At 61.1% G+C, this 48,375-nt stretch carries 45 protein-coding genes, 2 tRNA genes, 1 other RNA gene and 1 riboswitch; of the genes, 12 read left to right on the top strand and 36 right to left on the bottom strand.

All coding sequences use genetic code 11. From position 1 onward, the window contains the following. Positions 1-88: 88 nt before the first annotated feature. Positions 89-1,102 (bottom strand): hypothetical protein, encoded by a 1,014-nt coding sequence (locus HMPREF3130_RS01975; protein ID WP_246815091.1) that lies wholly within the window; start codon positions 1,100-1,102, stop codon positions 89-91. Positions 1,103-1,532: 430 nt separating this feature from the next. Between HMPREF3130_RS01975 and HMPREF3130_RS01970 the strand changes: the two genes are divergently transcribed. Continuing rightward, positions 1,533-2,900: an exonuclease domain-containing protein gene (locus HMPREF3130_RS01970; RefSeq protein ID WP_210387118.1), complete on the top strand. Its 1,368-nt coding sequence runs from the start codon at positions 1,533-1,535 to the stop codon at positions 2,898-2,900. Between the two features lie 59 nt (positions 2,901-2,959). Here HMPREF3130_RS01970 and HMPREF3130_RS01965 read toward each other — a convergent pair whose 3' ends face one another. The 4 genes from HMPREF3130_RS01965 to HMPREF3130_RS01950 all read right to left on the bottom strand — a co-directional run bounded on the left by HMPREF3130_RS01965 (position 2,960) and on the right by HMPREF3130_RS01950 (position 5,253). Beyond that, positions 2,960-3,406 (bottom strand): thiol-disulfide oxidoreductase DCC family protein, encoded by a 447-nt coding sequence (locus HMPREF3130_RS01965; RefSeq protein WP_049190150.1) that lies wholly within the window; start codon positions 3,404-3,406, stop codon positions 2,960-2,962. Further along, on the bottom strand, positions 3,403-3,927 hold the full coding sequence (locus HMPREF3130_RS01960) for a PIN domain-containing protein (RefSeq protein WP_141737768.1): 525 nt from the start codon (positions 3,925-3,927) through the stop codon (positions 3,403-3,405). The genes HMPREF3130_RS01965 and HMPREF3130_RS01960 overlap by 4 nt, the downstream gene beginning before the upstream one ends. Before the next feature lie 75 nt (positions 3,928-4,002). Next, positions 4,003-4,902 carry an ImmA/IrrE family metallo-endopeptidase gene (locus HMPREF3130_RS01955; protein WP_049190155.1) on the bottom strand — a complete coding sequence of 300 codons (900 nt, stop codon included), beginning with the start codon at positions 4,900-4,902 and terminating at the stop codon, positions 4,003-4,005. A gap of 12 nt (positions 4,903-4,914) precedes the next feature. Beyond that, entirely contained in the window at positions 4,915-5,253 is a 339-nt protein-coding gene (locus HMPREF3130_RS01950) for a helix-turn-helix domain-containing protein (RefSeq protein WP_049190157.1), read from the bottom strand. Positions 5,254-5,542: 289 nt separating this feature from the next. Here HMPREF3130_RS01950 and HMPREF3130_RS01945 point away from each other — a divergent pair, with 289 nt between their 5' ends. Together HMPREF3130_RS01945 and HMPREF3130_RS01940 are read left to right on the top strand one after the other, a co-directional pair. Further along, positions 5,543-6,952, top strand: a complete 1,410-nt coding sequence (locus HMPREF3130_RS01945) for a MurT ligase domain-containing protein (RefSeq protein ID WP_246815090.1) — start codon at positions 5,543-5,545, stop codon at positions 6,950-6,952. Next, a complete protein-coding gene (locus tag HMPREF3130_RS01940) occupies positions 6,953-7,765 on the top strand; it encodes a type 1 glutamine amidotransferase (RefSeq protein WP_070429221.1) in 813 nt (270 codons plus the stop codon). A 33-nt stretch (positions 7,766-7,798) separates the two neighbouring features. On the opposite strand, the gene recR is transcribed toward HMPREF3130_RS01940, so the two are convergent. From recR to HMPREF3130_RS01860, 16 genes are all read right to left on the bottom strand, one after another. Beyond that, on the bottom strand, positions 7,799-8,425 hold the full coding sequence (gene recR, locus HMPREF3130_RS01935; RefSeq protein ID WP_005511888.1) for a recombination mediator RecR: 627 nt from the start codon (positions 8,423-8,425) through the stop codon (positions 7,799-7,801). 37 nt (positions 8,426-8,462) lie between these two features. Continuing rightward, a complete protein-coding gene (locus HMPREF3130_RS01930) occupies positions 8,463-8,786 on the bottom strand; it encodes a YbaB/EbfC family nucleoid-associated protein (protein ID WP_005511884.1) in 324 nt (107 codons plus the stop codon). A 114-nt stretch (positions 8,787-8,900) separates the two neighbouring features. Beyond that, the gene (locus HMPREF3130_RS01925) at positions 8,901-11,906 is read right to left on the bottom strand and encodes a DNA polymerase III subunit gamma and tau (protein ID WP_070429220.1); all 3,006 of its coding nucleotides are present in this window, start codon (positions 11,904-11,906) and stop codon (positions 8,901-8,903) included. A 30-nt stretch (positions 11,907-11,936) separates the two neighbouring features. Then, the gene (locus HMPREF3130_RS01920) at positions 11,937-12,662 is read right to left on the bottom strand and encodes a suppressor of fused domain protein (RefSeq protein ID WP_070429219.1); all 726 of its coding nucleotides are present in this window, start codon (positions 12,660-12,662) and stop codon (positions 11,937-11,939) included. 34 nt (positions 12,663-12,696) lie between these two features. Beyond that, entirely contained in the window at positions 12,697-13,968 is a 1,272-nt protein-coding gene (locus HMPREF3130_RS01915) for an aspartate aminotransferase type Ic (RefSeq protein WP_210384707.1), read from the bottom strand. A 126-nt stretch (positions 13,969-14,094) separates the two neighbouring features. Further along, complete coding sequence (locus tag HMPREF3130_RS01910) at positions 14,095-15,564, bottom strand: SulP family inorganic anion transporter (RefSeq protein ID WP_070429217.1); 1,470 nt, start codon at positions 15,562-15,564, stop codon at positions 14,095-14,097. A 317-nt stretch (positions 15,565-15,881) separates the two neighbouring features. Beyond that, positions 15,882-15,976: signal recognition particle sRNA small type (ffs, locus tag HMPREF3130_RS01905), an RNA gene on the bottom strand. 245 nt (positions 15,977-16,221) lie between these two features. Beyond that, positions 16,222-16,307, bottom strand: a tRNA-Ser gene (locus HMPREF3130_RS01900). Between the two features lie 187 nt (positions 16,308-16,494). Beyond that, positions 16,495-16,842 (bottom strand): metal-sensitive transcriptional regulator, encoded by a 348-nt coding sequence (locus HMPREF3130_RS01895; RefSeq protein WP_065421667.1) that lies wholly within the window; start codon positions 16,840-16,842, stop codon positions 16,495-16,497. Between the two features lie 13 nt (positions 16,843-16,855). After that, positions 16,856-19,045, bottom strand: coding sequence for a heavy metal translocating P-type ATPase (locus tag HMPREF3130_RS01890; RefSeq protein ID WP_070429216.1), 2,190 nt, complete (start codon positions 19,043-19,045; stop codon positions 16,856-16,858). 22 nt (positions 19,046-19,067) lie between these two features. Next, entirely contained in the window at positions 19,068-19,277 is a 210-nt protein-coding gene (locus tag HMPREF3130_RS01885; protein ID WP_070429215.1) for a heavy-metal-associated domain-containing protein, read from the bottom strand. 37 nt (positions 19,278-19,314) lie between these two features. Continuing rightward, a complete protein-coding gene (locus HMPREF3130_RS01880) occupies positions 19,315-20,493 on the bottom strand; it encodes an HNH endonuclease signature motif containing protein (protein WP_070429214.1) in 1,179 nt (392 codons plus the stop codon). Positions 20,494-20,613: 120 nt separating this feature from the next. After that, positions 20,614-22,134, bottom strand: coding sequence for an AMP nucleosidase (locus HMPREF3130_RS01875; RefSeq protein ID WP_016421863.1), 1,521 nt, complete (start codon positions 22,132-22,134; stop codon positions 20,614-20,616). Between the two features lie 80 nt (positions 22,135-22,214). After that, complete coding sequence (locus tag HMPREF3130_RS01870; protein ID WP_070429213.1) at positions 22,215-22,568, bottom strand: hypothetical protein; 354 nt, start codon at positions 22,566-22,568, stop codon at positions 22,215-22,217. A 10-nt stretch (positions 22,569-22,578) separates the two neighbouring features. Further along, positions 22,579-22,699: riboswitch (SAM riboswitch) on the bottom strand. A gap of 115 nt (positions 22,700-22,814) precedes the next feature. Continuing rightward, complete coding sequence (locus HMPREF3130_RS01865; protein ID WP_070429212.1) at positions 22,815-24,053, bottom strand: Nramp family divalent metal transporter; 1,239 nt, start codon at positions 24,051-24,053, stop codon at positions 22,815-22,817. Between the two features lie 68 nt (positions 24,054-24,121). Next, entirely contained in the window at positions 24,122-24,574 is a 453-nt protein-coding gene (locus tag HMPREF3130_RS01860) for a flavodoxin family protein (RefSeq protein WP_016421860.1), read from the bottom strand. A gap of 142 nt (positions 24,575-24,716) precedes the next feature. On the opposite strand from HMPREF3130_RS01860, the gene HMPREF3130_RS01855 reads away from it, so the two are divergent. Both HMPREF3130_RS01855 and HMPREF3130_RS01850 read left to right on the top strand, forming a co-directional pair. Next, positions 24,717-25,064 (top strand): DUF4288 domain-containing protein, encoded by a 348-nt coding sequence (locus HMPREF3130_RS01855; protein ID WP_070429211.1) that lies wholly within the window; start codon positions 24,717-24,719, stop codon positions 25,062-25,064. A gap of 10 nt (positions 25,065-25,074) precedes the next feature. Next, positions 25,075-25,332 (top strand): hypothetical protein, encoded by a 258-nt coding sequence (locus tag HMPREF3130_RS01850; RefSeq protein ID WP_016421858.1) that lies wholly within the window; start codon positions 25,075-25,077, stop codon positions 25,330-25,332. Here the strand turns inward: HMPREF3130_RS01850 and gluQRS are convergent. Continuing rightward, positions 25,329-26,273 (bottom strand): tRNA glutamyl-Q(34) synthetase GluQRS, encoded by a 945-nt coding sequence (gene gluQRS, locus HMPREF3130_RS01845; RefSeq protein ID WP_016421857.1) that lies wholly within the window; start codon positions 26,271-26,273, stop codon positions 25,329-25,331. The two genes, HMPREF3130_RS01850 and gluQRS, sit on opposite strands and share 4 nt — an antisense overlap. A gap of 315 nt (positions 26,274-26,588) precedes the next feature. Here gluQRS and HMPREF3130_RS11020 point away from each other — a divergent pair, with 315 nt between their 5' ends. Together HMPREF3130_RS11020 and HMPREF3130_RS01840 are read left to right on the top strand one after the other, a co-directional pair. Next, positions 26,589-26,732: a hypothetical protein gene (locus HMPREF3130_RS11020; RefSeq protein ID WP_224783815.1), complete on the top strand. Its 144-nt coding sequence runs from the start codon at positions 26,589-26,591 to the stop codon at positions 26,730-26,732. Between the two features lie 126 nt (positions 26,733-26,858). Then, positions 26,859-27,635 carry a queuosine precursor transporter gene (locus tag HMPREF3130_RS01840; protein ID WP_070429210.1) on the top strand — a complete coding sequence of 259 codons (777 nt, stop codon included), beginning with the start codon at positions 26,859-26,861 and terminating at the stop codon, positions 27,633-27,635. 303 nt (positions 27,636-27,938) lie between these two features. Here the strand turns inward: HMPREF3130_RS01840 and HMPREF3130_RS11205 are convergent, their stop codons facing one another. The 5 genes from HMPREF3130_RS11205 to HMPREF3130_RS01815 all read right to left on the bottom strand — a co-directional run bounded on the left by HMPREF3130_RS11205 (position 27,939) and on the right by HMPREF3130_RS01815 (position 32,226). Then, positions 27,939-28,616 carry a hypothetical protein gene (locus tag HMPREF3130_RS11205; protein ID WP_141737767.1) on the bottom strand — a complete coding sequence of 226 codons (678 nt, stop codon included), beginning with the start codon at positions 28,614-28,616 and terminating at the stop codon, positions 27,939-27,941. A gap of 96 nt (positions 28,617-28,712) precedes the next feature. Further along, positions 28,713-29,438 carry a hypothetical protein gene (locus HMPREF3130_RS01830; RefSeq protein ID WP_141737766.1) on the bottom strand — a complete coding sequence of 242 codons (726 nt, stop codon included), beginning with the start codon at positions 29,436-29,438 and terminating at the stop codon, positions 28,713-28,715. Between the two features lie 124 nt (positions 29,439-29,562). Then, on the bottom strand, positions 29,563-30,342 hold the full coding sequence (locus HMPREF3130_RS01825; RefSeq protein ID WP_070429207.1) for an ABC transporter permease: 780 nt from the start codon (positions 30,340-30,342) through the stop codon (positions 29,563-29,565). 13 nt (positions 30,343-30,355) lie between these two features. Next, positions 30,356-31,318, bottom strand: a complete 963-nt coding sequence (locus HMPREF3130_RS01820) for an ABC transporter ATP-binding protein (RefSeq protein ID WP_210387117.1) — start codon at positions 31,316-31,318, stop codon at positions 30,356-30,358. A 38-nt stretch (positions 31,319-31,356) separates the two neighbouring features. Further along, positions 31,357-32,226, bottom strand: coding sequence for a LacI family DNA-binding transcriptional regulator (locus HMPREF3130_RS01815; RefSeq protein ID WP_168157907.1), 870 nt, complete (start codon positions 32,224-32,226; stop codon positions 31,357-31,359). 45 nt (positions 32,227-32,271) lie between these two features. Between HMPREF3130_RS01815 and HMPREF3130_RS01810 the strand changes: the two genes are divergently transcribed. Both HMPREF3130_RS01810 and HMPREF3130_RS01805 read left to right on the top strand, forming a co-directional pair. Next, positions 32,272-34,008, top strand: coding sequence for a glycoside hydrolase family 13 protein (locus HMPREF3130_RS01810; RefSeq protein WP_070429238.1), 1,737 nt, complete (start codon positions 32,272-32,274; stop codon positions 34,006-34,008). Beyond that, entirely contained in the window at positions 34,008-35,447 is a 1,440-nt protein-coding gene (locus HMPREF3130_RS01805) for a sugar porter family MFS transporter (RefSeq protein ID WP_070429205.1), read from the top strand. Before HMPREF3130_RS01810 ends, HMPREF3130_RS01805 begins: the two co-directional genes overlap by 1 nt. A 125-nt stretch (positions 35,448-35,572) precedes the next feature. On the opposite strand, the gene HMPREF3130_RS01800 is transcribed toward HMPREF3130_RS01805, so the two are convergent. The 5 genes from HMPREF3130_RS01800 to HMPREF3130_RS01780 form a co-directional block, all read right to left on the bottom strand. Next, the gene (locus HMPREF3130_RS01800) at positions 35,573-36,562 is read right to left on the bottom strand and encodes an IS481 family transposase (protein ID WP_070429237.1); all 990 of its coding nucleotides are present in this window, start codon (positions 36,560-36,562) and stop codon (positions 35,573-35,575) included. Between the two features lie 94 nt (positions 36,563-36,656). Further along, entirely contained in the window at positions 36,657-37,037 is a 381-nt protein-coding gene (locus HMPREF3130_RS01795; RefSeq protein ID WP_070429204.1) for a hypothetical protein, read from the bottom strand. Positions 37,038-37,374: 337 nt separating this feature from the next. Next, entirely contained in the window at positions 37,375-38,676 is a 1,302-nt protein-coding gene (gene tgt, locus HMPREF3130_RS01790; RefSeq protein ID WP_049172440.1) for a tRNA guanosine(34) transglycosylase Tgt, read from the bottom strand. 61 nt (positions 38,677-38,737) lie between these two features. Then, positions 38,738-41,776, bottom strand: a complete 3,039-nt coding sequence (locus HMPREF3130_RS01785) for an MMPL family transporter (RefSeq protein WP_070429203.1) — start codon at positions 41,774-41,776, stop codon at positions 38,738-38,740. Positions 41,777-42,202: 426 nt separating this feature from the next. Beyond that, positions 42,203-42,293 (bottom strand) — tRNA-Ser (locus HMPREF3130_RS01780). 275 nt (positions 42,294-42,568) lie between these two features. Here HMPREF3130_RS01780 and HMPREF3130_RS01775 point away from each other — a divergent pair. Continuing rightward, positions 42,569-43,549, top strand: a complete 981-nt coding sequence (locus tag HMPREF3130_RS01775; RefSeq protein ID WP_070429202.1) for a diaminopimelate dehydrogenase — start codon at positions 42,569-42,571, stop codon at positions 43,547-43,549. 108 nt (positions 43,550-43,657) lie between these two features. Here HMPREF3130_RS01775 and HMPREF3130_RS01770 read toward each other — a convergent pair whose 3' ends face one another. The 3 genes from HMPREF3130_RS01770 to HMPREF3130_RS01760 form a co-directional block, all read right to left on the bottom strand. Further along, positions 43,658-43,846 (bottom strand): CsbD family protein, encoded by a 189-nt coding sequence (locus tag HMPREF3130_RS01770; protein WP_070429201.1) that lies wholly within the window; start codon positions 43,844-43,846, stop codon positions 43,658-43,660. A 135-nt stretch (positions 43,847-43,981) separates the two neighbouring features. Continuing rightward, positions 43,982-44,596 (bottom strand): tRNA adenosine(34) deaminase TadA, encoded by a 615-nt coding sequence (tadA, locus tag HMPREF3130_RS01765; RefSeq protein WP_083276320.1) that lies wholly within the window; start codon positions 44,594-44,596, stop codon positions 43,982-43,984. After that, positions 44,538-45,095, bottom strand: coding sequence for a tRNA adenosine deaminase-associated protein (locus HMPREF3130_RS01760; RefSeq protein WP_070429199.1), 558 nt, complete (start codon positions 45,093-45,095; stop codon positions 44,538-44,540). The genes tadA and HMPREF3130_RS01760 overlap by 59 nt, the downstream gene beginning before the upstream one ends. A gap of 38 nt (positions 45,096-45,133) precedes the next feature. Between HMPREF3130_RS01760 and HMPREF3130_RS01755 the strand changes: the two genes are divergently transcribed. Both HMPREF3130_RS01755 and HMPREF3130_RS01750 read left to right on the top strand, forming a co-directional pair. After that, a complete protein-coding gene (locus HMPREF3130_RS01755) occupies positions 45,134-46,159 on the top strand; it encodes a prephenate dehydrogenase (protein ID WP_070429198.1) in 1,026 nt (341 codons plus the stop codon). A gap of 9 nt (positions 46,160-46,168) precedes the next feature. Next, positions 46,169-47,017, top strand: a complete 849-nt coding sequence (locus tag HMPREF3130_RS01750; RefSeq protein ID WP_070429197.1) for a CoA transferase — start codon at positions 46,169-46,171, stop codon at positions 47,015-47,017. Positions 47,018-47,064: 47 nt separating this feature from the next. On the opposite strand, the gene HMPREF3130_RS01745 is transcribed toward HMPREF3130_RS01750, so the two are convergent. Further along, the gene (locus HMPREF3130_RS01745) at positions 47,065-48,054 is read right to left on the bottom strand and encodes an LLM class flavin-dependent oxidoreductase (RefSeq protein WP_070429196.1); all 990 of its coding nucleotides are present in this window, start codon (positions 48,052-48,054) and stop codon (positions 47,065-47,067) included. Positions 48,055-48,375 lie beyond the last annotated feature (321 nt).

Genomic DNA, 48,375 nt, shown 5'->3' with positions numbered 1-48,375 from the left:
TTTGTGCTCAAAGTGTCATAAACCTAGTCAGTTTCTTTTTGGGGCAAACTATCCAGCGGTCCCTCGGCCCCGCTACCCAATTACCCAACTACCCAATCAGCGGGCCGGCATTGCGCACATCCGCACGGAAAGTCACCCCACCTGCGGCTACCACGCGTTCGCGCTCGATGAGGATTGAACGGAGCGTCGATAAGCGAACTGCGTGCAATTCCACCTCTTTCCACACCACCCGCGCGACATCCAGCCCCGTCGCGCGCAGCGAACGCTCGCGGTAAGTCTCCCGCGTGAGCAGCTCAGACTGAGCCGCGGGCGTCGGCGCGACCTCGCTAGCCGAATACTTGATGTGGCCATCGAACTCCACGACAAGCAGCAGGTCAGGGATATAAAAATCCACGCGGGCGAGAAAGTGCGGCGGATTGTGGCTGGTGCCACGCGACCAGATTTCGGCTTGCTCGTGGAACTTCAGGCCGAGTTCGAGAAGCGCGGCTTTAGTCAGCGCCTCACCGGGCGTTTCGCAACGACCATGACAGACCGCGAGCGCACGGTGAAACAGCTCTTGGCCCCGCACGCTGGGATAATGCACCGGGAGCTCCTCCAGCTGATCGCGCGTGGCGCCATGCCGCAGCGCACCTTCGACAGCCAACACCGCCGCCCGCCACGACACGGACTCCGGCCCCTTCTGCCTGAACCGGACGCGACACTCATCGAAGGCCGCACGCGCGAGCACCGCGACCCGCCGGTCCGCGAGCCCCTGCGTGTGATCCAGATGGATCTCCGAGCGCAAGCGCATGCAATAGTCGATGCCGTGGAACTCCTGACTCCCGCCCACGACCACAATCTTCGCATCGCGCACCAGCACCCACGAACCGTGCAAGGCCAGCGCTGCAGCTCCCGAAATGACGCCTGACGACGTCTCGGAGACCACCGCCAAAGCAGTAATAGCCAGGCGTTTCTCGCGGTGGAGCCCCTCCCAGGCGTGCGCGACTACATAGTGACCTCGGCAAAGCCGCTCCAGATAACCGGCCCGCGCCTGCCTTGCGACCTCGCGGTATCCATTCCCCGGCTGGTCATCCGGCCTAATGATTCCGAACTGGTCCGCCACCAGTTGCTTGCGTTTCTTGTTGACCATTTCTCCCCCGCCCCGTGGTTGTTGTCCTGTGGCTGTTGCCCCGTGGTAGTTATTTCGTCCTTATTTTTGTGGCGCTGTTTTGTGGCTCTATTTCGTGGCCTTGGCTTGTGGCACTGTTTTGTGGCCCCTATTTAATAAGGCGCGGAAATTGCCCTCGCGGTTCCATTCCTTTTCGGCTGAGCACCCAGTCGGGGGAAAACTTTTGGGCCTTGCGTGGTTTTTGTAGTTTGCGTGGTTTACGGGACCCGTGTGACCGTGCCCCACGGTCCTTCTGAGCTTGAGGCCGAGCTAGTGCCCAAGTTACTGACTAGGTTTATGACACTTTCGTGGCAAATTTTGTGCTCAAAGTGTCATAAACCTAGTCACTTTCTCCGCGGGTGAGCGCACCCGCTAGTCTTAAGGCATGACTGAATCGGCGCGCGAGGAGCGCAAAGCGACTGGGACCTCTTCTCAGACGAAGAGGCGGCGGCGGAATCGTCGCCGTTCTCAACGCGCGTCGGCAGCGGGCGCGAAAACACCACCAACTGCACCGGCTTCCACCACAACGGACGCAGCCACGACCAACGCAGCTACACCGGCCTCAACCACCACCGGCGCAGCCACGACCAACGCAGCTACACCGGCCTCAACCACCACCGGCGCGAGTACCGCTGGCACACCCACAACGGCCACAACCACACCCGCCACGGCCGAGACCGCCGCAACAAAGGCTGCTGACGAGCACAAACAGTTCTCGTCAGCGGAGGACGCTCCTTACGCAATCGTGTCCATCCAGGCCACGGGCATCCACCCCAAGACGTCTCGGCTGGTCAGTCTGGGAGTGTCCACCGCCGACAGTAGCGGCAACATCGTGGACACCTGGCATGTCGTCATCAATCCCACCGAGGATCCCGGCCCGACACACCTCCACGGCCTCGAGCCCGCGGACTTCGAGGGGGCACCGAAATTCGGGGTGATCCAGGCCAAGCTCGCGCACGCGCTCGATGGGCGCACGTTGGTTGCTCATAATGCGCCGCTGGTCTGGGGTTTTATAGTTGCCGAGGCCAAGAGGGCCCGTCGTCAAGCGAATCGTGAGCGGTCCGCGCGGAATAAGCGGGGGCGTCGTCGTACGCGCACTCGCGTCGCGCGGATTCCGGCGCCCGCACGGATTGCCGATACGTTGGAAACGGCGCGTCGCCAGGGCAAACGGCTTGACGACGCTCGCCTGCGCGCCGTCGCGCGCGCCTACGGCCTCGATGTGCCTTCGCCCGAGGCATCGATTGCTGGCATCTCGGTGCCCGAGCGGGTGCGGACGTTGGATGACGTCACCACCACGCTTGCGCTCTTCCGCGCACAGGGCGGGCTCGACGAGGGTACAACCCTGAACATGTACACGCCCGACCAGCTGCGCGAGGACATTGTGGGCCTGCAGCGCTCGACAGTGCGTGTCGACGCGATGGAAGCGCCGCGCCCCGTGGAGAACCCCGGCCGTTATACGCCGGGGCGGAAGCTCGCGACGGGCATGGAGTTCGTCGTGGCACCAGAGGTGTCGCTGGACCCGGATGAGCTGATCGCGGCGGGTGTGCGGGCTGGGTTGGCGTACTCGGAGAAGGTCACTCGGGAGTCGTCGGTGCTGGTGTGCAACCGGCCGGCGGATGTGACGCCGGATCAGCTGACGGGCAAGGCCATGCATGCCCACCGGAAGGACATTCCGATCGTTTCCGATGAGGCGTTTTTGCGACTGGTCGGCGAGATGTCGCCGGCCGCTGTGAAGGACGAGGCTAACGGCTGACTCGGTGGCTGCTCATTGGGTAATTGCAGTGGCACTGGGGCAACGGGCCTGCCGGATAGTCATCTTGTGGAGTCTAGTTTGCAGGCGTTAAGCCCCAGGACCGCGCTGATTCTGTGACGGTTGGAAGCGACAACCTTATAGATAAAGCTCCACAGTTTTGTCAGTGGCGGGAAGAGCAGGAATGTGCCCGCACATCGGAATAGTGCCTTGGTGCCGCCCTCACGCAAGGCGATACCTATCGCCTCGTGGCCGTACCGAAATTCTCGGCCGCTCTTAGCACCAGGTTCACCGACTGCTGCTTCGGCTGGGATTGTGGCGACCGCCGGGGTTGGAAGCATGGCGACCGCCTCAGCTGAGATGTGTTGACGAACTTCCTCTGGCAAGGACTGGTCTTCGGGACTAGCACCAATCATGCGGACACCACTGAGTTTGGCCAGAAGGGTCACGCTTGCCTCGCAGAACCCACAATCGCGGTCGTAGTAGAAAGTGATGTCAGGGTTCATCATTTTTCGGCGGCCTTTTTATACAGACTCTTGCCATTAAGTTTGGTGTGCTCAAAATTGACTAGGACATCAAATTTCTGGAGGTCTTCCCAAATTTCCTTGGCTTGCCCGCGCGACCCAATAGAGCCCGACTTCACGCATTGCAGTAGCACGTGCTCGGTATTGAAAATGTATCCAGCTTCTTGCTTCCGCGCTAGCTCACAGGCATCACCATCATCCATGATGAGCGCAGTGGCTACGCCCTTACCCTGATCTTTCGCATAAAGACAATGGGCGATAGCGATGTACTCTCCCAGGTGTTTAGCTTTGCCCCCTTGAAAGGTATAGCCAGGACCAGAATAGAGGCGAACATAGGGATAAAGTTTTTTGTGGTCATCGTCGAGAACTTCGACATTCGGGTGCCCCAGAAACCAATCCCAGTGTCTCTTTCCGCAGTTGAAGCGCCGTTTATCCAATTTGCGTTCGACTTCATTTTTGACTGCTCCTGGAATGCTGATGGTCTTCTTGCCTGCGAAGTCGAGCAAATACTGGTGATTCTTCGAACATACGAAATTAAGAAGTACGCTTGTATCAGCTATTAGGAGGTAACCAGCCATCGTTTATTGGGCGCTTTCTGAACTATCGGGACCATCGCCGAAGAAAGCGTCTAGTTCCGCGAAGGGATCTGCTTCCGTGTCAGCCGCATCCTGATTCTGCACATTCGCATCATGCCTCAATGGCGGTAACTGTGACTGCGATGCACTTATCAGCTCCTTCACCTCATCGACACTGCTCATTTCAGCAAAAGCAATGCTGGGAAGGTCGACTATCCCCTGTTCGTAAGCGCGATATACGTCTTTCACCAACCGCGCTGATGGTTGCACTAGTTCGGAGACCTTTACCGCGCGGTCATAGTCAGCTTTCCAGCCATACCGGGCAGCCAGCGTGGGAGCTGATACACCTTTCAGTTCTTCCGATTGCCCTTCGCTAATGAGGTCTGCGCGCCTCATCTGAATAAGTGCGACTCGCGGCGAAATTTGATACTTGCGAACGACATGGGACAACGCAGCAAGGACGTCACCTCCACCGATAAGCTCGCCGAGGTTCTGGTCTGTTTTCAACCCATCAGTTGGGCAGAGCACATTACGAGCGAAGGCATCAGCACGAACTTCCTGATAATCACGCTTGCCACAGGCGTATATTCCAGGCTCAGAGTGCTCATCATCTGCAACGATTTTCGAGGACTCGAAATCATTGGAAACAAAATGCCCAATTTCATGCGCAACGGTAAACCGCTGACGGTAAGGAACGGATGACTTCGCAATTCCAATGACTGTCGCTCCCGTCACGGGGTCACGCAAAGCAAGTGCATCAACATTGGCTGGTAAATCCAGAATCATAAAATCTGCATTAACCAACTGCATAAAGCCAGCGATGTCGGCGATTGGATCATTTCCTAGGGTGTGCTTCTTGCGGAACTCTATAGCAAGGTCGAGCCCCTCCTTGCTCGCACTGCACATGGGGAACCCTCCTTAATTTTGAGTTAGCAGCACTCGAAGCTGCAGGTAAGGCAAAAGCATCTCCCGCGCTCCCTTAACACTCGCGCCATCCTGTGAAGTGCGGGCCACGGCCTGCACACGCTGGCTGACCGGGTTTTCCTCCACAAGTTCATCCAACGGCACGCCAAGAGCCCACGCAAGCGCCATAACCTGCTCAAGTGAGTAAGTCGCCTTGCCATTTTCCAGGCGACTGACTGCAGATTGCGACACCACACCATCGGTGGCGTCAGCCAAATCACGTGTGGTCATGCCACGATTTGTGCGCAACTGATGCAAGCGCGCGCCGAAGAAGTTGCTTTCTGTATTAGCCATACCTCTTCCCCCTTATCTGCTAGTGGACAGTATAGGGCAACACATGAATCAAAACAATAATTCTTTGATTCAGTGCTTGAATTCGATTCCTCAAATACGCTTTCTCACCTCGGTAATCTCCTTCCTCTCTTCCGCCGCATGACCGCCTAATCCCCGAAGATCAACATGATCGCAATCACCTCAAAGTTCAGATTTCAAGGCTCCGCAGGGAGACCTCCCACAAATCCCATCAGGCCTCACAGGCCTGCTTCTTAGGCCTAGCCCTTTCGTGCGCGTAATATTTACACACATGACAAATGGCACCTCTCCGCAATCGCATTCCGCTGATAGCGCGGATGCCAGCCCGCACGGTACTGCTTCGAGTGGCTCCCGCGACTCGAATAGTTCTCGTGGCCTGCGCGGCACCGGCGCCCGCCTGCGCGCCGGCCTCGCCACATCCGCCGCTCACGCCGCCACCTGGGCCTCCCGGAAGTCCGGTCGCGGCGCGGGTGGCATGATTGGTGGCCTAATTGCGCAGAAGATTGACCCGCGCATTCTGGCTTCCCTCGGCAAGGGACGCCCGGCCGCGATCATCACTGGCACCAACGGCAAGTCCACCACCACCCGTATGTTCGCGGCCGCCATGCGCGCCGCTGGCCACAACGTGGCCACCAACGAGGGCGGCGACAACATGGACGCGGGTATTATCTCCGCGCTGCTCGCCACTCCCGATGCGGACAGCCTGGTCCTGGAGGTCGATGAGCTGCACGTCCCGCACATCGCAGAGGATCTGAAACCGCAGGTCCTGGTGCTGCTGAACCTTTCCCGCGACCAGCTCGACCGCGTCGGCGAGATCAACAAGATTGAGGCCACACTCCGTGCTGCGGTGGATGCGAACCCGCACGCGACGGTCATCGCCAACTGCGACGACCCACTCATCGCGTCGGCTGCCTGGGACGCCAAGAAGGTTATTTGGGTCTCCGCGGGCGGTGGCTGGACCAACGATGCCACCTCTTCCCCGCGTACCGGCGGCCCCATCATTCAGGACGGCCACAACTGGTACGCCGTGAAGCCACTCCCGGACGGCTCGGAGTTCAAGCGGCCAGAGCCGGACTACCGCATCACTGCGGAGGGAGTCATCACGCCTGCCGGCGACACCCTGCCGATGAACCTCACGCTGCCGGGCAATGCCAACCGCGGCAACGCCACCCTGGCTATCGCGGGCGCTGTCGATATGGGCGCGGACCTGGAGAAGTCCCTCCGGGCCACCGAGACCGTCGACAACGTTGCGGGCCGCTACTCCACCATGGTTGTGCGGGATGACAAGGGCGCCGAGAAGCACGTCCGCATGCTGCTGGCCAAGAACCCGGCCGGCTGGCAGGAGGCGCTGTCCATGGTCGACCGCACTGCGGATGCAGTGGTCATCGCAGTCAACGGTCACGTTGCTGACGGCGAGGACCTGTCCTGGCTGTGGGATGTCCGCTTCGAGGACTTCGACGGCATGGATGTGCTGTCCGCGGGCGAACGCGGAACTGACCTCGCGGTGCGGTTGCTGTATGCGGGCATCGATGCGAGGTTGGTCGCAAATCCGCTGCAGGCGATCCGGTCGTGTGAGGCGCGGGGGTCGTCGTCAAGCGTCACCCGAGTTGAGGTGCTGGCGAACTACACCGCCTTCCGCGATCTGAAGCGCGACATCGAACGAGCACAGGAGGAAAAGTAAATGAGCGAGCTGTCTATCGGCCTGATCCTCCCGGACGTGCTGGGCACCTACGGCGATGATGGAAATGCGCTGGTGCTGCGGCAACGCGCGCGGATGCGTGGGATTGACGCCGAGATTGTCCCGATTAAGTTGGGCGATGCCGTCCCCACCGACCTGGATATTTACACCGTCGGCGGCGGCGAGGATGTCGCACAGACCATCGCGGTGGAGCATCTGATCAACGACGGCGGCATCAAAAAGGCAGCCGAGGCCGGGAAGCAGATCCTCGCGATTTGCGCGGGCTTCCAGATCTTCGGCAATTCCTTCCGCGCGGGCGGACGCGACGTCGCAGGTCTCGGCCTTGTCGACTGCACCACCGATTCACTCGAGTCGCGCGCGATCGGCGAAATCTGCACGCTCGTCGATCCCACGAACGGTTTGCTTGACGACGTCGACGCCAGCCCACTGACTGGCTTCGAAAACCACATGGGTCGCACGACCCTGGGTGCCGATGCGAAGCCGCTTGGTCGGGTTGTCCGTGGCGTGGGCAATACCGGCCCGGAAGTGGAGCAGGCGGACTCCGGGATTGCTCCGGGAGTGGATGTTTCTGCACTCACACCGACCGGTGGCGCCGAAGGCGCGGTGCAGGGCTCGATTATCTGTACCTACCTGCACGGACCTGTGTTGGCTCGCAATCCGCAGCTGGCTGATCTGCTGCTGGCCCGCGCGACCAACCAGGACCTGTCGAGCCTGGCTCCGCTAGACCTCGAGGTAGTGGATAAGCTGCGCGAAGAACGCATCCTGTCCAAGCCGCGTCCGAAGAGCGAGCGCTAGTCTTGTAGTTTCGCGCGCGGCCGGTTGGAGGCCTTAAACCTTCAGCCGGCCCGTCAGCGCGCGGGACAGGGTCAGTTCATCGACGAACTCCAAGTCACCACCGAGCGGCATGCCGGAGGCCAACCGAGTGACCTCGAGATCCGGGAAGTCCCGCAGCAGCCGGGCCAAATAGGTCGCGGTGGCTTCGCCCTCGGTGTTGGGGTCAGTCGCGATGATGACCTCGTGGATTTCTGGGGGTTGGGTCTCGTCGACGTCGTCAAGCACGCCTGCGATACGTTGCAGCAGCGTGCGGATATTGAGCTCGTTCGGACCGATGCCGCCGAGCGGATCGAGCGCCCCGCCGAGCACGTGGTAGCGACCGTTGTACTCCCCCGTGCGCTCGATGGCCTGGATATCGCGCGCCTCTTCAACGACGCACACCAAACCGCGGTCGCGGCGTGTGTCCGAGCAGTACTGGCACACATCGGTTTCCGAAATATTGCCGCAGACCCGGCAGAATTGCACACCCTCGCGCACCCGACCAAGCGCGGATTGGAGCCGGCCGATGTCCTCCGGCTCCGCCTTCATCAGGTAGAAAGCGATACGCTGAGCTGACTTCGGGCCGATGCCCGGCAGGCGCGAGAACTCATCAATGAGATCTTGGAGTGGTCCCTCGAACAATGATAATTACCTACAAATACTGGTCTGAAAAGCTAATTTAGAAACCGAGGCCACCGAGACCGTCGAAGCCCTGGGACAGCGGGCCCATCTTCTGCTCCGCCAGCGACTGCACCTTAGCGGTAGCGTCCTGGAAAGCAGCGAGAACCAGGTCCTGCAGCCCGTCGACGTCCTCCGGGTCAACGACCTTCGGATCAATGGCGATGTCCGTGACCTCGCCCGAGCCCTGCATAGTCACCTTGACCAGACCGCCGCCGGCCTCACCGACGATGGTGGAAGCGACGATCTCCTGCTGTGCTGCCTGCAGCTGCGCCTGCATCTGCTGTGCCTGCTGCAGAATTGCGTTCATATCTGGCTGAGTCATAATTAATGTTCCTAACTATTGTGATCTTTACGTGCTGATTTGTAGTTACGCGCACGCTTCTAAGGCTCATCGCCCATGCTTTACGACGCGCATCGCCGCCCCATTCTAACGGCTCTAGCGGTCTTCCAGCGGTTTGGCTCCCAGCTCCTTTTCCAGCATCTCCATGACCACGTCCTTTAGCGAGCGGTGATCGAGAGACCCGACCTCGTTCGCGGCCTCGAAATACTCGGAGGTGTCCTCTTCGTAGTTGTTGTCCTGCGGGGTTTGGGGAACCGGGTTGTAGTTGGTGTTGGCGTTGGAGTTGTAGTTGGACGGGTTGCGCGAACTGTAGCTCTCTGTGCCCTCTGCGCCCTCTGGTGGAGCGAACTCCTCCATCGGCTCTGGTGGCAGCGGGACGCCGCCGAAGCCCGAATCCTGATTGGCCTGGGCCTGGGCGTTTGCCTGTGCATTGGCCTGGGCCGCGCGCAGGAATGACTGCGGCTGATTTGGCTGCTGCGGTTGTTGCTGGGCCGGGTTCGGGTTCGGTTGAGCTGGCTGGCTTGGTTGGCTTGGCTGATGTGGCTGTGCCGGCTGGTCGTGGCCTGCCTGCTGTCCCATCGCAGCACGCTTGGCGGCTTCGATTTTGGCACGGCGCTCAACAACGGATGCGTATGCCGACGACCGCTGCGGGCCTGGCTGCGGCTGCTGTACCTGCTGCTCAGATGTCTCTGGTTGCGCTGGTGCTGCTGGTGTCGGTGCAGGGGCGGTGTCGTTCGGCGAGGACGAACCTCTTGACGACGAATCATCCTCCCCGGAACCACCATTAGTAGCTGTTGAACGCGGTGCGCGCGGGCGCGTACCGACGACACAGTGCACCTGGCCGTTGAAGCCCGTCACCTGCTTCACTGCAGCGGACAGTGCCTGAGCGTAATCAGGCGTATTGAGCCTGGTAGCGAGCGCTCCTGTGCTGTGTCCAATGACGAGCGTGTCGTTTTCGACATCGAGCGGTACCGCCTGCTCGGCCAGCACGCGAATGGGGAACGCATGCTGTCCGTCGACAGCCGCAAGGATGTCCTGCCAGTGCTCGCGGATTTGCTCGATACCGGCGGGTGCAGGTTCGGGCTCCGGCTGTGGTGTTGGTTCCAGTTGCGGTTGCGGTGCTGGCTCTGGTGCTTGCTGAACTTGCGGTTCCGGCTGCGATTCTGGTGCCTGAGTAGTCTGCGTTGGCTGCTCAGGCTGGACTGGTTGCTCGGGCTGGGCGGCCTGAGTTGGCCGTGTCGACTCGGCTGATTGAGCTGGCTGTGGGGCCTGAGTTGGCTGCTCAGAGTGGGTTGGCGAGGCAGAGACAACTGGCTCCTCCTCGACAATCGACATCGAGCCGCCTTCCCCCTCACGCTCGCGGGTTTGCTGCTCACGCTCCTGCGCAAGCTGCGCCCGAGTCTGCTGCTCGCTGATGCGGGCATGCTCCGCCATCTTCCGACGGAACTCACGAATCTTCTCCGCCTGAGCTTCTTCCTCGGACATCGGCTGCTCAGCCGGTTCAGACTGCTGCGGTTGTTCGGCCTGCTGAGGCTGTTCAACTGATTCGGCCTGCGTAGGCTGTTCAGGCTGTTCAGGCTGTTCAGGCTGTTCAGCGGTCGCAGTAGGTGCTTCTGGTGCAGGCTGCGGCTCAGTCACCGACTCCTGCGACACCGGTGCCGCTGCCGCTGGTGCAGGCTGCTGCTGAACAGGTTCAGGCTGGGACTGAGGCTGCGACGGTGTCTGCGCTGGCGCTGCCTGCCCAGCACGACTGCCCTGGGTCTGCGCACCCTTCTTACGCTGGGCATTCCGCTGGCGCCATGCCTCACGAGCCGACTGGCCAGACTGCATCGGCGAAGCATCGGCCTCAGCCGCACCCGACCCCGGCCCCGCATCGGAAGACACCGGTGCCGATGCGGGGGTTGCGGCCCCCGAGCCGTCGGCAAGCGCGGGCCTGCCGTGCTCCAACGCCTCTACGCGCTGCAGCAGCGACTCCACGGAGTCTTCGGTGGCGGGCAGGAGCATGCGCGCGCACAGGACCTCGAGCAGCAGACGCGGCGAAGTCACGCCGCGGAAGTGACGCAGGCCGTCAGAGAGCACCTGCGTGAAGCGCGTCAGGGTAGCCGGGGGAATTGTCCCGGCCTGCTCCAGGACGCCGTCGATTTGGCTCTCCGGAATCTCTACAAGCCCCTGCTCCAGCGCGTTCGGCACTGCGGACAGCACCAGCAAATCACGCACCCGGCCAAGCAGATCCGAGGCAAACCGAGCCGGATCCTGGCCCGACATAATCACACGCCCGACCACGCTAAACATGGCCGCGCGATCGCCTGCCGCCAGCGCCTCAATCGCATCCGTGATGATTACGCTGTCAGTGACACCGAGAATGGCCGCAGAAGTCTCATAATCCACACCATCGGTGCCGGAACCAGCAATGAGCTGATCCATAACCGACAGCGAGTCACGCGGCGAACCGCCACCGGCCTGGATGACCAGCGGATACACGTCCGGCTCTACCCGCACGCCCTCGGCCGTGACCACACGTTCAAGCAGCCCGCGCATATCCGGCGGAGTCAACAACCGGAACGGGTAGTGGTGCGTACGCGAACGAATCGTCGGCAGCACACGCTCCGGCTCCGTGGTCGCAAAAATGAAGATGAGATGCTCCGGCGGCTCCTCCACAATCTTCAACAGCGCATTGAAACCCGAGGCGGTAATCATATGCGCCTCGTCAATAATGAAGATGCGGTAGCGCGACTCCGCCGGCTGGAAGATAGCCTTTTCCCGCAGCTCACGCATATCTTCCACACCGTTGTGGGAAGCCGCATCCAGCTCAATAACGTCCAAATTGCCCGGACCACCCGGCGCCAACGCACGACACGACGCACACTGGCCACACGGCGTCGCCGTCGGCCCCTCCGCACAGTTCAAACTGCGCGCCATAATGCGCGCCGACGAAGTCTTGCCACAGCCACGCGGCCCGGAGAACAAATACGCATGGTTAATGCGGTTGGGACGCCCCTGCGCATCACGAGATTCCAACGCCGCCGACAGCGGGTCAGTTACGTGCCGCTGCCCCACCACTTCGGCGAACGATGCCGGACGATACTTCCTATACAGAGCCACGTGCTCAGCCTACCTTCCACCCCGGACCGGCTAGTTCGAACCCTCCTGGGCAACAACCGACTCGCGGCACCAATCCCGCAGGTCAGCGTCCACTTCGGCCAACTTCTGCATCAGCGCCTGCGGACCCTGCTGCTCATAAAACACCAGCTCCGCATCCGTAATTGGCACCAGCTGCGTCATCGTGGTCATGCGCCCCTGCGGCGACTCCACATCGCCCTCATGCAGGCTGATCTTTCCCGGCATCTCGGACACATTCGGCACCCCGTCGCTCCACACATACGGCACCGTGCACAGCACGTGCGCCACGGTAAAGGCCACGCTTGACGACGACTCCCCTACCTCGGCCACCTGATCGGCCGCCAGCCGCACCGCATTCGGGATGACACGGCCCGGAATTGGCGACAGGAACTCCGGTTCTTCCTCCACCAGCGCTCCCGCGGCCGCGACCATGGTGGCCACGGGAAAATCAGCGTATGCGACGGAGAAGAGCTCCACGCGGATATCCGTCTTTGCTGCGCCGGTCAGGCCACAGTAGTTGCGGCCCAACTCCACGGTGGCGGCTGCCGTTTCCGGACGACGCTCGTTCGCTTGGCCGTCCGGCCCGTCGTAAAGTGAGAACTCAGCGACCCGAAGCGGAGCCGAATCGTGTTCCTGCCCGTGCCGACCACTGCCCGGCAGCTCCGTCACATACTCGCTGACCTGGGGTTCTCCGGGGAAAAGCCCGGAGATCCAAAACTTCGTCTCTTCGAAGTTCATATAGTCCTATCCCGACCTACCTGGCCTGCTTAACCTACGCAGTCGCCTTCTCAGCGGCGGCGAGCAGCACACAGGTAGCGACGCCATCCATAGCAACCTCGAGCTCCTCCATCGGAGGCAGCGACGGTGCCAGGCGGATATTGCGATTATTCGGATCCTGCTTCAGCGGGAAGGAAGAACCAGAACCGGTCAGCGCAATGCCGGCCTCCTTGGCCAGCTCCACCACGCGACGAGCAGTGCCATCGACCACGTCGAGGTTGATGAAGTAACCGCCGGTCGGCTTCGACCACTCTGCCACGCCGTACTCCGACAGGCGCTCATCCAGAATCTGCAGAACCTTCTCAAACTTCGGAGCCAGCGAACCTGCATGACGACGCATCTGCTCACGCACGCCCTCCGCGTCACCGAAGAACTTGGCGTGAGCCAACTGGTTGACCTTGTTCGGGCCAATGCCGCGGATACCAGCGTGCTTGAGGTAATCCTCCAAGTTGGCGTCCGAGGAAGCGTAGAAAGCAATACCAGCGCCTGCGAAGGTAATCTTCGAGGTCGAGCCGAATGCCCACACGCGGTTCGGGTTACCGGCCTCTTCCGCCCACTTAATGACGTTGTGAATCTCCGGGAACTCATCCGTCAGCGTGTGAACCATGTAGGCGTTATCCCACATCAGACGGAAATCCGGAGCGGCGGTCTCCATTTCAACCAGACGGCGGCAGACCTCAGCGCTGTAGGTCACACCCGTCGGATTCGAGAACATCGGGACATTCCACATGCCCTTAATCTGCGGGTCGGAGGCAACCAGCTTCTCCACGACATCCATATCCGGACCGTCTTCGTTCAACGGCACCTGAATCATTTCAATGCCGAAGTGCTGCGTGATAGCAAAGTGCCGGTCATACCCCGGAACCGGGCACAGCCACTTCAGCACCGGCTCCTCGTTCCACGGGCGCTCCGAGTCCACATTGCCGAACTGCATGGCCCACGAAATCAGGTCAAACTGGATGTTCAGGCTGGAAGCATCCTGCGCCAGGACGTTTTCCACCGGCAGATCCAGCAGTTCCGCCCAGATAGCGCGGATATCAGTAATGCCTTTGGCGTTGCCGTAATTGCGGACGTCCTCCCCAGAAGCCGAAATGTAATCCGGCGCTGGGAGACCCAGCAGGGCGTTTGCGAAATCAAGCTGCTCCGACGACGGCTTACCACGAGTCAAATTCAGTGCGAGATTACGGGACTTCAGTTCCTCATATGCCTTCGCAAACTCATCCTTGTGTGCCGCCAACTGCTGAACATCGAAGGAATCCACGGCCATGGTGTACGCACCCTCCCAGGTATCGGACATAAGTTAAAACCTGACAAAACTGGCACGGAAAGCTTTTTTCCCCGCGCCGCATCCGGCTTTGCAACCAAGTGTAAGGCATACCCCGGATTGGGATTTCTACAACTTCCCCGACAGCGCATCCAGACGCTGCTTACTCGGCCCCTCCAAGCCGATAATTTCTACCTCTTTGCCCCGGTCAGCAAACTTGACCCGCACCGAATCCAGCGCCGCCACCGTGGAGGCATCCCAAATCTCAGCCTCCGACATATCGATGACAATCCGCTGCGCAGGATCGGTGTAGTCGAATTGGTACACCAGGTCGTTACTGGAGGCGAAGAACAACTGACCCCGCACCTTGTACGTCCGGGAGTGGGCGCTGGAGTCGTCGTCAAGCACTTCGATCCTGACCAGGTGAGCGACACGGCGCGCGAACATCAGTGATGCCACAACCACGCCCGAAACCACACCGATGGCAAGGTTATCCGTCGCCAGCGTGGCGATGACCGTCACCAGCATCACCACCGTCTCCGAACGCGGCATCAGACGCAACGTCCGCGGGGAAATCGAGCGCCAATCGACCGTGTCCACCGACACCACGACCATCACCGCAACCAGCGCCGCCATCGGAATCACTCCAACTGCAGAACTGAGCAGAAGGACCAGAATGAGCAGGAAGACACCGGAAAAGAGCGTCGTCAAGCGAGTGCGTCCCGACGATTCCTTCACACCCACCATCGTCTGACCGATCATCGCGCAGCCAGCGATGCCGCCGAAGAAACCGCCCGCGATGTTCGCCACGCCCAGCCCCCACGTCTCGCGGGTCTTGTCCGAATGCGTGTCGGTGATGTCGTCCACGAGCTTCGCCGTCATCAGCGATTCCATGATGCCGACAATCGCCACGCCCACCGAATACGGCGCAATCAGCTGCAGAGTCTCCCAGGTCAGGGGCACATTCGGGATCAGCAGCTGCGGGAGGGATTCCGGAAGCTCGCCCATATCGCTCACGTTCGGCACGCGCCAATTCGCCAACACCGCAACAAGCGTGACGACGATCACCGTTACCAGCGGAGCCGGAATCGCGGTGAACACGCGGGGCAGGAACACCATAATCGCAATACCCAGAGCGACCAGCGGATACACCAACCAGGGCACATCGATGAGATGCTCGAGCTGCGCAGTGAAAATGAGGATACCCAGCGCGTTAACAAAGCCAATCATGACCGCGCGCGGAATGAAACGCTGCAGCTTAGCGATACCCAGCGCCGCAAAAGCAATCTGCAACACACCCGCGAGCAGCACCGTTGGAATGAGGTAATCCATCCCGTACGTCCGCGACAACGGCGCGACGACGAGCGCAACCGAACCAGCGGCAGCAGTAATCATGGCCGGGCGACCACCCGTAAAGGCAATCACGATGGCCATAATCACCGAGCTAAACAGCCCCACCGCCGGGTCCACGCCCGCCAAGATGGAAAACGAAATGACCTCGGGGATCAGCGCGAACGACACCGCAGCACCGGCCAGCAGCTCGGTGCGCAGGCGCTTCGGTGAAGAAACTGCGAACCGGAAGGAGTCCCACACGCCCATTGGGGCTGGGGTTTCTCGGGTTTCGGGTGGTTCTGGTGTTTCTAGCGGTTCTCGTGTTGTCTGTGGTGGTACTCGCGTGTCGTCTGCATCGCTCATGCACAGTATTCTTCCAGACCAGCGAACGCGACCACTTGTGGCCAAGGTATTCACCTATCGATGCGCTGCAGCGTGGCCATAAGTGAATAGCTCATCGATAGGTGAAATGGCCTGGCCAATATCGCGGGGATAAGTGCCGAAAAAACATCGATAGGTCACAGGAAACCGCCGACAAGTGCCCGAAACCTAGCCATAAGTGCCAGAAGAACGCCGGGGATAAAAAAAGGGGACCCCACGCACCCGTCAGAGCTCGCTGACCCTTGCTGCATTCCTGCCCTGGGGGAGTTCACGAGATGGACGCCACATGGGATCCGTGAAGACAGCCTACTACAGGCCCACGCAAAAAGTCACACTGCTAGTGCTCGCCGCACCGTTCAGCGAAGAACTGCCACACTAATCAGCGCGCTGCCACCACGGATTCGTCACCAGTTTCGTGACAGCATTCATGACAGCATTCATGACAGTTCCCCGCCTCCCCGCAGCCCCCGGCATATACTGCAAATCCACTCACCTGCATAAATACAAGAAAACCCCCGGCGTAAACCGGGGGTTTTCACTCTGCGGAGGATGTGGGATTTGAACCCACGAGGGATGTGACTCCCGCACGCGTTCCAGGCGTGTGACATAGGCCGCTAGTCGAATCCTCCAACGTCGTTAAAGACTACCCAACAAACCTCATTTTCCCAAAACGCGCCCCCTACCTGGGAAAACGAGGCATTTAAGCGACACTTCCGCGCAACCGGTGCCACCAACAGCAACCAACTCCGGTTGCCGGTTGCCGGCTGCCGGCTGCCGACTGCTGTTTCGCCCCCACTCCCGGAATTTTTCCGGGAGTTACTTAGCCAGCCGAGCAATCGCCGCCGAGGCCTCCTCCAGCTTGGCGTCCAACTCCTCCGGGCCGCCCTCAGCCGCATGCACCACACAGTGATGGAGGTGAGCATCCAGAAGAGTTAACGCCAACGACTTCAACGCCGAATTCACCGCCGAAATCTGGGTCAAAACATCGATACAGTACTCTTCGTTCTCAATCATCCGACCAATGCCACGAACCTGCCCCTCAATGCGACGGATACGGGATTCATAACGCCGCTTCTCCACGAGATAACCGGGATCAGTGGTGTCATGGCAGCAAGAATCGTCGTCAAGCGAATGCGATTGCGACGAACAACAAGACTCACTCATGAATTACTCCTTTTTAACTATCTGGTTGACTCGGAGAAAAACCGCGCAGACGCAGACTGTTGCCGACCACAAAAACCGACGAAAACGCCATCGCAGCGCCAGCCAACATCGGATTCAGCAACCCCAGCGCGGCGACGGGAATTGCCAAAACGTTGTAGAAAAACGCCCAAAAAAGATTCGAACGAATCGTGCGGAGCGTCCGGCGTGACAACCGCAGCGCATCCGCAGCCGCCAACAAATCGCCACGCACCAGCGTGATATCCGCAGCCTCCATCGCCACATCGGTGCCCGTGCCCATCGCCATGCCCAAATCCGCCTGCGCAAGAGCCGCAGCATCATTGATGCCATCGCCGACCATCGCCACACACGCGCCGCCAGCCTGCAACTTCTCAATCGTCGCGACCTTATCCTCCGGCATCACTCCCGAAATCACATCCTCGCGAGCAATACCGACCTCATCTGCGACCCGAAACGCCGGGCCGGCGGCGTCGCCGGTCAGCAGAATCGGCCGCACCCCCCACTCCCGGAATTTCGCGACCGCAGCCGCCGACGTCGGCTTCACCGAATCCGACACCTCCAACGTGCCCAGGAGCTCGCCGTCGCGGCGCACCGCAACCACCGTCCCCCCACTCCCGGAATTTTCCCCGGAGCGGCCGACCTCGATGCGGTGGCCGTCTACGGTGCCCTCAACCCCCACTCCCGGAATATCCCGGAAATCAGAAACCGGGAGTAGAGAATCCGGATCCGCCGCGCGCACAATCGCCTGCGCAATCGGGTGGTGCGACGCCGCTTCCACCGAAGCGGCAAGTGGCAGCAGATTTTCGGGAGTGGGAGGGACCTCCGTCACCTCCATCACACCCGTAGTCACCGTGCCGGTCTTATCCAGCACAACCGTGTCGACCTTCCGCGCCGACTCCAGCACCTCCGGGCCGCGCAGCAACACACCCGCCTTGGCACCTTCACTCGTGCCGACCAGGAGCGCTGTGGGCGTCGCTAAGCCAAGCGCACACGGGCACGCGATGATGAGCACGGCGACCGCGGCCGTGACCGCCTCACTCGCGCCGTGCCCCGTGAGCAACCACGCACCGAGCGTGACCGCGGCGATCGCGATGACGGCGGGCACGAACACTCCCGAAACCCGGTCCGCTAGCCGCTGCACCGGTGCCTTGCCCGTCTGCGCCGCCTCGACCATCGCCGCCATCTGCGCCAACTGCGTCTCCGAGCCCACGCGCGTCGCCCGCACGAGCAACCGCCCAGACGTGTTAATCGTCGCCCCCGTCACCTCATCGCCAGGGCCGACCTCGACAGGCATCGGCTCGCCGGTCAGCATCGACGCATCCACCGCCGACGCGCCCTCCACGACAACGCCATCCGTCGCGATCTTCTCACCAGGCCTAACGACGAACACCACTCCCGGGCGGAGCTGCTCCACGGGCAGCCTCTTCTCCACTCCCGAACTTTCGAGAACGGAGACCTCCTTGGCGCCGAGCTTCATCAACTCCCGGAGCGCCTGACCAGCATTGCGCTTAGAACGCTTCTCGAAATAACGACCGAGCAGCACAAACATGATGATGCCGGCCATCGCCTCGAGGTAGATGTTCATATCAGCATCGCCGGGAGTGACCGTTAAGTGGAACTCGTGCTTAAGCCCCGGCAGCCCGGCGCGCCCGAAGAACAACGCCCAGACGCTCCAGAGGAACGAGGCGGTCGTACCCATGGTAATCAGCGTGTCCATGGTGACTTCACCATGACGCAGGTTCTTCAGCGTCGCGCGATGGAACGGCCAGCCGGCCCACACAAAGACCGGCGCCGAGAGCGTGAGGCACAGCCACTGCCAATTAGTGAATTGGAGGGCAGGAATCATCGACATCGCGATGACGGGAACCGTGAGGATGACAGCGCCGACGACGCGATTGCGCAGGTCCTGCAGCTCCCGGTCTTTTTCTTCGGGAGCAGCTCCCGGTTCCTCTGCGGTCTCTTCCCTCGGAAGCTCAGCGGTGTAACCCGCCGCCACGATCGTGTCGATGAGTTGCTGCGGGTTGATGTCCGCCGGCGCCTCCACATGCGCCTTCTCGGTCGCATAGTTCACGCTCGCGTTAACTCCATCAAGTTTGTTCAGCTTGCGTTGAATACGGGTTGCGCACGACGCACACGTCATCCCGCCGACGGGGATATCAAGGGTGAGAAGTTGCTGCTCGGACATCTACTTTCCTCTTTTTTGGGGGTTAGTTTGCGACCGCCTTGTAGCCAGCTTCATCCACTGCTGCGATTACGGCAGCGGTGTCGATGTCTGGCTCCGAAGTCACGGAGAGGAAATCTCGGGAGCGGTCAACCTGGACATCCGTGATTCCCGGGAGTTCAGAGACTTCCTCCCGCACCGATGCCTCGCAGTGCCCGCATGTCATGCCAGTAACAGTAAAAGTTTGATTAGCCATACCCCAACATATACCCCCTACGGGTATATCTGTAAAGCTATTCGCGCTGACGGTAGCCCGAGTAGGCCCGCCCAGCGAGAGCCGTCGGGAAGGCAAGGTTGAATTCGGGCGGCGCGTGCGGAGACGGCGGGTGACGGTATACCGCACCGGAACCGTCGTCACGCTCGAGGTGCCCGTTGAGGCCTTGTCTGTCGTCGTCGTTGGCGGCGTTGTGTTCTTTGCAGGTCATGACCATGTTTTCCATGGTCGTGGCGCCGCCGTTTTTCCTGGCGACCAGGTGATGGGCCTGCCCGGCGTGGGCGGGGCGCGGGCACCCGGGCCACGCGCAGATGGGATTGTCGAGGATCATCGCGATGCGCTGTTCCTCCGTCGCCAGGCGCGGGTTGTGCATCGGGAGTAGGTCGGTCGGCGTGTTGTGCTCGTCGTAGACCAGCACCCAGCCGGTTTCCGCGAGCAATGCCTCGACGAATTGCCCGGGAGTGAGGACGGAGCCGTTGGAGGTCGCCGCAAACCGCGGGCTGTACTCCACGATGTCTTGCGCGGTGACGATGAGCGCGGGCTGGTAACGGAGCTTATCGACGTCGTCAAGCGACCCCTCCGACCCGTGCGCCAGGCGTTCTGCCAGCGCCTGACCGACACACCGATCCCGGGTGTAATCCTCGTGCGCCTTGGCGATTTCGGCTGCGCGCACGGTCAGCGGCGCGACCAGGTCGTCAATCATGTTCGCCGGACCGGTGACCTGCAGATGCTTCATCCCACGGATGTCCGGATTCCGGGAGACGTGGGCGCGCAGGTGCTGCGGCGGCTCGTCGGTGCGGTTGAGCTCCTTGACCTTGGTGCGCATGTAGGTGTCGAGGCCCTCGAAGTCGTAGGCCGCGGCGGCGCGGGTGAAGTCCAGGCGGTAGTACTCCCGGATTTCGACATTGTTGAGCTGCCCGGAGCGCTTGTCGATCTGCATGACCGTGTCCAGCGACAGCTTCAGCTCCCGGGCGATCGCGACGGCTTTGTCGCGGGATTCGACATCCATATCGCCCTCGACCGTGCCGAACAGCCGCTCGGCACAGCGCAGCAGGCGCTTGAGGCGGAAGGGGTCGAAGCCGATGCTGGCTGCCAACTCCCGGTGCCCGGTGGATTTTTCCGGGAGTGCGGCGCGCAGGTCGGCGAGCACGTCAATCCCCCGTGTCGCCAGCGCGCTGAGCAGTCCCAATGTCGTCATGGGGCTAAGGCTAGTTTCCGGGAGTGGGCGGCTTCAATCGCTTTTTGGCGTTGTCCACAGCCGTCGTAAAGCATGCACAATCTGCACAAACGGGCTTGACGACGCACTCCCGAAAGTGCCCTACCGGAACGCGACCTCTCCCACCGGCCGACGTAACTTCCGGGAGTGGAGGGTGTCGGGAGCCGCGGCCATGTCCTCGCACGCGCGCACGGCGGCCATGAGGTGCTCTTCCTTGGAGGACTGGTAGAACTCGCGGGCGGATTTCGGGAGTTTGGGTTTGTCGTGCAGCGGCATGTCGGAGACGCTGAGCAGCGCGCCGTAGGGCACCCGGAAGCGGTAGCCGTTGGCAGCGATGGTGGCGGATTCCATTTCGACGCCGATGGCGGTGGATTTCTGCAGCTCTCGGTAGAGGTCGGCCTGGGAGCGCCACTCCCAGTTGCGGTCGGAGGTCGACAGCACGGTGCCGGTGCGCAGGCGCTTTTTCAGCTCATCGCCGGTAAGTCCGGAGACGCGGGCGAGCGCGTTGGTGACGGCGAGCTGGATTTCCGCAATTGGCGGGATGGGTTTTTCCAGGGGCACGTAGTTGTCGAGGACTCCGTCGGCGCGGTCGTAGCCGTTGGCGAGAATCATGTCGCCGATGCGCATGCGGCCGTCGAGACCGGCGCAGTGTCCGACCATCATCCAGCAGTGCGGGCGCGTGACGGCGAGGCAGTCGGTGATGGTTTTGGCATTCGAGGGGCCGACGCCGATGTCGATGATGGTGATGCCGCATTGGTCGTCGCGGAGCAAGTGGTACGCCGGCATCTGCGAGGCGTGCGCGTGCTGACGGCAAACTCCGGGAGTGGGGATGGCGCCGATGTCGTAGCGCTGCCCACCCGGGCACGCCAGCGCCGTGTACCCGTGCGGATTTCCGGGAGTGAGGGTGGCGGCGTATTCGAGGAACACGTCCGTGTGCAGCTGGTAGTTGGTAAATAGCACGAAGCGCTGGATGTTTGCGGCGTGCGACCCGGTGTAGTGCTCGAGGCGCTGGAGGGCGAGGTCGATGCGCTGGGCGGTAAAGAGGCTCAAGGGTTTGATGAGCAGGCCCAGGTAGTCGGCTTCGCCGTCGGCGATGGTGTCGTCGATGCTGGCGGAGTCGATGGGGGTAAACGTCTTCTCCACTGCCGCCAGCATGCTTGCCGACGCCCCTTCCCTCCCCGCCGCTTCCTCGGCGGCCGCGTCGAATCCGCGGCACATCCGGAGTGGGATGGGCTGGTCGGAGACGCGCACCTCGACTTCGCCGCCGTGGTTGGCGAGCAGGTCGGTAATTTGCTCGATGAGGTAGGTGCGGAACATCACCGGGCGGGTGATGGTGGTGGCATACACTCCCGGACGGTCGACGAAGCCGTGTGACAGGGAGGGGTCGACATCCTCGACGGCGCTGCCGGCCGGGACGGTGAAGCGTAGTTCGGGGTAGTAGGCGCGCACCGGCCCACTCCCGGAATTTCCTTCGGTGGCGGCGGTGTACTGCTCGACTAGGTAGGCCATCCCTGCCCGGTGGATTTCGGTGAGCCGGTCGACGGCTGCGGCGGCGTCGGTGTAGAAGTCGCCTTCGCCTTCGGTGGGCCAGAACGGGGGTGTTGCGGAGTCTCGTACCTGCATAGCCCAAGGCTAGGCGGAGAGGTTCCCGCGCGCATCCGCGCCGCGCTCATCACGCCAGGCACGCGCACGAAACCAGCAGCTCAGTGCCGGCTCCACACTCCTTCGCGGCTGCGGCGGACCTCAAAGACCTGGTGCACGTGGTAGCCGCCGATGGTGGGGATGGTGAGGAAGTGGCGACCGTCGTCAAGCTCGTGCCAGAGGATGCGGCCGTAGCGCACGCCGTCGCGGACGTGGGCGCTGAGGTAGTCGGCGCGTTGTTGGCCGCGGAGGGTGGCGTAGAAGGCGGGGTCGACGGGTAGTTGGACGAGATTCCGGGAGTGGGGGTCGATGTCGGCTTCTTGCAGCCGGAGGGCGACGGGTCGGCCGTCGACGAGAAGGTCAGCGGTGTGACGGCTGAGGTGGATGATGTGGACGTCGCTTATTGTGGTGTGCATTTGGCGCTCCTATTCGCTCTTCCCCGCAGGCGGTCTGTGGGGCTGATCTTCCTTTGGGGCACCGGGTCCGCGAATCGGGCGGTTGCCTATCGACGCTGTCAAAGGCCATTTCTCGTCGATATCTTGTGATCGCGCCGCCCACCCTAACACCAACTAGACAGCTTTGTCTACCATCTCCCGCACGCTTTACGACGAAGCCCCCACCTTCCACTCCCGAAAGCTACCGCCTTCCACCTCGCCCGCTGACTACCCCTTCCCCATCAGCACCAGGACCACCAGCGCCACGTTGAGCGCGATGATGAGCCCGCAGATAACCCACGCGACCCGGCGCAGTAGTGGGGTGTTGGCCCAGATGCCCATCTCGGCACGCGAGGAGGTCATGCGCACCAGCGGGACCAGCGCAAACGGGATGCCAATCGACAGCACCACCTGACTGAGCACCAGCGCCCACGTCGGCTCCACGCCGCTGGCGATAATGAGCAGCGCCGGAATGATGGTGACTATTCGGCGCACCAGCAACGGCACGTGCACCTTCAGCAGGTCGCGCATAATCAGGTCACCGGCGTAGCAACCGACAGAGGACGACGCCAGCCCGGAGGCCAACAACCCAACGCCGAAGAGCACGCCCACCACGGGGCCAAGCACGCTGGTCACGGCAGCGTGGGCACCTTCGATGGAGTCAGTCCCCTCCACTCCCGGAAGTGCTTCGGCCGCCAGACACAGCATGCCGATATTCACCGACCCAGCCAGCACGAGGGCACCGAAGACATCGAGGCGCGTGGCCCGCAGGTGCTGGCGCAGCGAGGAGTCATCTTCCACCTTGTACTCGCGGTCGCGCACCAGCCCGGAGTGCAGGTAGACCGCATGCGGCATCACGGTCGCACCCAGCATGGATGCCGCCAGCACCACGGTGTGCGCGCCTTGGAAGCGCGGCAGAATTCCGCTGGCCATCTCCCCGAGACTCAGGCCCGTGACAAACAGCCCGGCCAGGAACCCCACCGTAATGACCAGCAGGAACGCCACAATCACGCCCTCAAAAGTGCGTTGCGAACGCCCACCCTGAAGCAACAACAGCCCCAGCGAGACCACGCCAACAATGACACCGCCAAGCAGCATCGGCGTCCCAAAGAGCAGGTACAGCGCCGTGGCGCCACCAATAATTTCCGCCACATCCGTCGCTGCCGCCACAATCTCGGCCTGCACCCAGTACGCCAGCCGCCCCGGCCGGTTCGAACCGAAGCGGTCGGCGACACCTTCGGTCAGCGACCGCCCCGTCACCAGGCCGTACTTCGCCGACAGGTACTGCACAACCATCGCCATGAGGTTGGACACCACCAACACCCACAGCAGCAGATACCCGTAGCTCGCGCCCGCGGACAGGTTCGCAGCCACATTTCCGGGGTCCACGTAGGCAATCGCTGCCACAAAAGCAGGCCCCAGCAGACTCATCATGGGCTTGCGGTTTTTCTCGCTTGATGACGTCACTTGCGACCCTTGTGCCCCTGAATCATTCACCCGGCCATTATTTCACGGCCTCGACACTAAATCTTCAATCAGCCCAAAATTTGGGCAGCCATGGTGCCACCGAGATTTACCAGGCGGTCGGAGATGTCGTCGTCAAGCGAACCGACGAACACGACGGGTTCGGCCGCAAGCTCCCACTTGTAGCCGGTCGTGATGGTTTTCATGGCGTTTTCCGCGCCGGTGGTGTCGAAGCCGCCGCGGATCCAGTAGGAAAATGGCAGCCCCTTGGTAACTTCCTGTGCCTCCCGGAAGGTGGTGTCGAAGAAGTGCTTGAGCGCGCCGGAGATGTAGCCGAAGTTGGCGGAGGTACCGAGCAGGATGGCGTCGGCGCTGGTCAGGTCGTCAATGGTGGCGTCGAGAGCCTCGACAACCTTGACATCCACGCCCTCTAGCGCGGGATCGTTGGCGCCCTCGAGCGCGTGACTTAAGACCTCCTGCAGGAGCGGGGTCGGGGAATGGTGGACGACTAGAAGAGTAGGCATGTCCCGAGGGTATCGGCAGTGATAGGGTAAGCGCAGGTTTCAGCAACAATCCAATGTTTATCAATTCGAGTAAACGTGGCGTCCAGTAAGAAAGCCTCAAATTCGTACTGAACTAGGGGGCAATCGAAGAACGGAAAAATAGATGGAACCATACATCGGAATTGCAGTTTTTGAGTTAACAAAGCAAAGAGATTCAACCTCGGCGAATGAGAGCTTCTTCCGTGAGGACTTATACATTGTCTTTGCCGATTCTGATAGCGCCGCATACGCGCAGGTCGAAGCATTAGCCCACGAAAATGAATTAGCCGCAGAAGATCCTTCCCACTCGGGAGGATCTGTCACGTTGCGCCACATCGTCGATGTCGCCCCCGCTCTTTACGGTCGCGTCGATACAGACATCGACATCTATTCTCGCCACTTCGCATCCCTCGAGGATTACAAACGCTTCGAAATGAAATTAGGTGGCAAAGATCCTCTAGCGGAATCCTAAGACCCATATCATGAACCGCTCCCGCAATTTTGCAGTTGCTGCACTTCTCTTAGCCTTGACCTGCTACATTGGACTGTTTTTCGTCAGCACTGCGCTCTCCGATGCCTGGACAATCCCCCTCGCCGTCGGAGTCTTCGGATTCGGCCTGGTTAGCTTTCTTGCAGCACTGAAGGCCCGGGCAAACGGTTTGACAATCGTGGCGGCACTAGTTGCATTCGCACTCTTGCCCCTAACGTATGTACTAGCCGTAGTTCTCGGCAGCCCCTAGAAAATCACCTGTTCGCGAGGAATTTCCAGACCCGCACGCAGGGCTTCCGGGAGGTCAGCGATGGAGTCGAGCTCTACGCTCCCGCCGCCATCGCTAGCATCACCGCCACCGCTCAGCGAATCCAGAATCCACCGCTGCGCTGCATCCACCGACACCTCGCCGAGAGTCACGTCGCCATCGCGCTTGGACAGTCGCCGCCCTTCAGAGTTCACCACCAGCGGAACGTGCACGAACGAAGGTGCGGTGTGACCGAGCAATCCGGCTAAGTACGCCTGCCGCGGGGCCGAGGACATCAGGTCATCGCCACGCACAACCTCGGTGACACCCTGCTCGGCATCATCGACGACGACCGCCAGGTTGTAGGCCCACATGCCATCGGCACGCTGGAGGACAAAGTCATCGATCGGAGCGGCAATCTCGCCATACAGCTCATCGGTCGCGGCCCCCTCACTCACCTGCGATTTCAGGCGTATCGACGGCCTTCTCCCCGCCGCCGCAAATTCGGCCTTTTTCGCGGAGAGGTGCTCGTCGTCAAGCGAACGGCACGTGCCGGGATACTGCCCTGGCACGCCATGCGGCGCGGAGGAGGCGGCGAGGATTTCACGGCGCGTGCAGAAGCAGGGATAAGTCAGGCCGCGTTGCGTGAGGTCGGCGAGCGCGGATTCATACAGGTCAGAGCGTTCTGACTGGCGGACCGGGGCGCCATCCCAGTCTATGCCGATGGCCTCGAGATCGGCGAGCTGCTGCGCCTCATACTCGGGGCGGGAGCGCTGGCGGTCGATATCTTCGATACGCACGATGAAGCGACCGCCCTGCGCGCGGGCGTGCGCCCAGGCGAGAACCGCGGTGCGCAGGTTTCCCAGGTGCAGCCGACCGGTCGGCGAAGGGGCGTAGCGGCCGGTGGGTAAAGTGGAATTAGTCAACCGTTGGGAACTGGTCACAGGAATATGTTAGCGAGACCCCAAGATGATAGTTGAAATCTTGGGGAAAGATCTCCGGTTGAATAATTCAAATCATCTTGGAGGAAATTCATCTATTACTCGAAAGGCATTCATGACCTCTCAATAAAATCAAGGGTTAATGTATGCGTGACTTTTTGTAAGCGGATCTTTTAGAGGAGAACAATGTCATCACGTTTGCGCGTAAATTGGCTAGCATCGATTTCCATTATCGGACTAGTCGTGAGCCTCCTCTGTCTCCTGGGCATCGCAAATGGGATGTACACATTGAGCAAACTAGCTAACCAGACTGCCGTTATGAGTACAGCAGCTATTACGGCAAAGACAGATCGCGCGCTGCTCTACTGCTTAATCGCTCTTGCCAGCCTGATTGTAAGCTGTTTTACATTTATTGTTAACGGAATGCGCAGTAAGCGTGGAGCTAAGAAAACAAATAATTAAACCCGCTCATCCTCTAACTCCTGCGGACTCAAACCCACAGGAGTTAGAGGATGAGAGGCAGAGTCGGCCTCGAAGACTTCATCGGCACTCGCTTGGAGCCCTGAGCGGCAGGTAACATTCCCTCCCGTGACAAATAACGAAAACCTGCCCAAGTCTGGGCCGGGCAACGCCGAGGCTGCCGCTGTGAGCACCTCGCACGCGCCCGAGAACGCAACTAAGTTTGAATCCACAGCAACCACGCCACGCCACATCCCGGTACCGAAATCGCTGTACCCGATGTTCACGGCCATTTTCATCGGCGTGCTGATTGTCTCCAACATCACCGCCACCAAGGGCGTGGAAATCTTCGGCCTGGCCACAGACGGTGCCTTCTTCCTCTTCCCCTTGAGCTACGTCATCGGCGACGTGCTTTCCGAGTGCTATGGCTACAAAGCCACCCGCCGCACCGTGTGGACCGGTTTCGCCACCCTCGCCGGCGCAATGCTCTGCTTCTTTGCCGCCATCAAGCTCCCGGCGGCTCCGTGGTACGAAAACCAGGAAGCATTCGCCACCGTCCTGGGCACCGTCCCGCAGCTTGTTCTCGCAGGTCTGGCCGGTTATGTCGTCGGTCAGCTGCTCAACGCCTGGTCACTCAACGCCATTAAGAAGCGCACTGGCGAAAAGGCTCTCTGGGCGCGCCTGATGGGCTCGACTGTGGTTGGCGAGTTCGTCGATACGCTCATCTTCTGCTCCATCGCCGCCACCGCGATCGGCATCGATACCTGGGGCACCTTCGTCAACTACGTCATCGTCGGTTTCATCTGGAAGACCGCCGTCGAGATCGTAGTCATGCCAATCACCTACGCCGTCATCGCGTGGGTCAAGCGCCGCGAAGGGTACTACGACACGCACGTTCCCGCTTAACGACGAAAAAGTGCCGCGACCTGTCCTGTTAGTGCAGGTCGCGGCACAGATTGGCCCTACTCGATCAATTTGTAAACTGCATCAATTCGTTAGCGACGAGAAACTCTTTGACTGCGTAGCGATTGAGGATTATCACTTCATAATTCCGCTGACTTCCCGAAGAGATTCAATTCGAATCATCGCTATTCGCAGAACTCACCGCTTCTACATTGCGAAATAGAAATCGTCTAACAACATCACCCGAGCCTGAAAACTCAGGACATGTTGTTAGACCTGCATTCAACGGGGTCAATGCCCATCCCTTTAATCGAGTAGTTCGTAGTCTTCCAGAAAATCTTCAACTGCATCAAATGATTTTAGCCACAGTGAGCCCATGTGCAAGTCAGTCTCGCGGTTCGAATACATAAATTTGCAGCCATCAGGCGACCCAGAACAATACACAAATGCAGATTTTTGCTCATCCTCAGATACGAAGAATCGAGTATCTGTAAAGCCTTTAACTTTACTTTCTCGAGCAGCAGAATAAATCTTACCTTCCATCTCGGCAGCGTCCGCTTCATTAGTGCCAAAACTCATTACTGCACCTCTGTCTCCATGATTGAAGTAAGATCCTAATTTTGTTTTAGGATTTATAGTGCATATGACTTGATTAGGGTTCGAACCATAACACTCGAATACCGATTCTTTAATATCGTCTGGGAATTGAACGATAATACTTTTGACTTGAGGTACATCTTCAGGCGCAAGGTCTTCTTGAATAAGCGGAAATGCGTCTTGTCCATTCGATTGATTTACCCTAGACCCATTTGATGTTCCCGCTTCGGCTTCACTAGATGCATTTACCCCGATTTGCACAAAAGATGCGACAAGTAAACTACATACTCCTAAGAGTGCAATCATGATTCCTGCAACCATAATCGACTTTTGCTTATTTCTTAGCCAAGATTGCGACGTACTATCGTTAATTTTTTCGACACTCATATTTTCCATTCCATCACTGAAATCAAATTGCTCCAGGCTGGGCGCCCTACCATAACGAATAAGTTCTGATATCCAGACCGAATATCAGGCCTACTTTTAGTCGAGCAATTTGAAGTATTTGACAAACTCTAGGGCTGATTTCGACGATTTAACCCATCTCGATTTAATAGTTAGCTTGTTGACAGTATCGACATACAAAAGGTGGCAATCGCCGTCTTCTTCATCGTCACAGTGCCCATAGGCTGATTTCTTGCCATCTTGCGACACAATAACCGGAAATTCAGGATTATTTTCCAAATATCTATCATGGGTCGCTTTTGCAGCCGAATTCGTCAAATCGTCTCCAATACCAAACTGAATCAGTCCGCCATCACCGAAAGAATAGAAAAAATAATCAGCAGGCGATTTGAGCTTTACTTCACAAAGAATATCGTCGTGATCTTTGGAAAAATACTCACAGTTGTGTACAGAATTTTGAAGATCTTCGGGGAAGCGAGAAATAATATCCTCTACCGCTCTCGCTTCCTCAGGAGACGAATCCTCACTGACCAGATGATAAACACGTAGATCTTCGGTCGGTCCCGCCTCGATGTCTGCAACTGACGGATTGGTGGTCTCCTCCGTCGATGTACTGCCGTTCGCCGTATTCACTGGTTCAGCATTTTCTTCAGTCGACGTGCTGCCTGTGCTCAAGACAACTACGGCTCCAATCACACACAGCACACCTATGATGGCGGAACCAATACCCACATGTAGTTGGGTCCTATCCTCATCGACGGAGTTCTTCTCATTGCCCTCGTCGACGGCATTCCCAGAATTCACCGCTATCCACCTCGCCAATTAAAAAACGCCTAACAACATCACCCGAGCCTGAAAAACTCGGTACATGTTGTTAGACGTGTGCTCGGCGCTAAAAGGTTACAGCGAATTCGAAATCATTCGAAACCTACTTCACATCCCGCTTGGCATTGGCCCAAAGAGCAACGCCAACAGCCACAACGATCCAGGCCACCAGCACCACGATGTTGAACCACATTGGCTGCGTCATGCCTGCTTCAAACCCAGTGCGTGGATTCTCCGGGTTTGCCATCAGACCGCCCAGCTGCGTTGACAACTGCTGAATGCGTGCACCCGGCGTGACCAGCCACAGGGGCCGGAAAATCGCATACGCGAGCGCCGCGAACTCCAGCATGCTCTCCACTACCAGGATCCACACCAGCGGAATAGCGACAGCGGCAACGCGCGAGCGTGTCAACACACCCAGCGACATCGCGATCAGCCCAAACACAACAAAGCCGAGCACTCCGGCGAGAATGTCCGGGGCAGCGTCGCCGCCCTTGAACTCGACGCGCGGCGAAACCGTCACCGCCAACCACGCAAGCGCCACACCGATGACCCAACAGACAGCAATCAACACAAGCGTCAGCGTCATCCGCGCCGAAAGCCACGAGCTCCTTCGGTCCTGCGTCAAGAACGCATGCGCATTCATCTGATCGTTGTACTCACCCGCCAGGGTGGAGCCACCAAAGGCAATCACAATCATGTTGAAGATCACCGTCCCCAACAACAGCAATTCCCAATCAGCTGTCGCACCAGCGTCCGCCGCCATACTGAAAGCCGCCATCGGCCCAGCTATCGAGCCCACCAACAGCACCACATACACCCACGTGCCACGCAGGCTGGCTAGCTTCGTCCACTCCGACCGCAAAGCGTTTCCAAAACTCATCTCAGTCACTCCCCTACTGCCCAATCGCCTGCGCGCGGTATTCCTGCGATTCCTGGGTCGCAGCCAGGAACTTCTCCTCCAAGTTGTCGCGCTTCGTGTGCAACCGCGTCACCAACAACCCCTCACGCAGGGCAGCGGCCGCAATGTCGCGGCGGAGTTGCTGCTCGCTGATGCCGTCGTAAAGCGGAATGCGCAATTGCTTATCGACGTCAACCCCACGCGCCACCGGCCCCAACGCCTGCAGCAGCCGAGCCGGATCGTCGACCTCCACTTCGATGACCGTGCCGTCGGCGAGGAATTCGTCCATGCTGTATTCGCCGATCATGCGGCCGCGGCCGATGACGACGATGCGGTCGGCGGTGAGCTGCATCTCGGAAAGAAGGTGCGACGACACGAGAACCGCGCAGCCCTGTGCGGCCAGGGCCTTGATGGTGTGGCGCATCCACGAGACACCCTCGGGGTCGAGGCCGTTGACCGGCTCATCCAGGATCAGATGCTGCGGCTTGCCGAGCAGAGCCGCCGCCACTCCCAGACGCTGCTTCATACCCAGCGAATAGCCGCCGACCTTGTCCTTCGCCGCCTCGGTCATACCGACCTGCTCGAGGCACTCCTCCACGCGGGTGTCGGGGATGCCGGCGCCGCGGGCGAGGGCCCGCAGGTGAGCGCGGCCCGAACGAGCCTTGTTGTGCCACGTCGCATCCAGGATTGCGCCCGCGACGCTGGGCTTATTCTTCAGCGTGGAAAACGGCTGGTTGCTGTAGGTGTTGCCCTGCGAATCCGTTCCGGTGAACAAGGCCTGGCCCGTGGTCGGGGCATCGAGGCCCAGCATGCAGCGCATGGTGGTGGACTTGCCGGAGCCATTTGGGCCGAGAAAACCTGTCACTACACCGTCGGGAACGGTGAAGGACAGGTCATCGACGGCTAATTTCGAGCCGTACTTCTTGCTGAGTCGTTCAACCGTGATCATGCCCTCCATGATGCCGGTTGAGACTGCCTCGCGCAGTAGAGCTAGGTCTAGTTTTTAAGACTTACCGCCGGACTTCCACTGAGCCTCAGGGGCACCTGGACGTCATCGTTGTGGGCGCACACCCCGGTGACACCGGCCTCGACGCACGAGCGGAGCTCCGCCGTCGATACCGCGCCACTCGGGACCCCAGGATCAGGGGATCGGGCAGCGCCAGCTCGCGGCAGACGGCCGTCACCCCGGAGAGGCGCCCTTCGGCCAGGCCGGTGAGGCGAGGGTCCGCCGGGAGCGCGTACGCGAGCCGCTGACGTCCGGCGGCCACCATCGCCTCGGCCTGGGCGCGTCCGACCGCCGCAGTCGGAACGGGCACGTCGTGGACTCCGTCGGCGTCCCGTGCCGATGAGTGCGAGACCGTCCCCCCGCGCCGCGGGGATCCGTAGCTCACGGATCGGGTCGATGCGCTCGGGGTCGAGGTCGACGAGGACGATGACGGCTGCCGGCAGCAGCTCCCGGCAGAGAGCACCGAGGTCGTCACCTGCGAACGAGAGTTTGGCGAGCAGGTGCAGGCCGACGCGTGAGCAGGCCGTGGTCAGTCGCTCGAGCAGCCCGACGAGGACGGGGCCCACCGGGACGTCGGGGACGACGAGCAGCACGAGGTCGCTGCGTCCCCGGGCGAGCGCGCGGGCGGCACCCGATCGGACGTAGCCGAGCTCGGCGGTGGCGGCACGCACGCGTTCGCGCGTGTGTTCCGGGATGCTCTGACCGGGCTTGTCGTTGAGGACGTAGCTCACGGTTGCCGTGGACACGCCGGATGCGGAGGCGACGTCCGCCAACGTCGGGCGTCGCACCACTGCCTCACCTCCATGACGAGGATCACGAACCGGATGAACTGCCGACCCTTGTCGGGTGCGCGACTCCACCCTAATATTAGTTATGCGCTTAAGTTTCCAATGGAGGAGATTGGCATGCCCACGAACAGCCGTGCCTGGTGGCACGAGGCGGTTGTCTACCAGATTTACGTGCGTTCCTTCGCCGACGCCGACGGCGACGGTCTCGGGGACCTCGCGGGTGTCCGCTCGCGCCTCGACTATCTCGAGAGCCTCGGGGTCGACGTCATCTGGCTCACGCCCTTCTACCCCTCGCCCATGGCGGACAACGGGTACGACGTCAGTGACTACGAGGCGGTGGACCCGCGCTTCGGTTCCGAGGGGGACCTCGACGATCTCATCGCCGACATCCACCGCCGTGGTATGAGGGTGATCATCGATGTGGTCCTCAACCACACGTCGATCGACCATCCATGGTTCGTGGAGTCGCGCAGCACGCGCTCGTCGTCTCGACGCGACTGGTACATCTGGCGGCCCCCGAGGGACGGGGTGGAACCAGGCACGCCCGGCGCGGAGCCGACGAACTGGCTCGGCTTCTTCGCCCAGCCGACGTGGACGTACGACGAGGAGAGCGGTGAGTACTACCTTCACCTCTTCGCCCCGGAGCAGCCCGACCTCAACTGGGAGAACCAGGAGGTTCGCCAAGCGCTCTACGCGATGCTGCGCCGCTGGCTCGCCCGCGGCGTCGACGGGTTCCGCCTCGATGTCATCAACCTCATCTCCAAGAGGTATCCGCTGCAGGACGTGCCGACGCCGCACTCGAGCCACTACGGTGATGCCTCCTCGCAGTACACTTGCGGGCCACGAATGCTCGAGTTCCTCGACGAGCTGCGGGACCAGGTGTTCGACACCACCGAGAAGACCCTGCTCACGGTGGGCGAGATGCCGGGGGCTACCGTCGAGGACGGGCTCGCCGTCACCGGCGGTGAGCACCCCCGCCTCAGCATGATCTTCACGTTCGAGCACATGGACGTCGATCACGCGCCCGGCTGGGGCGGACGGTACGAGCCGAGGCCGTTCGACCTGCTCGCGCTGAAATCGACCATGGCACGCTGGCAGGAAGGACTGGGCCGTTCCGGGTGGAACAGTCTCTACTTCGGCAACCACGACCAGGCCCGCGTCGCCTCCCGCTTCGGTTCCCGGTCGCCGGCGCACGCGGTCGCCTCGGCGAAGATGCTCGCCACGGTTCTCCACCTGCACCGTGGGACGCCATACGTCTACCAGGGCGACGAGATCGGCATGCGCAACTACCCGTTCACGAGCATCGAGCAGTTCGCCGACATCGATGCGCACAACTCGTGGGCGTACGGCCGGGCACTGGGTGTCCTGCCGGAACGGCTCCTTGCGGGCCTGCGCCAGAACGGCCGCGACAACGCTCGCACGCCCATGCAATGGGACGCGTCGGAGCACGGGGGATTCACCACCGGTACTCCGTGGCTGCCGCTCAACCCGAACACCTCCGAGGTCAACGTCGAGGCTCAGATCGACGACGCGGACTCGGTCCTCGCCCACTACCGACGCCTCATCGAGCTGCGTCACAGCAGTGACATCGTGGTCTTCGGTGACTACCGCCTCCTCGCCCGCGACCACGAGTACCTGTACGCCTTCGAGCGGACGCTCGGCGACGAGCGATGGATCGTGGTCGCGAACTTCTCCGACGAGGAGCTCGATGTCGCTGCGGCTCTCGGCGGCGCCGTCGGTGCCGCCGAGCTGATACTCGGGACTCACCACGAGCCGCCCGAGGGTGCGGTCCTGCAGCGGCTGCGCCCCTGGGAGGCCCAGATCTGCCGTGTGCTCAAGGGGAGTGAGCAGTGATGGCATCGACCCCCTCGGCATCGGTGAGCAAGAGGCTCGTCCTGGTCACGGTGACCGCAGCGCTGGGCTTCTTCCTCTTCGGCTACGACACGGCCGTCATCAACGGGGCTATCAACGCGCTCGCCGACCACTACGGCCTCGGCAGTGGCCTCAAGGGCTTCGCGGTCTCCTCTGCCCTGCTCGGTTGCGTCATCGGCGCGTGGTTCGCCGGCCCGCTGTCGAACCGCGTCGGCCGGGTGCCAGTCATGCTCACCTCGTCCGTCCTCTTCCTCGCGTCGGCGATAGGTACTGGCCTCGCGTTCGGCATCACCGATTTCATCGTGTGGCGGGTCGTCGGCGGTCTCGGAGTCGGCGCCGCCTCCGTCATCGCCCCCACCTACATCGCCGAGATTTCTCCAGCACACATGCGCGGGCGCCTCGTCTCGATGCAGGGCCTCGCGGGTGTCACCGGCATCGCGGTCTCGCTCTTCGTCGATGCCGGCCTGGCGTGGCAGGCCGGCGGTGCCGCGAACCCTCTCTGGTTCGACCTGCCCGCGTGGCGGTGGATGTTCATCGTCGAGGCGGTTCCGGCCATCGCCTACGGCGTCGCCGCACTGAGGGTGCCGGAGTCACCGCGATACCTCGTCGGCCTCGGGCGCGACGCGGACGCCGAGCACGTGCTGAGGACCTGCACGGGCCTGGCCGACCCACGCGCGAAGATCGAGGAGATTCGTGGCTCGCTGCAGACGGACCACCGCGCATCGCTACGCGATCTCGCGGGTCGGGCGTTCGGGCTCAAGCCGATCGTGTGGGTAGGCATCCTCGTCGCGGCCGCCCAGCAGTTCGTCGGTATCAACGTCATCTTCTACTACTCGACCGCCCTCTGGCGCTCGGTCGGATTCGATGAGTCGAACGCACTGCTCATCACCGCGATTACCTCCCTCATCAACATTGGCGCGACGGTGCTCTCGCTCCTGCTCATCGACAAGGTTGGCAGGCGCCTGCTCATGCTCTCCGGGTCACTCGGCATGGCGGTGACCCTCGGGGTCATGGCACTCGCGTTCTCGCAGGCGATCACCACCGTCGCTGGTGAGGTCCTGCTGCCGGGCGTCTGGGGTGTGGCCGCCCTCGTCAGCGCCAACCTGTTCGTCGCCTTCTTCGGCGCGACCTGGGGCTCGGTCATGTGGGTGCTGCTCGGCGAGATGTTCCCCAACCGAATCCGTGCCGGGGCGATGGCCGTCTCGACCGCCGTGAACTGGCTGTCGAATTTCGCCATCTCGACCACCTTCCCCGTGATAGCGGCGATCTCGTTGACCGGCTCGTACAGTTTCTACGCACTCAGCGCCCTCGCGTCGTTCTTCCTCGTGAAGCACCTCGTCAAGGAGACGGCGGGCATCGAGCTCGAGGACATGGACAGTCAGCTCCGACACACGCCTGCCCCGGATCACGGCAATCGGTAGCCGGGCGAACCCCACCGCACCGATCGGTGTGCTCCGTCAGTCCACGACCGACGGAGCACACCTGTGGCCGTTCGAGTGAGGGCATGCCGTGAGCGAAGTCGGTTCGAGGGCGCGGCGGGGCTGATCTAGATGTATGAGGTCATGACGTTGTCGACACGTTCGTGGACGCGGGTGGCCGGGGGCTGGTCAGCACAGGCGGTGTGCGGCCGATGATAGTTGTAGTGGTGGACCCAGACGCTGATTGCTTCGCGCCGCTCGTCTTCGGAGTAGAAGGCGTGGACGTAGAGGCATTCCTTGGCGAGTATCCGCTGATAGCGCTCGACTTTCCCGTTGTGCCGCGGCGTGTAGGGCCGAGTCCGTTGATGCCGTGAAGCATGCACGGTCACGGTGCGCACGAAGGTCCTCGCGCGGTAATTGGCGCCGTTGTCGGTGACCACCCGGACCAGGCGATTGATGCCGTGCGCAGCGAAGAGAGCACGGGCTCGGGAGAAGAAGGCGATGGTGGTCGCCGCGGTCTCGTTCTCGAGCGCCTCGGTGTAGACGAGGCGGGAGTAGCCGTCGATCGCGGAGTGGAGGTAGGTGTAGCCCACACGCTGGTGGCGTGCTCGGGTGCTGCCGCGGCCGTGGAGTCGCCAGCCTCCACCGCCGGGAATCTGGCCGACCTTCTTCACGTCCAGGTGGAGCATGTGGCCCGGGAAGCGGGCGATGATCTTCCCGTTCTCTCGGTTGTTCTCCCCTGTCGTGTCGAGGTCTCGGCGGCGGGAGATCCCCAGCCGCTGCAGCCATCTGCCGATAGTGCGGACGCAGTAGTGGTAGCCGCGGCCGGCGAGTTCCAGGGAGATGCGGCGAGCAGACCACTTGCGGTCCCGTCGCCAGGCGTCGATGAGTTCGAGGACCTCGGTCGGCAGCCGCGATAGACGCCTGGCCGGAGCACTGGAGCGGTCCTGATGAGCTTCGATGCCGTCGTCGCGATAGCGGTTGACCCACTTCGTGAGTGTGGAGCGGGCGATGCCTGCTTCGGCGGCGACGTGGGCGATGGGACGGCCATCGGTTTCGACACGTTCAACCAGGCGGAGCCTGCCGGCAGGGGTCAGCGGCGAATTACGGTGGGTCATGGAACGGGTCTCTTCCAGCGGATGGACGGCTTCAGCACCACCCATCGTGCCGGTCAGGGACCCGTTCCTTCATCCCCGATTCGTGACTACAACGTCATGACCCGCAACACTGCTGGTACGTATGACCGTACATGTCGGCGTATCGCGAGACATCCATCTGACCGTCGCCGGTGGCATCAGTTTGGAACTGAACGGTGTCGCCATCAATTGGGCGAGCGGTGGTCTCGTAGTAGCCGTCGCCGTCGAGATCGGCCTCTTCCATGACGGTATTGCCCTGCTGGTCGTAGTGGGTGGCGAAGTTAGCGCCAGTTGCATCCTGGTAGTGGTTGACGTCGTTCACACCATCGTTGTCAACATCTCGGCCCAGGTTGTAACCGTTGCCGGTTGCCTGAGTGCCCTGCATTGACTGTGTGGTGGTGTCGGTTGCAGTGGTGTCGGTGGTGTTCTCGTTCTGAGTTGTGTTGTTCTCGCTCATTGTGGGCCTCTTCCCTCGAAGTCTTCCAGCGAAGCTCTTCTTCGCTTTTCACTTCTTTAGACGGCCCAACCGAAACGAAAGGTTACAATCCATCGACGAAAGTTTTTCTTGCTGCTGCTAACAGCCCTCGAAACTCCCGCTGGCTCTGGCTCGGGCGCGGTCTGGCTGCCCGCCCCCCAGCCGCCCTGCCTCCACTTCACGCCACTGGTGTCACCTCATGCCACCTCCACAGATGGCACGAGGTGACATGGCTGTCGTGAAGTGCGAAAAGGCAGAAGCCTAGCCCCAGCCCAGCCACAGCCCAACCGACCCAAGCACTCCCCAGCCCAGCCGGCCCCTAATTCCCCACCGCACGACCACCGTTGGCGTAGTAGCGGCCCATGAACTCATCGCGATACTCGAAGAACCGGTCCTCCAGGATCGCAGCGCGAATGTTCTCCACCAGCTGCACCATGAAAAACAGGTTGTGAATCGTGCACAGCGTGCCAGCCAGGTACTCCTTGGCCTTCAACAGATGATGCAGGTAGGCCCGGGAATAATTCAGCGAAGTGTAGGAGGGCACCTCCGCATCCACGGGGCGGAAGTCGTTCTTGAAGCGGGCATTCGTCAAGGTCATCCGGCCATCGAGCGTGTACACACCACCACGGCGGGCAAGCCTGGTCGGAGCCACGCAGTCAAAGGTGTCGGCACCGGCCTCGACAGCGGCGAAAATATCGTCCGGCTCGGAAATCCCCAGCAGGTGGCGGGCGCGGTCGTCGGGAAGCTCGTCGTTGACCCAACCGCAGATCAGGCCCAGGTTCTGCTTCTCAATCGCCCCACCAATGCCATAGCCGTGGAAGCCGAGCTGGCCGGCATCCTCGAACTCGCGGGAGAGCTCCACCAGCCCGCGGGCGGCCTTGCGGCGCAGGTCTTCGTACTGCGCACCCTGCACGACACCGAATAACTGCTGGATGGGCAACTGGCCGTCGTCAAGCGAATGAACATGCGCATCGACCTGACCGCGCGAAATCGTCAGCTCGTTGTGAGCCTCCAGGCAACGGCGCGCCCAGCGGTGCGTGCGCTCGACGGATGCCTCCTGGTAGCCGCGGGTGTTCATCAGCGTGGTGAGCTCGTCGAACGCCATCATGATGTCGGCGCCCAGCGCGTGCTGAATACGCATGGACACCTCCGGCGTGAAGCGATGCTCGGAGCCATCGATGTGCGAGCGGAAAGTCACGCCGTCCTCGTCGACAAACGCGTTGCGCTCTTTGCCCTCGGCGACGATGTCGTCTTTCTGCATGCCGGTGACGTCCATCGCGAGGGTCTTTTTAAAGCCCGCGCCGAGGCTGAGCACCTGGAATCCGCCGGAGTCGGTGAATGTCGGGCCGTTCCAGTTGGAGAACTTTGCCAACCCGCCGGCCTGGTCGACGATTTCCTCGCCGGGCTGCAGATACAGGTGGTACGCGTTCGACAGCATGGCCTGCGCGCCGGTGGATCGCACCTGCTCGGGCGTGAGCGTCTTCACGGTCGCCTTCGTGCCGACCGGAATGAACGCCGGCGTAGCAATATCGCCATGCGGGGTGTGGATGGTGCCAGCACGTCCGCGCGCGCCTTCGATTTGCTTTACGACGTCAAAGCCCGTCGTCCTCGACTGCGACATGAAGCTCCTTGGTTGTGGTCCAGTGCTAATGCATTGAGGTTACCTGGGTGCTATTCGCAAGTTACTCAGCGCTGTCATTTTCCTCGGGTTGGGCAGCGTTTTCCGGGTCCCACACGGCGCGGCTACGACGTGGCGCTTCCTCTTCGAGTCCTTCGCGCTTCATCAGTTCCGCAACCGTAATCTTCTTCCGCTTACGAGCCGGGCTGAAGTACGGGCGGACCTCGATGTCCTTAGCATTTTCCGGGTTCGGCTGGGCGTCAGTTGGTTCAGCTGGCGCGGACTGCATGAGCTGTTCTGTCGGCTCCGGCTGTGTCGGCTTCTCCGGCTGTTCGGCCTGCTCCGGCTCAGCTGGTGCCGTCGGGGCGGACGGTTCGGCTCGCTCAGCCTGGTCAGAGCGCTCCGGCTGTTCGGCCTGCTCCGCCTGGTCAGCGGGCTCAAGCTCTTCCAGCTTTGCCTTCTTCCGCTTCGGAATCCAGCGGTTACGCTTCTTGGTCGCAACCGCCACAGCGGTACCACCTGCTGCGCCCGCCGCGCCCGCCGCGCCCGCCGCAGCGGCTGCACCAGCACCAACTTCACCATCGGCACTGTCTGTTTCGTCCTCGTCAGCGTCCGTGTCGCCAAAGCCACGCCCAGCACCTTCGCTTTCGGGCAACAGGGACTCACCGCGAGCCATACGCTCGCGGCGGCCCTTCTCCACCAGCTCCTCGGAAACCTCTTCCAGGGCAGAGCCTTCGACATCCACAGAAGGCAACACCTTGTCCAGCCACTTCGGCATGTACCACGTAGCGCGGCCAAGCAGGAACATGGATGCCGGGATGAAGGTCATGCGAATAACGAAGGCGTCGAAAAGCACTGCGGCACCCAGCGCGAAGCCGAATACCTTAATAATCGCCAGGGGCTGCCCGGCGAAAGCCGCGAAGACGGAGATCATAATAATCGCAGCGGCAGTGACCACACGAGCGCCGAGAGTAAAGCCCTCAACGACCGATTCTTCGACCGCGTTGTACTTCGACTCTGGTGAGGATTCACCCTTGTTGTGGGTGTAATGCTCGCGCATGCGGGAAACCAGGAAGACCTGATAGTCCATGGCCAAACCGAACGTCACGCCGATGAGGAAGATTGGCACAAAGCTGACCAGCGGACCCGGAGTGCTAATCACGCCCCAGAGGCCGTCCTGGAAAAATGCCACTGTGACACCGAATGCGGCTGCGACAGAGAGCAAGAAGCCCACACCCGCAGTCAACGGCACCATCAGGGAACGGAAAATCATCAGCAGCAGGATCACTGCCAGACCCACGACAACGCCCAAGTAGAGCGGCATTGCGCCCTGGAGGCGGTCGGTGATGTCAATTTCAATAGGAACCAGACCAGTGACACCGGTGAATAGGCCGGTGGTCTGCTCAATCTGCTTCTGCTGATCGCGCACCGCGTTCATCAGCTGCTTGGTCGCAGGATCGAGTGGACCCGACTTCGGGGTCATAATCATCTTGACCGCAGTGCCGTCATGATTCATGCCAATCATCTGGATGTGCTCGACACCGACGTTGGATTTGAACTGGTCGACAGCGTAACTATAGGAAGCCTTGCGGGCGGCCTCGATGTCAGAGAGTTCCGGGTTGGTCTGTCTCAGGGACTCGATAAGTGGTTTGAGCACCGGTGCATCGGGCTTCACATCGTCCGACTTGGCAATAATGATGAGCTGAGAGTTACGTCCCGCACCGAAGCCCTCTTCAATCATGGTGATGGCCTTGCGGTTCGTGCTGTCCTTAGCCGCAGTAGAGTCGGACGGCAGCGCCAGCTTCAAGTGCATGGCCGGGTAGGCCAATGCCAACAGCAAGACGATACAGCCGACCAGGAACAACCCTGGGGCCTTGTGCACGAAAGTGACCCAACGTCGCCCCATCGTCATCTCACCGAAGAAGGAAGAGCGGCGTCCCTTGCGCGCATTACGCGAGGGGTTGCCGGCAACACCGGGCACGCGACCAGCGAAGACCTTGTCGCCCAGCAGAGACATAACTGCCGGCAGCAGGGTCAGAGAGACCAGCACTGTGAAGGCCACCGTAATTGCCGCCGAAATACCCATCAGAGACATGAACGGCACCTTGGCCACCGTCAGCGCTGCCAACGCGACAATCACGGTGAGGCCGGCGAAAACCACAGCGGAGCCAGCCGTACCGGTAGCCATGCCGATGGCGTCTTCGTTGGTCATCCCTCGGGCTCTTTCTGCCCTGTAGCGAGAGAGGATGAACAGTGCGTAGTCAATACCGACAGCCAGGCCGAACATGACGGCAAGTACCGGGGTAATCGAGTTGACGTCGGTGAATGCGGTCATCAATGTCACGCCGAAGACACCGATGATAATGCCCACTACCGCCGTCACAATAGGCAGGAACGAAGCGACCAGAGATCCGAAGGTGACAACCAGCACGATAAATGCCACGGTCACACCGATAATCTCCGAGGTCGGAGCTACCTCAATCGCGGGCTGCATGCCCGGGCCAGAGGCCTCGACCTTGATACCGGCGTCACGACCGGCCTGCATTGCGTCGAGAAGCGCCTGCATATTCTCCGGTTCGATGTCCTGCGGCATCTTGGCGTCGAAAACGAAGGTGGAAATACCGTAGCGACCGTCATCGGACACGGTACGCAGGGCATTGGCGTCGGCCTCGGCAACATCCTTGGGCAGGCCGGCAGCCATGCCCTGTTCCTTGACCATCGCCTGCATCTTCGGATTGAGGTCTACCGGGTTGTGGAGTTGCAAATCATCGGAGATTTGGCCGACATTGTCGCGAATGCCATTAATAACCTGGTCAACAGCTTCTTTATTTTGTGGGTCATCGAGCCTCTGCCCCTCGGGAGCCTCGAAGGCGACATAGACACGCTGCTCTCGAATTGGGTTCGGAACATCGGGGAACTTTTCCTCAATCACGTGAGAAGCCGTTGCCGACGGCATGCCGGGGATCGAGAACTGGTCGATGAACCCCTTCTGGAATGCGGCAACTGCACCGCCCAGCCCCGCCAAAATCAGCAACCACGCGATGATCACAGTCCATTTATGCAGGTAGGAGAACCTGCCGAGTTTGAACAAGGCCTTTGCCATGTCAAGTTTCCCTTACGTCTAATATTCGCCTGGACCGCCCCAACTGCCGCTTCCCCCGAGTTCGCGCTAACCAAGCACTCCCTCGGACTTCACCTGCAGTTCGAAGCCTCTTCGCTACTCCGATGCTAGCGACCACCCCGGATTGACCGACGTCAACTCTGGCGCTGGCGTAGTCACTGGGGGCGGGCACGACATAAAAACCGGAAATACTTTTGCTAAGAGTAGCGGACTTCCCGGATAAACGTGAACAATGGGGTGCGTGTTACTGATGTTATTTTTGTGATTTCGGCGCTCCAGGTCAGACGCCTCGCCATTTACCGCTTTACGACGGACACCTCCTGCACCCCCGCCACACCCAGGCAATCTGGGCCGATTAAATGCAAAACCCCCGGGGCTCCTACTTAAAGGAACCACCGGGGGTCTCATTGGCGGTGACGGAGGGATTTGAACCCTCGGTACGGGGTTACCGCACAAAGCATTTCGAGTGCTTCACCTTCGGCCGCTCGGACACGTCACCGCTAGAAAACGTTACAGGTAGCCCCTTTATCTACCAAATCCCCAGGTCAAAAGGCTCAGCTGTCCGCACAGTCGACACCGCCGGTCCTTCGCCAAGCCGTTCACACAGAACCACAACCCCCGCCACCCCAAATCACTCCATCTACTGCACTATCCACTTAAATCACCGCGCTATTCGGGGCAGCCAAAGCCGGCTGAGATATGAAGGAATAGTCTGTAGCTTGAAATCTAGAAACTGAATACACAAGTACAGCCTCACAGAAAGGGTTCTCCCTCATGATTCGTTCCGCCATCATCGGCTACGGCAACTTGGGCCGTAGCGTCGAAAAGGTTATCGCTGATCAGCCGGACATGGAGCTCGTCGGTGTCTTCTCCCGCCGCGATTCGCTGGACACGGAGGCCCGCGTACTCCCGGCGGCGGATGTCGAAAAGTACAAGGACGAGGTAGATGTCCTGTTCGTGTGCCTCGGCTCGGCCACCGATGTCCCGGAGCAGGCCCCTGAGCTGGCAAAGAGCTTTACGACGGTCGACACTTACGACAACCACCACGAGATTCCGAAGCACCGTGCGGCCATGGACGCCGCCGCGCGCGAAGGTGACAACATCGCGATGATTTCGACTGGTTGGGACCCGGGCCTGTTCTCCCTGAACCGCGTCCTGGGCGCTGCCATCCTGCCGGGAGCAGACCAGATGACCTTCTGGGGACCGGGCCTGTCACAGGGCCACTCCGACGCCGTGCGTCGCGTGCCGGGAGTGAAAAAGGGTGTCCAGTACACCAAGCCAAACCCGGAAGCCATCGAGGCCGTAAAGAAGGGCGAGGGTGCAGACCTGAAGGGTAACGAGTGCCACCTGCGCCACTGCTTCGTCGTCGCTGAGGAAACCGGCGACGCCGACGAGGATGCCAAGCTCAAGGAGCAGATTCGCGAAACTATCGTGACCATGCCGGATTACTTTGCCCCATACGAGACCATCGTGGACTTCATCTCTGAAGAGGAGTTCGACCGCGACCACCAGGGCATGCCGCACGGCGGCCAGGTCATTACCCGTGGCCAGGCCGGTACCTCCGGTCACGTCATCGAGTTCGGTCTCGAACTGGAGCGCAACCCCGACTTCACCGCTGCCGTCCAGGTTGCCTACGGTCGCGCTGCCTACCGCCTGAAGCAAGCTGGCGAGACTGGTGCCCGCACCGTCTTCGAGATTGCCCCGTACCTTCTGTCCGCCGAACCACTGGATGACCTGGTAGCTCAGAAGCTGTAGCCAGCCCCAACGCTGACAGCCGGCCATCGAAACACAAAGAACCCCAACCGTCTCCGCACATCAGAAGCGGAGAAGGTTGGGGTTATCTCTACCCGAGAGCTAAGCGCTTTACTTGTCAGTCAGCTTGCCCAAGGTCTCAGTAGCCTTGTCCTTCAGGTCCTCAGCACCCTGCTTGACCTTGGACGCAGCCTGCTCGCCCTTGCCCTGGTTTGACAGGTCGTCATTGCCAACGGCGTCGCCGGCAGCTTCCTTAACCTTGCCGCCCAACTCGTCGGCCTTGTTCTGCAGCTCGCTCATTATGTAAGCCTCCTATGTAAACGACTTATCTATTCTTTAGAGCCACCGTCTAGCAGCCCCACTAGTTCCGACGGTACGTGAAAATGAAGACTCGTCACGGCCACAGCGGGAATTGTGACCTAACTGTGACCCCGCTCATGCTTCCGACTGCCGTTGCCGTTCGAAGAATTCCCGCAGGTAAACGGAGCATTCGTCGGCAAGCACACCCCCGCGCACCTGCGGCGTGAATGCATGGGCGGGATCGCGGATGACATCGGCGATAGAGCCGCACGCGCCGGTCTTGGGCGACCACGCGCCGAAGACCACACGCCCCACGCGCCCCATGACGCACGCGCCGGCGCACATCACGCACGGCTCAAGTGTCACGACCAACGTGCACTGCTCCAGCCGCCAGCCGTCACCAACAGCGCGGGTGGCCTCGCGCAACGCAATGACTTCGGCGTGGGCAAGCGGATCACCATCAGCTTCCCGACGGTTCGAACCCCGGCCCACAACCTTGCCCCCGGCATCCACGACCACAGCTCCCACCGGCACATCCCCGGGGGCCGTGTGAGCAGCTTCGGCGATAGCCAGGCGCATCCACTCTTCGTCGAAAATGTCCTGTTTTCGACGGGGCAGGGCGCTTGGCCGACCAGCTGGCTGGCTGGCCGCAAGCGCGCTTGGCCTCTCGTGCAAATGACCTTTCTCAGAGTTAGTCGTCATAGGGGTCGTAGTCGTCATCGTCGCCGTCGTAATCCAGGTCGGCGACATCGGCTAGCTCCTCGGCACACCCCAACTCCTCGGCAATGGCCAGAAGCTGCTCGGACGCCCACAGCGACTGATCGTCACAGATGGACTCCAGGGCTTCCTCCGAACAGCCCAGGTCAGCGAGGATATCCATGTCCCCCTCAGCCCAGGCATCGACATCGTCGAGCTCGTCCTCGTCGAGGTCGGGGATATCCAGATCCAGCTCGTCGAACACATCTGCCGCGATGTCATCGGTCACGGCAGCGGTAGCGTCGGAAAGCGCTACGCGCAGCGACCCAACGCCCTGGCGCACGAGAATGAAATAGTCGTCGTCGATATTGAGCATTCCGACAGCAGCGCGTTCCGAACGCAGATTGCGCAGCGCCTGTGCGGCGTCAGCGAGCGAATCGGTGGCGTCGTCCCCGAGGTCGACGACGCGCCAACCGCGCTCCCCCATAGTTACGGCAACCGCGAAGGAGCGGTCGTCATCGGAGGTGTACCCTCCGGAAAAGGTCGTGCTCATAACCCACAACGCTAGTCGCTGTATGTCATGCTTGTCAGGTGAGCAATTTCGAGTCCCCCTCCCCTGCTTCGTCCTCCCTGTCAGCTGCACAACTACCCGCGGTATGCATCCTCGGTTTGGGCCTCATCGGTGGCTCCATGATGCGCGACCTGCGGGCCCATAACGTCGAATGCTTCGGTTGGAATCGCTCGTCCGCGACGGTCAAGGAAGCCACGAAGGAGGGATTCGACGCCAGTACAGATCTTCAAGCCACGCTCGAACGCGCGGAGGCCAGCCGCGCGCTCATCGTAATCGGCACCCCCATGACAGTCGTCGGCACGATGCTCGACGCCATCAACGAGCACGCCCCCAGCTGTGGCATCACGGATGTGGTCTCCGTGAAGGCGGCCGTCGCCGCCGAGGTCTCCGCTCGCGGGATGGAGGAACGCTTCGTCGGCGCGCACCCAATGGCGGGGTCCGCGCAGGCAGGCTGGTCCGCCACACTCGAAGGGCTTTTCGACGGCGCCCCCTGGGTCATCACCTACGACCTGGCAGCCGCTGCCGACGCTGCGGGCGAGCCCGTCCCGGAGCGGTGGATTGAAGTCTTTTCGCAGGTCGCCAACTTGGGAGCAGCTCTTGGCAGTCAGCTCATTCCAGCGCTGAGCGATCACCACGATGCCAGCGTCGCCCGCATCTCCCACATGCCACACCTGGCGGCCTACGCAATTGCCGCCGCCGGTGAAGCCGGTGGCCCCCTGGCCATTTCGCTTGCAGCCGGCTCTTTCCGCGACTGCACCCGCGTCGCCGCCGCTGCTCCCGACATGGTCATGTCCTGGTGTGAGAACAACACCGAACCCGTGCTCGCCGCGCTTGACGACGTCATCGAGCGCCTCACCGCCGCGCGCACCCAGTTGGCCACCGAGGGAACCGCTATGGACCTGGCCAAAACCGGTCAGATTGCCCGTGTCCGCTACGAGGCCCGCCCTGCTCACCGCCCGATTTTCCGACTGCGCGTCGGCGAGGGCGGCTGGATCAACCAGTTGAAGTTGGCCGAAAGCGTCGGCGGACAGATAGATGTGTTCTAGTGTGGAACTATGTTTTCCCCCGAGCTGCACACCAGCCTCGCAGGCATCACTGTCGTCAACTTCGCCATTAACGTACCGGGACCACTGGCCGCTCAGCACTTGGGCCAGCTAGGCGCCCGGGTGATTAAGGTCGAGCCACCAACAGGCGATCCGCTCGGCGCCTTCGGCCGCTCCTGGTATGAAGCTATGTCCGCAGGTCACGAGATTATCCAGGCGGATCTGAAGAGCAATGAGGGTCGCGCACAGCTGAGCTCGCTGATCGATGAGGCCGATGTGGTCATCACCTCGGTTCGCCCCTCCGCGCTGGAACGCATGGGGCTGGCGGGCCTCCACGAGCGCCCGAATGGGCCGGTACATATCGACATTGTCGGTGATACCGAAGCTCCAGAAACCCCTGGCCATGACCTGACCTACCAGGCGGAGGCCGGAACCCTCACGCCCCCGGCCATGCCGCCGGTGCTGTTGGGCGACATTCTGGGCGCGCACTTTGCGGTCACCGCTGCCCTTGCCGGGTTGATTAAGCGGGCAGGTGCTGGGGCGGACGTCGTAAAGCAGTCTGGACTGCACTGCCGCATCGGCCTGAAGCAGGCTGGTGAGACCGGTGCCGCGCCGCTGAAGTACGGCATGACGGCGCCCGGCGGACTACTCGGTGGCGGCCTGTGGACGTACGGCCTCTACCCCAGCGCCGACGGCTACGTGGCCGTGGCAGCGCTGGAGCCGCACTTTGCCGCCGCCCTGACCGAGGCCACACGCGCGAGCAACCGCGAGGAGCTTGCGGATTTCCTCCGCGAGCGCACCAACGCCGAAATCATGCAGATTGCCAGCGAAAAGTCGCTGCCGCTGGCTGCAGTGGAGTAAGCGGGTCAGTTTAAGGCCGCGCGCCTCGGGGGTCGGGGCCTGGAGCCTTACGCCGTCAGCCCCGCGGCCTCCGCGGTGAGCTCCACCGAACGCAGCCGGTCAGGAACCTTCAGCGATTGATGAGCCACAATCAGCTCATCCGCCGTCGAGTACTCACCGAACTGCGCAATCTGCTCACGCACCTGCGCCACCGTGCCGACCGCCGTGTGACGGAACATATTTTGCACCTGACGCCCCTGCGGGGTATCCATCAGAATCTCCGCCTCATCGTCAGTGAGGTGATGCCCACCGCGACTCAGGAACCGCCTGACCATGTTCCTGCGGGTAGCGAAGTACTGCTGCTGTGCGTCTTCTTCGCTTTCCGACGCAATCACATTCATGGCCGCAAAAGCGTACGGCTTATCCAGCTGCTCAGAAGGCTGGAACTGCTCGCGGTAGACCGCGATGGCATCGCGAAGCGCGTCCGGCGCGAAGTGCGAAGCAAACGCGTACGGCAAGCCGAGCGCCGCCGCGAGCTGAGCACCAAAGAGCGAGGAGCCCAGGATGTACAGCGGCACGTAGGTGCCACGGCCCGGAATCGCGTTGATGCCCTTAATCAGCGACTCGTCGGAGAGGTAACCGCGCAGCTCCTGCACATCCTGCGGGAAGGAATCAGAAGAGCGCGGGTCACGACGCAGCGCACGCATAGTGGCCTGGTCAGTGCCCGGAGCGCGGCCAAGCCCCAGCTCGATGCGATTCGGGTACAGGTTCGCGAGCGTGCCGAACTGCTCCGCGACCGTCAGCGGTGCATGATTCGGCAGCATGACGCCGCCGGAGCCGAGGGTGATGCTCTCGGTTTTTGCAGCCACGGCTGCGATAAGAACGGCCGGCGACGAGGATGCGATGGAGTTCATATTGTGGTGCTCTGCGTACCAAATACGCTGATACCCGGCCTTTTCCGCTGTCTGCGCCAAATCGATGGAGCCCTGTAGGGCGTCGGCGTGGGACTGCCCCGAGGCTACGGTAGCAAGGTCAAGAATGGACTCAGTACGAATCATGGTTCCACAGTCTAGACCGTTAGGCAGATATTGCGAGTTTGAGATGTTTCGAATACTGAGGCGTTGAGGTTTGGGGTTTGGGGATTCGGGTGCGGGTGGCTCGTGGGTGGCTCATGGGTGGCTCGTGGGTGGATCGTGGGTGGCTTGCGGGCGTGGGTGGCTCATGGGTGGTATTCACTCATCGATGAGGTATTCACATATCGATGAGCTATAGCCTGGCCACAAGTGAATAGCTCATCGATATGAGCGCAGGCAGAGCCAATACCGCGCCCATAAGTACCGGAAAACCAGGGTTAAGTAAAGAAAAGTGTGTCCGCATGC

This window comes from Corynebacterium sp. HMSC14B06 (genome assembly GCF_001807075.1).
GTDB classification, from domain to species: domain Bacteria; phylum Actinomycetota; class Actinomycetes; order Mycobacteriales; family Mycobacteriaceae; genus Corynebacterium; species Corynebacterium jeikeium_D.
The sequence above is the reverse complement of the archived record's forward strand: the minus strand, read 5'-3'. Positions and strand labels throughout refer to the sequence as shown.

Bases quoted from the DNA above. Each gene is read 5' to 3' on its own strand.
- HMPREF3130_RS01970 (WP_210387118.1), top strand. From the start codon at position 1,533: ATGACTGAATCGGCGCGCGAGGAGCGCAAAGCGACTGGGACCTCTTCT.
- HMPREF3130_RS01965 (WP_049190150.1), bottom strand. From the start codon at position 3,406: ATGATGAACCCTGACATCACTTTCTACTACGACCGCGATTGTGGGTTC.
- HMPREF3130_RS01955 (WP_049190155.1), bottom strand. From the start codon at position 4,902: ATGTGCAGTGCGAGCAAGGAGGGGCTCGACCTTGCTATAGAGTTCCGC.
- HMPREF3130_RS01950 (WP_049190157.1), bottom strand. From the start codon at position 5,253: ATGGCTAATACAGAAAGCAACTTCTTCGGCGCGCGCTTGCATCAGTTG.
- HMPREF3130_RS01945 (WP_246815090.1), top strand. From the start codon at position 5,543: ATGACAAATGGCACCTCTCCGCAATCGCATTCCGCTGATAGCGCGGAT.
- HMPREF3130_RS01940 (WP_070429221.1), top strand. From the start codon at position 6,953: ATGAGCGAGCTGTCTATCGGCCTGATCCTCCCGGACGTGCTGGGCACC.
- HMPREF3130_RS01930 (WP_005511884.1), bottom strand. From the start codon at position 8,786: ATGACTCAGCCAGATATGAACGCAATTCTGCAGCAGGCACAGCAGATG.
- HMPREF3130_RS01920 (WP_070429219.1), bottom strand. From the start codon at position 12,662: ATGAACTTCGAAGAGACGAAGTTTTGGATCTCCGGGCTTTTCCCCGGA.
- HMPREF3130_RS01915 (WP_210384707.1), bottom strand. From the start codon at position 13,968: ATGGCCGTGGATTCCTTCGATGTTCAGCAGTTGGCGGCACACAAGGAT.
- HMPREF3130_RS01910 (WP_070429217.1), bottom strand. From the start codon at position 15,564: ATGGGCGTGTGGGACTCCTTCCGGTTCGCAGTTTCTTCACCGAAGCGC.
- HMPREF3130_RS01895 (WP_065421667.1), bottom strand. From the start codon at position 16,842: ATGAGTGAGTCTTGTTGTTCGTCGCAATCGCATTCGCTTGACGACGAT.
- HMPREF3130_RS01890 (WP_070429216.1), bottom strand. From the start codon at position 19,045: ATGTCCGAGCAGCAACTTCTCACCCTTGATATCCCCGTCGGCGGGATG.
- HMPREF3130_RS01885 (WP_070429215.1), bottom strand. From the start codon at position 19,277: ATGGCTAATCAAACTTTTACTGTTACTGGCATGACATGCGGGCACTGC.
- HMPREF3130_RS01880 (WP_070429214.1), bottom strand. From the start codon at position 20,493: ATGACGACATTGGGACTGCTCAGCGCGCTGGCGACACGGGGGATTGAC.
- HMPREF3130_RS01875 (WP_016421863.1), bottom strand. From the start codon at position 22,134: ATGCAGGTACGAGACTCCGCAACACCCCCGTTCTGGCCCACCGAAGGC.
- HMPREF3130_RS01870 (WP_070429213.1), bottom strand. From the start codon at position 22,568: ATGCACACCACAATAAGCGACGTCCACATCATCCACCTCAGCCGTCAC.
- HMPREF3130_RS01860 (WP_016421860.1), bottom strand. From the start codon at position 24,574: ATGCCTACTCTTCTAGTCGTCCACCATTCCCCGACCCCGCTCCTGCAG.
- HMPREF3130_RS01855 (WP_070429211.1), top strand. From the start codon at position 24,717: ATGGAACCATACATCGGAATTGCAGTTTTTGAGTTAACAAAGCAAAGA.
- HMPREF3130_RS01850 (WP_016421858.1), top strand. From the start codon at position 25,075: ATGAACCGCTCCCGCAATTTTGCAGTTGCTGCACTTCTCTTAGCCTTG.
- HMPREF3130_RS11020 (WP_224783815.1), top strand. From the start codon at position 26,589: ATGAGTACAGCAGCTATTACGGCAAAGACAGATCGCGCGCTGCTCTAC.
- HMPREF3130_RS11205 (WP_141737767.1), bottom strand. From the start codon at position 28,616: ATGAGTGTCGAAAAAATTAACGATAGTACGTCGCAATCTTGGCTAAGA.
- HMPREF3130_RS01825 (WP_070429207.1), bottom strand. From the start codon at position 30,342: ATGAGTTTTGGAAACGCTTTGCGGTCGGAGTGGACGAAGCTAGCCAGC.
- HMPREF3130_RS01820 (WP_210387117.1), bottom strand. From the start codon at position 31,318: ATGGAGGGCATGATCACGGTTGAACGACTCAGCAAGAAGTACGGCTCG.
- HMPREF3130_RS01810 (WP_070429238.1), top strand. From the start codon at position 32,272: ATGCCCACGAACAGCCGTGCCTGGTGGCACGAGGCGGTTGTCTACCAG.
- HMPREF3130_RS01805 (WP_070429205.1), top strand. From the start codon at position 34,008: ATGGCATCGACCCCCTCGGCATCGGTGAGCAAGAGGCTCGTCCTGGTC.
- HMPREF3130_RS01800 (WP_070429237.1), bottom strand. From the start codon at position 36,562: ATGACCCACCGTAATTCGCCGCTGACCCCTGCCGGCAGGCTCCGCCTG.
- HMPREF3130_RS01795 (WP_070429204.1), bottom strand. From the start codon at position 37,037: ATGAGCGAGAACAACACAACTCAGAACGAGAACACCACCGACACCACT.
- tgt (WP_049172440.1), bottom strand. From the start codon at position 38,676: ATGTCGCAGTCGAGGACGACGGGCTTTGACGTCGTAAAGCAAATCGAA.
- HMPREF3130_RS01785 (WP_070429203.1), bottom strand. From the start codon at position 41,776: ATGGCAAAGGCCTTGTTCAAACTCGGCAGGTTCTCCTACCTGCATAAA.
- HMPREF3130_RS01775 (WP_070429202.1), top strand. From the start codon at position 42,569: ATGATTCGTTCCGCCATCATCGGCTACGGCAACTTGGGCCGTAGCGTC.
- HMPREF3130_RS01770 (WP_070429201.1), bottom strand. From the start codon at position 43,846: ATGAGCGAGCTGCAGAACAAGGCCGACGAGTTGGGCGGCAAGGTTAAG.
- tadA (WP_083276320.1), bottom strand. From the start codon at position 44,596: ATGTCGCCGACCTGGATTACGACGGCGACGATGACGACTACGACCCCT.
- HMPREF3130_RS01760 (WP_070429199.1), bottom strand. From the start codon at position 45,095: ATGAGCACGACCTTTTCCGGAGGGTACACCTCCGATGACGACCGCTCC.
- HMPREF3130_RS01750 (WP_070429197.1), top strand. From the start codon at position 46,169: ATGTTTTCCCCCGAGCTGCACACCAGCCTCGCAGGCATCACTGTCGTC.
- HMPREF3130_RS01745 (WP_070429196.1), bottom strand. From the start codon at position 48,054: ATGATTCGTACTGAGTCCATTCTTGACCTTGCTACCGTAGCCTCGGGG.